This is a genomic window from Synechococcus sp. BS55D (genome assembly GCF_004332415.1).
In the GTDB taxonomy this organism is placed as follows: Bacteria; Cyanobacteriota; Cyanobacteriia; order PCC-6307; family Cyanobiaceae; genus Synechococcus_C.
The window spans coordinates 213,041-269,786 of record NZ_PHQT01000002.1 but is presented as its reverse complement, the minus strand read 5'-3'; the positions used below and the strand labels follow the sequence as shown (position 1 = coordinate 269,786).

Genomic DNA, 56,746 nt, shown 5'->3' with positions numbered 1-56,746 from the left:
AGCAGGGAGGTGTTGATCACAGCGCCCCTGAGATCACTGCCAGAAAGATTGACTCCCTGCAGATCAGCCTTGAGGAATTCCTTCTCCTTGAGATCCAGGCCATGCATGTCAGGCACGATCTCCTGGACGGCCCGCTGACCGCGGAGCTCCGGAGCCGTGATCGCCTGAACAGGACGAACCGGTACGAGCAAGAGCACTCCGAACAGCAAAACAACGAATGACAGCGCAAAGCGCTTCAGGCCCAGGCAACAGGGGCGAGCTGGAGCAGACATCGCAGAGAAGGAATCACCGACGTGGTCGCGAAGGACCTGCCGTAGTTTGAGTGGTCACGTTATGGCAGTCGTCCGCTAAACCACGCGTCATGGCCAAGACATTGCGGGTGGTGGTCCCCCCCCATCCATTGATTGCCCACTGGTTGACGGTGCTCCGTCATGCGGGCACACCGGCGGCCCTTTATGGAACCGGAATGGAGGAGCTGGGGCGATGGCTCACCTATGAAGCGGTCCGCGACTGGCTCCCCCATCGGCGTGAAACCGTGATGACCCCAGTAGCAACAACAGAAGGTCAGGTGATCGAAGCCGCGGTTCCGCTGTTGGCCGTCCCTGTGCTTCCTGGTGGGCTCTCGCTCTGGCAGGGGGCCAGACAGGTGCTGCCTAATGCAGAGCTGTGCCTTTCCGGTGTTCCAGATCAGATCGAAAGCCAGGCTGGTGTGGTGTTGTTCATCGACCAAATCAGCAGTGGAAGGATCCTGCTCGATCTGCTCGAACAGCTGGCCGAACGAGGCGTCACCGATGGACGCAGGCTGCGTGTGGTCACAGCCGTGGCCGCCAGCCCAGGGCTGAAGAGCATCGGTGAGCGCATGCCCGACCTCACCATTCACACCGCCTGCATCGATGAGGGACTGGAGCCGGACGGGCGCGTGAACCCAGGCATTGGAGAACCAGTGCAACGGCTTCAGATCAGAACGACTGGCAGCACCTAGTCTTTGGACACTGAGAAACAGTCATGGCCCATCAGCGGGAGACCGCCAGCGGCAGCCTGGCCACACTGATCAGCGGAGCAGTCCTCGGGGCAGCCGGACTCGCCTGGTGGCTCCTATCGGAAGCGGATCGTCGCCAGCGGCTCCAGCGGCAACGCTCGATGCTCTACGCACCCCGTCTTCAAGACGGAAGTGAAGACAGCGACCAGGACAGCCTGCAGAGCGCCGATCATCAACTCGAAAGGAAGGTGGAACAGCTCAACACCGCGATTGCAGATGTGCGACGCCAGCTTGAAGATCTCGGGGCCAGGGGCTGACCGGGCACTCGGTAGGTTGGCCAAGAACCATCACCGCCCTCCGGCTGCCATCGATGCTCCGCTCCGACGCCATCACGCAGGGGATTCAGCGTTCACCCAATCGGGCCATGCTCAGGGCCGTTGGCTTCGGGGATTCTGATTTCGGCAAACCGATCATTGGGATCGCCAACGGCTACAGCACGATCACCCCATGCAATGTCGGTCTGAATGACCTGGCCCGCAGGGCCGAAGAGGCCGCCCGTCTCGCTGGAGGGATGCCGCAGACCTTCGGCACGATCACGGTGAGTGATGGCATTTCGATGGGCACCGAGGGAATGAAATATTCCCTTGTGAGCCGTGAGGTGATCGCTGATGCGATCGAGACCGCCTGCAATGGCCAGAGCATGGACGGCGTGCTCGCCGTCGGAGGCTGCGACAAGAACATGCCTGGCGCAATGCTGGCCATGGCCCGAATGAACATCCCCTCGATTTTTGTGTATGGGGGAACGATCAAACCCGGCAAGCTGGGGGGCTGCGACCTGACCGTTGTCAGTGCGTTTGAGGCGGTGGGCCAGATCACCAGCGGCAAGATCGACGAAGAACAACTGACCGCGATTGAAAAGAACGCCTGCCCCGGAGCAGGCAGTTGCGGAGGGATGTTCACCGCCAACACCATGAGCGCGGCGATCGAAACCATGGGGTTGAGCCTTCCTTTCAGCTCAACGATGGCGGCTGAAGACGAGGAAAAGGCCGAGAGCGCTGCTCGCTCCGCCGAAGTGCTTGTGGAGGCGATCAAGGCGAACATCCGCCCCCTCGATCTGATGACCCGGGAGGCTTTCGAGAACGCCATCAGCGTGGTCATGGCGGTGGGCGGCTCCACCAACTCGGTTCTCCACCTGCTGGCGATAGCCCGGACCGCCGGGGTGGAACTCAGCATTGATGACTTCGAGCGCATCCGTGAACGCGTTCCAGTGATCTGCGACCTCAAGCCCAGTGGCCGCTTTGTCACCGTGGACCTACACCAGGCCGGCGGCATCCCCCAGGTGATGAAACTGCTGCTCGATGCAGGATTGCTGCACGGCGACTGTCGGACCATCGAGGGAACGACGCTGAAGGAGCTGCTCGCCGGTGTGCCCTCTGTACCTCCAGCAGATCAAGAGGTGATACGCCCGCTCTCCAACCCCCTCTACGCCCAAGGGCATCTGGCAATCCTCAAGGGCAACCTCGCCGAAGAGGGTGCGGTCGCCAAGATCAGCGGCGTGAAGAACCCTGTGATCACCGGACCAGCACGAGTTTTCGAAAGCGAGGAGACCTGCTTAGAAGCAATTCTCGACAAGCGGATTCAAGCCGGGGACGTGGTGGTGGTGCGCAACGAGGGCCCCGTGGGAGGACCTGGCATGCGCGAAATGCTCAGCCCCACCTCGGCAATCGTGGGCCAGGGTCTCCTCGACAAAGTGGCCCTGATCACCGATGGACGCTTTTCGGGTGGGTCCTATGGGCTTGTGATTGGCCATGTGGCCCCGGAAGCCGCTGTGGGCGGCACGATCGGGCTGATCGAAGAAGGAGACAGCATCACGGTGGATGCCACCAAGCTGCTCATCCAACTCAACGTAGACGACACGGAATTGGCACGTCGACGTAACGCCTGGGTGCCACCTGCTCCGAAATATCGGACAGGGATTCTGGGCAAATACGCGCGACTGGTCAGCTCCAGCAGTTTGGGAGCCGTCACTGATCAGCCGCCCTCCTGAGCCAGAGATCCCACCAGCAGAGCACGCAAGCGCCTCGCTAGGGCTTCGATCGGGGCACCGTCGGAGGGAGCAGTACAGCGCTGACCACTGCTCCCGTCCATCCACAGTGGATGCTGTCCCTGCCAGAGCAGCGGTCGATCGGGTTGATCCCACCAACCCAGCATCAGATTGAGATCGGCACCACTGCGATAGATCTCCAGCTCAAGATCGTGGAGCTGCTGACGGGCCCCATCAGGATCCCTCGCTTCGAGGCGAAGCCGCAGGTCATCGAGGTGGATGGTCTGCGGCTCGGCGTCATCAGCAGTCACTGGCACAACACCGTGGCGCAGGGGTTTACGGCAGACATCTGCGGCAGCTGCAATCAAAGCCAGCAAATCCATCAGCGGTAGGCCTCGATCGAGCGAACGAGCAGTTGAATCGAACCAGCCCGGTACCCAGAGTTCTCACTCCCGTCGTCAGCGAACCGCGAGTGGAGAAGCTGAAGACGGGTCAAAGCAGAAGCCTGAAACTGCACAGGCAAGGTCACGGGCTGCGCTCGAACCACCGGCTTGAGGATGCTGAAAGGGATTTCAAGCGTGGTGGTGCCCTCGGCAAGGGTTGGCAACGGAGCCACCCATCGCAAACCTCCGGGAATCAGTTCCGTCAACCCCATCACTCCATCGGCACAGGCAACAGCGAGCTTCAGGGTTCGCCCGCCGCCATCCACACGCAGGCGCAATCCGCGATAGCGACTGAGATCAAGCGGCGGACGGTAGACAGGAGACCGACAACTGACAAAACCTCCGCCTTCACTCACCACCTCTCCTTCGAGAACAAGCCCCTCTGAAGTGAGACGACAGCCGGCACGACTGGAGCCGCCCATGATCGTGTCATTCAAACTGGCCCATTCCGAGAAGCTCGATCCAGCAGCGATGACGCGCACCTCAGCGGCAGGCTCGGGTGGGGTGAGGGTCACAGTGAGGCTGGATGGAATCCTCAATCCTGAATGATTCAGAGCCGGAGCTGCGCAAGGGGATCAGTGATCCCCACAGGCACCCTGATCCGCGACCACGATGATCTCCGAACCAGGTTGCACCAACTTGGCGGGGGTGCGCTCAGCAGATTCACTGGGGTCGAGAAGGCGAGATAGGGCTTGCCGCTTGCCTTCACCACTCACCAGAAACAGCACCTGCCTGGCAGCACTCAGCACCGGTGCCGTGAGGGTGATGCGGTCCAAACCCTTTCCCCGGCCAATCGTGGTCCAGCGATCGCGAACGGAAGGAGCCTCGGTACCGGGAAATAAAGAGGCGGTATGACCGTCATCACCAAGGCCAAGCAACATCAGGTCAAACACGGGCGGCTCACCAGTACAGATGCCTGAAACGAGCTGAGCGAAGGCATCGGCACTGGCCTCCGGAGATGGCAATGCAACCGTGGGTACAGGATGAAAACAGGCGCGCGATCCCGGCTGCCCCTCCTTGAGCAGGGTGCTGCGCAGCATGCGGGCATTGCTTGAGGCATCACCTGCAGCCACCCAGCGCTCGTCACCAAGGAACACATCCACCCGATCCCAAGGGAGATGTTCTCGGCCGAGGAGCTCATAGGCGGCGGCCGGAGTCGACCCCCCGGAGAGGGCAATCTGAGCCCGATCCCGCTGATCAAGGGCCAGATCAATGGCGGTGGCGATGTGCTCAGCCGCGCGACGGGCCAGATCCTGGGGATCCTTGGCCCGTTCGATGCGATAGGCGTTCATGAGCGCACCTCAGCTGAGCCACTCGGTGTGGAAGGTTCCGGGCTTGTCCACACGCTCGTAGGTATGAGAACCAAAGCAGTCGCGCATGGCCTGCACGAGGTTCTGGGGCAGGCGGGAAGTGCGATAGCTGTTGATGTAATCGAGGGTGCTGCTGAGGCATGGCACAGGAATGCCGGCCTCGGCGGCACCTGCCACCACCTGAGCCAGACCGGGCAGGCGACGGTTCACCTGCTCAGCGAACCAGGGGTCGATCAGCAGGTTGGGAAGCTGGGGATCGGCATTGAAGGCATCCTGGATCCGCTTGAGCAATCGGGCGCGAATGATGCACCCACCCTTCCAGATCTGCGCGATCGAAGGCATGTGCAAGTTGTAGTTGTGCTCTGCAGAAGCGATGCGCAACAACTCCATGCCCTGGGCATAACTCGCCATACTCGCCAGCACCATGGCGTCCATCAATGGCGCCATGCCATCAGCCGGAGTCCCCATCGCGAAGGGCTTGATTGCAGGTCCCTTGAGAATTGGCTCCGCCTTGATGCGCTGATCCTTCATCGAGCTCATCACCCGACCGTTCAGTGAGGCATAAATCGTTGGCACCGAAGCGCCCATCTGAAGGGCGCTGACCACGGTCCAGAGACCCGTTCCCTTCTGGCCGGCCTTGTCTTGAATTTTTTCGACCAGGTCACTGCCGTCGTCGGGATCCTTGGTCCGTAGGCACACCTCGGTGATCTCCACGAGATAGGAGGAGAGTTCCTCCGTGCTGTTCCAGTAAGCGAACACATCCGCCATCTGGCTGCCGCTCATGCCGCCGACCCGCTTCATGAGGTCGTACCCCTCAGCCAGGATCTGCTCAATTCCGTACTCAATACCGTTGTGGACGGTCTTGACGAAATGGCCGGAACCACCAGGACCGATATAGGTGACGCAGGGACCGTCCTCCACCTGGGCGGCCATCTTGCACACCAGGCTTTCAATCGCGTCATAGGACGCCTTGGTGCCACCGGGCATCATGCTCGGACCTTCCAGGGCACCCTTCGCTCCACCGGACACGCCCATGCCGATAAAACCAAAGCTTTTGCTCTCCAGCTCAGCCACCCGACGCTCGGTGTCGTGGTACTCAGAATTACCACCGTCAATCAGAAGATCTCCTTCCTCTAGATAGGGGGAGATCTGTTGGATGACGGCATCAACAGGACCACCGGCCTTCACCATCATCAGGATCCGGCGTGGACGCTCCAGCTTGTTCACGAAGTCCTGAAGGTCCGTCGCACCCTGGATGTTCTTCCCGGCACCTCGACCAGCCAGAAATTCCTCAGTCTTGGCGTAGGTACGGTTGTAGACGACGCTGGAAAAGCCGTTGCGCTCGGCATTGAGGACGAGGTTCTCGCCCATCACACCGAGACCGATCAGACCGAAGTGCGCCTTGGACATGGATCCGTGTGGTCATTCAATGGCGTCAGTGTGACCACGGGATGAAGGTTCGGCTGCAACCTGGGCGACGTCTGTTAGGGAGGCGTCACCCAACCAGGGGTTAAATCACCGTCCCATCGGGGATGGAGGCATTTTTGACAACCACAACAATTCCGTTACGGATGTAGAAGCCCAGCTCGGGGCGATCGGCTTCATCCACATGGTCTTTATTGACGATGGTGACATTGCTACCAATCCGAGCATTTTTATCAAGGATGGCGCGCTTCACCGTGGTCCCCTGACCCACACCGAGAGGAATGCCTCCACGCTCCCGCAAGACGGCCCGCTCGGAAGAGGATTCAAAGAAGTCGGATCCCATCAACAGAGAATCCTGGAGCACCACATCATCCTCAACGCGGCTGCGCACGCCTAAAACACAGTGGTGGATGCTGCAGGATTTGAGAATTGTGCCCTCGCCAATGATCGATTCGGTGATCTGGGCGTCAACCAGCTTGCTTGGTGGCAGATAGCGGGGACGGGTGTAAATCGGAAAGTCTTCGTCGTAGAAGCTGAAGGGGGGAGTGGGCTGCTGAGTCAGAGCCAGGTTGGCTTCGTAGAAGGCACCGATGGTTCCAATATCTTCCCAATAGTCATCAAAAACGTAGCTCTTCAGGGTCATGCCACTGGCCAGTGCCTCTGGAATGACTTCCTTACCGAAATCCTTGTGCTCCGGATTATTGTTGAGCAGATCAAACAGGGCCTTTCTGCTGAACACATAGATGCCCATAGAAGCCAGATAGGGCTTCTGCTCTGCCGACTCGGCTGACAGACCGAAGCGGGAGGTATCCACAGCCATCTCTTTCAGTGCATCACCCTTGGGCTTCTCACGGAACTCCTGGATCGTGCCGTGGGCATCGGTGCGCATGAGGCCAAAGGCCTCCGCCTGTTTTGCATCCACCGGAAGCGCTGCAACGGTGAGGTCGGCACCAGATTGACGATGGTGCTCGACGAACTGGCTGTAGTCCATCCGGTAGAGCTGATCACCGGAGAGGATCAGGTATTCATCAACATCCCATTCCTGAAATAGCCACTGATATTTGCGAACGGCATCAGCGGTGCCTTCGAACCAGGAGGGGCTTTCAGGAGTCTGCTGGGCGGCGAGCACTTCAACGAATCCCTGGCCAAACCCCGCGCTGAGGTCGTAGGTCTGAGAGAGGTGCCTGTTCAGTGAGGCGCTGTTGAACTGCGTCAACACGTACATCTTGTTGATGCTGGAGTTGATGCAGTTACTAATTGGAATATCAATCAGGCGGTACTTACCTGCCAGGGGGACAGCCGGCTTGGCCCGCATCTTGGTGAGCGGATAGAGACGGGTTCCAGCTCCCCCGCCCAGAATGATGGCCAGAACGCGCTTCATGCCGCCCCCTCAGATCGGCTTTGCGCGTGCAAACCTACCGGACATTTCGCTTCTAGAACCGCCTCGCGGGCAAGATCCGTCGAGATTGCTGGGATTCAGCCCTGGACTGGCGGCGTGAGGTCGAAAATGCGCTCCACCACCCGGAGGGCCTGCTGTCGTTCCGCCCGCGTCTGAGGGCTACGCAACTCCGTCACCGGCGTGTGCAGGATCTTGTTAATGATGCCCTTGGTGAGGGCTTCCACCACCTTGCGCTCACGCGCTGAAAAATCAGGTCCCATGCGACTGAGGGCTTTCTGCAGCTCTTCAGTGCGGATCTCCTCAAGGGAAGCCCGTAAACGGTTGATGGTGGGAACGGCCTCGAGACTGTCCCACCATTCAAGGAACAGGCGACCCTCCTCATCAAGCAAACCCTGGGCTTCGCGAGCCACCTGTTGACGGGCCTCCTGGTTGCGGGCGACCACCTCTTGGAGATCATCCACATCATGGGCTTCCACTCCGGGAAGACCGGTGACATCGGAGGCGATATTGCGAGGCACGCCAATATCGATCAAACGCAGGGAACTGCGGCGATTAAGGCCCTGAAGACGAGCTGCGTCGATGATCGGTTCATCCGCCGCGGTGCTGGTGAACACCAGTGAACAGGTGCTCAGGCAGTGGTCGAGATCCTCGAGGGAGCGACATTGCACCGGCAGGGACGGAAAGTCGGCCGCCAGGGTGAGGGCTCGTTCCCGGGTGCGGTTCAGCAGCACAACGCCGGAACAGCCCTTGGCCTGCAGATGCTGGAGCAGCAGGCGGCTCATGCGGCCTGCGCCAACCACAGCCACCTGCTCGGACTCAAGGCTGACAAGCTGATCGAGACCGCGGGACTGTCCAAGCTTCAGCTGAGCCAGCTCGACAGCGGCCGAACTGATCGACACCGCACCCGTTCCGAGGTTGGTTTCGCTCCGCACCCGCTTTCCGGTGCTCACGGCCTGAGTCAGCAGTCGATTGAGAATCGGGCCGATCGATTTGTGCTCCTGGCCCAGGCGCATCATCTTCTTCACCTGGGAGAGGATCTGCCCCTCTCCGAGCACAAGACTGTCGAGGCCTGCAGAAACCCTGAGCAGATGGGCGACGGCTTCCTGGTGATGGAAGGTGAAGAGATGAGGGGTGAGGTCATCGGTCGGAAGACCAGAGTGACCACTCAAAAACTCCCTGACCGCTGAAATCCCCTGCTCGGGATGCTGCACCAGTGTGTAGATCTCGAGCCGATTGCAGGTGCTGAGGATGGATGCCTCTAGCACCTGCTCGTGGCCACGAAGGCTCTGGAGCGAGGACTCCATGGTGTGTTCCGGGATGCTGAGCTTCTCCCGGACTTCGACAGGTGCCGTTCGATGACTGAGGCCGACGACGGCAATATGCATGGAGTTAGGTCCTCAAATCCAGACGATGCGACGTTCAGCTCAGAGCGATGCTCTGGGCTCCATCCTTGATGTGCACCGTATTGGTGAAGCGGCAGGTGTTGTCGAGATTGCTGATCACCAGGCTGCTCGTGCGGGTGCAGTCCTTCTCGAACTTAACGCCGTGGAAGAGGAGACCATCGGTGATTCCGCTGCCTGCAAAGACAACGTGCTCGCCGGAAGCCAGCTCCTCGGCCTCGTAGATCTTGTCGGGATCGCTGATGCCCATCTCAGCCAGGCGCGCCAGGTTGCCTTCCTTGGTGAGGTCAGCCCACTCTTTGGTCTGAGCAACCGCGGGGTCATAGACGAGCTGTCCCTGGAAGTGTCCGCCGAGTGCGCGCATGGCTGCCGCAGAGATCACACCCTCGGGAGCCGCACCAATGCCCATCAGGCAGTGGGTGCCGGTGCCAGCGAAACCACAGGCGATCGCAGCCTGCACATCACCATCGGAGATGGGCTGCACACGAGCACCGGTGGCACGGATCTCAGCGATCAGATCCTTGTGACGGGCACGATCCATCACAACGATCGTGAGCTCGTTCACGGCAAGGCCAAGGCACTCGCTGAGGATTTTGATGTTTTCGGTGGCCGACTTACGGATGTCCACCTTGCCCTTGGCAGCCGGGGGAGCAGCCAGCTTCTTCATGTAGAAGTCGGGGGCATTGAAGAGACCGCCGCGGTCGGAAGCAGCGAGGACGGCCATGGAGCCGCGTTGGTTGTTGGCGCAGAGGTTGGTGCCTTCGCAGGGGTCCACGGCGAAGTCAACACCTGGGCCGGTGCCGCTGCCCACTTCCTCACCGATGTAAAGCATGGGGGCTTCGTCCCGCTCACCTTCACCGATCACGATCCGGCCCTGCATCTGGATCTGACCCATGCGCTGGCGCATGGCCTCGACAGCAGCGGCGTCGGCTTCGTCCTTTTGGCCGAGACCAGTGAGGCGTGCAGAGGCGATAGCCGCCTGCTCGACGACCTCGAGAATTTCCTGGATAAGAGTGCGATCCACGGGTGTGCGGCGTTGGGAACGGGTGCAGCGAACGGAGAGCGGAACGGACGATCCGGCATGGGAGCGAACCGACGGAATCGGCTGGCCTGGGCCACGGACCCGATGCCGCAGGGCTTTCCAGCTCTTGAGCGCGGCTCACTGTATCAGCGGCATCCGCGCTTCCTACAATCGCCGCGCATTCCTGCGGACGCCTTCATGAGCACCAAGCCCCTGGTGATCTCCCCATCGATCCTCTCGGCCGATTTCGCTCGCCTCGGGGAGGAGGTGAAAGCAGTCGATCAGGCTGGCGCCGATTGGATTCATGTGGATGTGATGGATGGGCGCTTCGTCCCCAACATCACAATCGGCCCCCTGATCGTTGACGCACTCCGTCCAGTAACAACAAAGCCCCTGGATGTGCACTTGATGATCGTGGAGCCGGAAAAGTACGTTCCCGATTTCGCAAAAGCCGGCGCAGACATCATTTCTGTGCAAGTGGAAGCGTGCCCGCACCTGCATCGCAACCTGGCTCAGATCAAGGATCTCGGCAAGAAAGCCGGTGCAGTGCTGAACCCCAGCACCCCAATCGACACGCTTGAGTATTGCCTTGAGCTCTGCGATCTGGTGTTGATCATGAGTGTGAACCCAGGCTTCGGCGGCCAGAGCTTCATTGAGAGCCAGGTTCAGAAGATCCGTGATCTGCGCCGCATGTGCGATGAGAAGGGTCTTGACCCCTGGATCGAGGTCGACGGAGGCATCAAAGGTGCCAATGCCTGGAAAGTGATTGAGGCGGGAGCCAACGCGATCGTGAGTGGTTCCGGCGTGTTCAACCAGCCTGACTACGCCGCAGCGATTCAGGGCATTCGCGATAGCAAGCGACCCGAAGGCGTTCTCGTCTGAGCACCTTTCACTGGAGAGATCTCACAAAGCCCCGCCTTGGCGGGGCTTTGTTGTAACAAGCAACGCGTCCTGCCTCAGCTGCCGAAGAACCAGCCATAGCTGTGCAGACCGATTCCCAGGAGATTCACGCCGATGTAACAGACCACGATCACAACAAGACCAACCGCTGCCACAAGCGCAGGTCGACGGCCCTGCCAACCGCGACTGAGACGGGTGTGAAGGTAGGCGGCATACACAAGCCAGCAGATCAGAGCCCAGGTCTCCTTCGGGTCCCAGCTCCACCAACTTCCCCAGGCTTCGTTCGCCCACACCGCTCCACTGATGATGCCGACCGTGAGCAACAGGAAGCCGACCGTGATCGTTCGATAACTGAGGCTGTCGAGCTGTTCAATCCGTGAAAAGGCCACCGAGGAGAGTTGAAGATCGCCAACCGCAAGTGCCGCTCCATCGGGTCCCTGCAGGGCTGCCCGGCGAAAACCTCCGCTGCCAATCGAGCTGCTGCGGAGTTCGAGCGCATCGCCGCGATCCACGAACAACACGGCCAGTGACAGCAGCGAGCCGACCAACAGGGCCGCATAGCTGACCATGATCACGCTGACATGCATCACGAGCCAGCTCGAGCGGAGCGCAGGCACCAGAGGGGATGCTTCCTGAAGCCGATCTGGCAGAGCAAAACTGGCAAATGCAACACAGCCGAGCCCCATTGGCGTGGCCGCTGCAGCCACCAGGGGAGAAGCCCAAGCGCGCTCCACGAGCAACTGAGTGAGGGTGCAAGCCCAGGCCAGGAAACAGAGAGATTCGTAGAGGTTGCTGATCGGAAAGTGCCCTGACTGCCACCAACGCAGAACCAGTTGGGCTGTAAAGGCGAGATTGGCAAGAGCCACCAGAGTTCGCACAGCTCCTGAGCTACGCCCGGAAGACAGTGCCCAAAACGCCCAGGGAAGAGCAATGAGCAACAGAGCGAAGGCGATGAGCCCCAGCAGCAACACGGGCTCATGCAAGGCGGCATCCAGGATGGGCATCAGTGGATCAAGAACGCAATGGAACAACCGATCAGACGATTCTGACCGCCGCAATCAACGACTGGCCTGACGCAGCAACACTCCGCCTCCGGCCAGACAAATCAAAACGGGTGACCAGGCGGCGATGAGTGGCGGCAATGTGCCCTTCACACCGAGAGAACTGAAACTGAAACTGAGCACGTAATACACAAGGATGAGCACCACGCTGATGCCAAACCCCTGACTGCGACTGGTGCGGCTGTTCGGCTTGGCTCCGAGGCTGCTGCCAATCAGGCCGAAGACAAGACAGGCCATCGGCAAGGTGAATTTCTCCTGAATTCGCACCCGCAGGCGCCGCGCCTCCTTGCGATCGCCCGCGTCCAGAAGCAAGCGTTCCGCCTCAACGGCCTCGGCGACGGTCATGTTGTTGGCGTCCTTCGGCAACTGGGCGACCCGAATCGGTGCCGCACTGAGTGGATAGAGATACCGATCAAAGTCGGCGGCCGTGGTGCTACCCGATGGGGTGAGGGTCAGGATCTGGCCATCCAGAAATTCCCATTTGCTCTCGCGATCGTTCCAGTTGGCACGTTTGGCCACAAGCATCTGGGTGAAACCAACCCGTGAAAAATCAAGCACCGTGACGTCGCTCATCGTGCCGTCACGGAACTCACGGGCATAGAACAGCTGAGCCAAGCCCTTGTCGGACTGCCCATCGGCACCAGCGAGGCGGCCGAAACGGGAGTACACAATATTGTCTCCCTTTTCCGTAGCGATCGCCTTACCAAGAGCTCGCTGCAGAGTGATTTCTGCCGAGCGGTTGGTCCGAGGAACGATCACATCGTTGAACACGAAGGTGAGTCCGGTCATCAGCAACGCCAGCACCAGCGCAGGCGCGATCATGCGACTGGCACTGACACCAACACTGCGCAGGGCCGTGAGCTCACTATTCGCCGATAGACGGCTATAGGCGAGCAGCGTGGCCATCAAGGTGGCCATCGGAAAGGAGATCACCAGAAAGCTGGGCAACCGCAGCATCAGAACCCGAACGGCGATCAGCACCGGCAAGCCTGATTCGACAATTTTGCGCACCAGCTCGAACATCACCCCTACCGAAAGGGAGACCACCGTGAAGGCAGCGATGGCGAACAAAAGGGGGCCAATCAGCTCCCCCAACAGCCAGCGATCCAGGAGCGGAATGCGGCGGGCCTGACTGGTCACGCGAGAGCGCAGGGACTCGATCACAGCTGAAAGCCCTCCCCGAGGTAATGACGGCGCACGAGGGGATCATGGGCCACGTCCTGGGAGGGACCCGAGGCGAGAATGGAACCGTCCGTAAGGATGTAGGCACGGTCAGTGATCGCAAGGGTTTCGCGGACGTTGTGATCGGTGATCAGGATGCCCATACCCCGATCACGAAGCACCTGGATGAGTTGCTGAAGGTCGGCCACGGCCAAGGGATCGACCCCGGCAAACGGTTCATCCAGCAGGAGATATCGAGGTCCCTCAAGACCGACGGCAAGGGCACGGGCGACTTCACAACGACGGCGTTCCCCACCTGAGAGCTGATAACCACGGCGGTCCAGGAAAGGACCGAGGTGAAAGTCATCAACCAGCTGATGCAAGCGCTCGCGACATTGCGGGCGGGGGAGACAGCTTTGTGCCAGAACCAATTCCAAGTTCTCCCGCACCGTGAGCTGACGGAAAACACTCGGTTCCTGAGGCAAATAACCAATACCGAGTCGCGCCCGCTGAGGCATCGCCAAACCGGCGATCGGGTGACCATCGAGAAGGACCTGACCACGGTCAGGACGCAGGAGTCCAATCACCAGATTGAAGGTGGTGGTCTTGCCAGCTCCATTCGGTCCAAGCAGGCCGATCACCTCACCAGGATCAAGGGAGATGGAGAGGTCACGAACCAACGGCCTGCCACCAAGGGTGAGGGCCACCCGTTCCAGGGAGAGACTCATGGGGTGAATGGGGTTTGAGCAGGGCCTCCCCCGGGGGGTTTCTTGGTTTCAGTAGCGGGTTGACGAATCACCATCTGACTAAAGACCTGCGCACCCTTGGCTGGTTCAGCGACGGCGCGCTCATCATCGAGCAGATAAACCACACGCTCCGCCCTCAAGGTGTTGCCGCCCTCCTGAATCACGTCAACATCACCGCTGAGCACCAGGCGACCCTCTTTGCTGAAGTACTGAGCCTGTCGTGATGTAGCCACCATCTTGCGGGCTGGGTAAACGATCCGCACATTGCCAAGGGCGGTCACCACACCGGTGATGTTGTCCGCGCTCTGGGTGTCCGATTCAATCGTGATCAAACCTTTGGGACCGTCTGAAGCCTGAACAGCTGGGGCAGGGCCGGCCGACGCTTGGGCTGGCTGCGGTTCGGCCTTGACACCGCCAATGAGCAGCATCTGAACCAAAAGTGGTGCCAGTGCTGTCAGCCGGGAGACGAAAGCTGGCAAAGGGGGCCATCAGCGAATCGCCAATGTACCGACAACCCGATCAGCGTGGATGCAGGGTTGGGGCCTCCAGAACATCCGGGTCCTCCCCGTGCTGCAAAGCCTTTAAACGTGCTGTCACCTGGTGCTGCAGCGTCAGAAGGTCGAGACCAAGATCAGGGGCTGAAGGGGAAGCGAACCGACCAAGCCCCTCGCCGAGCAGGATCGTCGCCCCACGCTGATTGCCATTCTGAAGATGCACGTGGGCCACTGCCACCTGAATCAGGCCCTGTAAAACCCGGCGCTCAGGCCCTGATGTCTCGTGCCAGAGCTCTTCAAGAACATCATGGGCTGCGTACCACTCCTTCCTGTTGAAGAGCGCGATGCCCTCGCAGAAACGGGGATCCGACTGAATGATCAGCGAATCCCCTGAACTCTGCTCACGATTGGAGGGCGACGAACTCAACGCTTCGCCATCTTCTTGGCTGGAAGCTTGCGAAGACGAATCGATTCCGGAGTCACCTCCAGCATTTCGTCAGGTCCGATGTATTCAAGGGCCCTTTCCAGGGTCATCTGAATGGGCGCCTGCAGGGTGTCGAGTTCTTCAGCACCGGCCGAGCGCATGTTGGTGAGCTGTTTGGCCTTGCAGATATTGATCTCCAAATCCTGGGGGCGGTTGTTCTCGCCGATGATCATTCCCTTGTAGACCTTCGTGCCAGGTGAGATGAAGAATTGCCCGCGATCTTCAGCATTCTTCAGGGCATAGAAGGTGGCAGTCCCCTCCTCGAAGGCAATCAGGACGCCGTTCCTGCGGGTATCGAAGTCGCCAAGCATCGGCCTGTATTCGAAGAAGGAGTGGCTCATGATCCCTTCACCCCTGGTGGCACGAATGAACTCACCTCGGAATCCGATCAGACCACGGGAGGGAACGATGAACTCCAGCTGGGTGCGTCCGTCCTGTCCTGTCTCCATGTTCTGCATCTCGCCTTTACGGGTTCCGAGCTTCTCGATGCAGGCCCCGACGGATTCCTCGGGGACATCCATCACCAGAGTTTCCACAGGCTCACAGGGAGTGCCATCGATCGTGCGGAAGATCACCTGAGGCTGCGACACCTGGAACTCATACCCCTCGCGACGCATGGTCTCAATGAGGATGCCGAGGTGGAGTTCACCGCGTCCGCTCACAGCAAAGCGGTCGGGGGAGTCAGTGTCTTCCACCCGCAGAGCCACGTTGGTGAGCAACTCCCTCTGCAGACGGTCGCGAACCTGACGGCTGGTGACGAACTTTCCTTCCTTTCCAGCGAAAGGGGAATCGTTGACCACAAAGGTCATCTGCAAGGTGGGTTCGTCCACCTTGATCAGAGGCAGAGCTTTCGGTTCGTCCGGGCAGGCGATGGTCTCGCCGATGTTCACATCGTCGAAACCAGCCACGGCAACAAGGTCTCCAGCGGAAGCCTCCTCAATCTCAACCCGCTGCAAACCTTCGAATCCGAGCAGTTTGCTGATCCGGCCACGCTTGACGCTGCCGTCGTCCTTAATCAGAGAGGCGCTCTGGCCCTGCCTAATCATGCCGTTATGGACGCGTCCGATAATGATGCGACCTAAGAAATCGGAGTAGTCAAGAGTCGTGATCTGAAGCTGAAGGGGCTTCTCAGGATCACCGACCGGCGGCGGAACATGACGCAGGATCGCGTCGAACAGCGGCCGCATGTTGTCGCTTTCGGTCTTCATATCGGGCTTGGCGAAGCCACCAAGACCACTGCCGAACAAATAAGGGAAATCACACTGATCGTCGTCGGCACCAAGCTCAATGAACAGATCGAGCACCTTGTCGACCGCCGTTTCGGGATCAACCCGGGCGCGATCGATTTTGTTCACGAACACGATCGGGCGAAGTCCCTGCTCCAGGGCCTTCTTGAGCACGAAGCGGGTCTGGGGCATGGGCCCCTCGTTGGCATCCACGATCAGCAGGCATCCATCCACCATGCCCAGCACACGCTCCACTTCACCACCGAAATCGGCGTGACCAGGGGTGTCAACGATGTTGATACGCGTGTCGTTGTAGGTGACCGCTGTGTTCTTCGACAGGATCGTGATACCGCGCTCACGCTCCAGATCGTTGGAGTCCATCACGCAGGTCGGCACCGCCTCGTTGTCACGGAAAATGCCGGACTGACTGAGCAGGGCGTCGACCAGGGTCGTCTTGCCGTGGTCAACGTGGGCGATGATCGCGATGTTGCGAATCGCCTTGTTCGGGGCGCTCATTGGGGTCCGTGACGGTCTGAAAAGAAGGCTGGGAGTCGCCCGCAGGCGCAGCCGGCCCAGGCTATCTCAACGTGAGATCGGTCAGGATCCAAGCTGACTGGTGCGCTCCGGCCGCTCCGCCCGCAGACTGCCCCGGGTCACCCCAAGCCGGTGGTCGATGCGCTCACGTCGCCAGACAGCCTGGGAGGGAATCTCACCAGTCAGGGCCTGGGCGTAGAGCCGAACACGACGGAGCGTCGACGGCCCGTCTTCATCCAAAAGCTCCAGGCGAAGGTGACGCACACCCGCGGCGAGCAGATCAGGAAGGGCTTCCACACCACTTTGGGCCCGACCGTTGAACAAGGTGTTGCGGCAGCCGAGATCGGCATGGAGCGGATGCTCAACACCGCTGCGGTCACGCAGATGCACCACGTGGTGTTCGCAAGGCCTTCCGCAATCGGTGTGATCGTGCCCTTCAGAGAGGAAGGCGCAGAAGAGGCAATGCTCCATATGAAACAGCGGCATGTGCTGATGGAGGGTCACCTCAAGCGCGCCTGGGTCCACCCCGGTGATGAGATCCAACAACTGATCAAGATTGAGGTCATAGCTCGCGGTCAGGCGCTGGAGCCCCCACTGATCGCTGTACCAGCGATGGGTGAGGGGATTCGCCGTGTTCAAGGAAAAATCGCCGATACAGGGAGCGAGGGGAGTGAGGGTCTCCAGCTGATCGGCATTGCGCACCAGATAGCCCTCCGGATTGGCACGGATCAGGGGCTCAAGGCTCCAACGTTCGTCCGGTCGAGTGATCCGCGGCCCGGCGAGACGCAAACCATCAGGCCAAAGACCACGACCGATCGAAACCGCCGTTTTCAGATCGGTCGGTGCTTCGAGATCGGCGACCACTCCGGCCAGCGGAAGTCCATCAGATTCAGAAGCGAGCGCGCGCAACTGCTCAAGACTGCGCACCAGCACATGCAAAGACGGGGGCCGACTCCTCGATGCAGTCGAAACAGAATCGGTGGTGCGGCGCGGCAAACAATGCTCCAGCGCCTGGGCGATGACACGCTGATCGGACTCTGGACTCGCTGGCGAAGAGCTTGTGCACGAAGGGGCCTTGCACGAAGCGAGAACCATGTCCAACTGATCCAACAGCTCCCGACGCAAGCGATTGAGCTCTGCGAGGGGGAGAAACAGTGCGTCAGGCAGATCGATCTCCAAGTGATCCAAGCGCCAACCGCTTCCTCCCAACCGGCCGATCTGACGTTCAAGCCTCTGGCGATCCAGGCCCTGATCTCTGGCCGCTTGGAGGGGCATGCTGCTGCGCACGCTGAGGCGAGCCCCAGAGGATGGAACAGGCTCGAGCAACTCCAGGGTCAACGGATGGCCATCCGTTCCAGTGACGCGGAGCCTGAGAGCCCGCTCTTGAATGGGCGTCTCCCGGCCAACCTGCCGCTGCCAGTAGCTCTGCCATTGGGGATCCGCCGTGAGCCAGATCGGCGCACCCGGGAGAAGTCCGCGCAAATCGAGACGCCCCGGACCGAGACGCAACCGCAATAAAGCCGCGCCACAGGGCTCCACGCGCATAATCCGGCCACCCACCTCAAGAGGCGGCCGCAATGCTTCACCAGCCCCAGCTTGCACTTCCATGACCAGCCCCTGACCGCAGGTCAAGGGTTCGTCCGTCCGGACCAGAAGCCAGCCCTGCGCTTCCACGCGCTCGAGCTGACCGACCACGGGGCCACGTTTCTTGCTCCAGCGGCCGTGCACCAAACGACGGTGATTGACCCCCGCCAACCAACCACTGGATAGACCACGAGAGAAGCCGAGCTCAAGCTGGCGCTGAACGGCGATGGGGTCAGGATCCAGACCATCCAGCTGCTGGCGATAGGCCTGGGTCACCGAGGCCACGTAGGTGGGATCTTTTAGGCGGCCTTCAATTTTGAAACTGGCGATCCCCAGATCCACGAGCTCCGGAAGCAGGGTCCAGGCCGATAAATCCTGCGGGGATAGGAGGTAGCGCTGATCCCCGAGGTCACGGGCCTCACCATCGACGATCAGCTCATAAGGAAGACGGCAGGCCTGAGCGCACTCGCCACGATTGGCACTCCGCTGCCCAAGGGATTCACTGGTGAGGCACTGTCCCGAGTAAGCCACACACAGGGCACCGTGGACGAACACCTCCAGGGGCATGGACAGATCGCGATCCAGCAGCTGGTTCTGAAGTCGGCGAAGGTCCTTGAGCGCTAATTCACGGGCCAACACCACCCGTTGGCAACCAGCTGCTGCCGCCTGGGCCACCCCCGCTGCACTGGTGATCGACATCTGAGTCGACGCATGCAGCGCCATGGAAGGCACAAGCTGCTGGGCTAACAAACAAAGCCCCAAGTCCTGAACGATCAAGGCATCGACACCGGCCCTGTGCGCAGCCAACAGAAGGGACGCGGCTGCCTCCAACTCATCGCTGAACACCAGCACGTTGAAGGTGAGGAAGCCCTTGACACCTCTGGCGTGCAACCACTCCATGATCTCTGGCAGGTCCGCGAGTCGGAAGTTCTCAGCACGGAGCCGGGCGTTGAAGGCCTCCACCCCGAAATAGACCGCATCAGCACCCTGGGCCACGGCAGCCTTGAGAGACGACCAGTCACCGGCGGGGGCCAGCAGCTCAGGGAGCAGCGAAGCTCTCAAGATCCCTGCGCGAGACGACGGGCGGGCTCAAACTCGCGGAGCGCCTCCGACGAGCCCTCGAAACGCCAATGCCAGGGTTCATAGCTCACACCCTGCGCATTACCGTCCGGAAAGGAGAGAGTGAAGTGATAACTGGCGGCGTGATCCTGAAGCCAGCGGAAGGCCTTAGTGCTCTCAAAAGACTGGGAGAGATTGGTGCCCGGATCATCACCATCTCCCACATCAACGGCGAAGCCGGTGCTGTGCTCCGAATAACCCGGAGGAGCACTGACCTTGGCGCGCTCGCTTGCGGTCTGATTACGAGCGGATTTCACATCAAAGAAAATCCCCTTCTGAAGCGCATGGGAGCGATAGCCGCTCAGCAAGCGCAAATCCACACCGTCGGCAGCAGCCGCTTGCTGTAGAGCCCGGAAGGCCTCAGCGGCATCTTTATGCAGTTCGATGCCTGCTTCAACACCGACACGATCCACCACAGGCACCTCCGGATAAGGGAAGTGACCGAGAAGGCGTCCATCTCCGGAAGGCTGTTCGACGATGCCTTCGACAACGGAAGACGGTGCAGAAAGACGAGCCAGCAGTGAAGGGCCAAAGAGCACCGCTGCCAAGGCACCACTAAAAACCAATCCACAGGACAGCAGGAGGGCTGCACCTCCACCGCCACCCGCACCGGCTCCGCTGCGGCGACCAGCGCGCGTGCGTCGTGCGACGGGAATGTCGTCCCGGCTGGTGCGACGGGGCGCAACGGCGCGAGCCACAGCTTTGATGCAGTCTTGTGACGATCGTAAGGGGGGGCGCCAGACCCGTTCCACGGCGAAGGTTCCGGCGGTGGTAGCTTCGCCACAACAATCCAGCGGAGTCAGGCTGAGATGCTTCGAGTTGCCGTCGTCGGTGGTGGTCCTTCTGGGTCCTGCGCCGCTGAAGTACTCGCCAAAGCCGGTATTCAGACTTGGCTGTTCGAGCGAAAACTCGACAATGCCAAGCCCTGTGGAGGTGCGATCCCCCTCTGCATGGTGGACGAGTTCGACATCCCAGACGAGATCATCGACCGCAAGGTCCGCAACATGAAGATGATCTCCCCCTCCAACCGTGAGGTGGATATCAAGCTTGATCCTCTTGGCTACGACCGCAACGCCTACATCGGCATGTGTCGCCGCGAGGTGTTTGATGCCTTCCTGCGCAACCGCGCTGCAGATCTCGGCACCACCCTGATCAATGGACTTGTCCAGAAGATCGACACCGGCAACAACCGACAGGGTCCTTACACACTTCATTACGCGGACTACAGCTCGGGCGGTCCCACAGGCGAGCTCAAAACCCTCGAGGTCGACTTGATCATCGGAGCCGACGGAGCGAACTCCCGGGTTGCCAAAGCGATGGATGCCGGCGATTACAACGTCGCCATCGCCTTCCAGGAACGGATCAAGCTTCCTGCAGAGGAGATGGCCTACTACGAAGATCTCGCCGAGATGTATGTGGGTACCGACGTGTCCCCCGACTTCTACGCCTGGGTGTTCCCCAAATTTGACCATGTGGCTGTCGGCACCGGCACCATGCAGCAGAACCAGTCCCTGATCAAGGGTCTTCAGCAGGGCATTCGCGAACGCGCGAGCAAGCGACTGTTCAAAGGTGAAGTGATCAAGGTCGAAGCCCACCCCATCCCTGAACATCCACGGCCCCGTCGGGTGGTGGGGCGCATGGCGCTGGTGGGTGATGCAGCTGGCTACGTGACCAAAAGTTCCGGCGAGGGGATCTACTTCGCCGCCAAGAGCGGTCGCATGTGCGCCGAGGCCATCGTCGAAATCTCCAACAAGGGCTCTCGCATTCCCACAGAAAAGGAGATCAAGTCGACCTATCTGAAGCGCTGGGACCGCAAATACGGTGCCACCTACGCCGTGCTCGACATTCTGCAACGGATCTTTTATCGCAACGACGCGGCACGCGAGGCTTTCGTCGAAATGTGTGATGACCGTGATGTACAGAAGCTGACCTTCGACAGCTATTTGTACAAGCGAGTGGTGCTGATGAATCCATGGCAGCAAATCAAGCTGACGCTGCGCACCCTCGGAAGCCTGATCCGTGGTGAAGCTCTAGCGCCTTCTGATTACGGTCCCGTTCCTTCTGCTGTCGGTCGCTCCGATGGTGACTTCCTTGCAGAAGAAGCTGCGCAAGCGATCAAGGCACAGGCAAAAGAGAAAGAAACCGCGGAAGTCAGCTGAAGCATTGTCGCTTCAGCTATGAACCCCTCATAAAAAATCAAGCTGGAGTCACTTTAATGACTCCAGCTTTTTGTCAGGACTGAATCAGTTCGAAACGGGCCAGTTGCGAGGCCTGGTTACGCAGTACAGCGAGAAGATTGAGGCGGTTATCGCGAAGCTGGGGGTCATCGGCCATCACCATCACGCTCTGATCACCATCAAAGAACGCCTCGAGGGCAGGCGTTGCCTCGTCTAGGGCACTGGCCAGTGCCTGGTAATCCCGCGACAACGCCAGGGGAAGCAAGCGAGTCACGACATCAAACATCGCCTGTTCACTGGGTGACTCGAACCGTGCCGGATCCACCACGCCACTGGCATCAAGCACGGAGCTCGCCAAATCTCCTTTTTCCGCCAGACGAGCGGCACGCTGAACCACAGCCTGCACACCCCCAAGTCGCCCCTGCTGGCGCAGGCTTGCCAGCAAACGAATGCGATCAAGCACATCCATCGGATCCGCCAAGAGACGTCCATCGGTCACGCCTTCGCCGGCCACCGCCTGGACCAGATCGACGCCGTGGCCATCCTCCTCCAATTGCGACTGGATCCGCTGACGCAGAAGCAGCACTAGATCTGCGACCAAACCACTCGTATTCACCTGAAACGCCGGGAACAGTGCGCTCCAGTGATCGGCTGCGGCCTGCAGAAGTTGGAGCAAATCCAGCCGCCAACCCTGATTCCAGAGGATCTGAAGGACACCATTTCCGGCACGACGCAGTGCGTAGGGATCAGACGAGCCACTGGGGCGTTCCCCCTTGGCAAAGATGCTGAGCAACAGCTCCAGCCGTTCGGCCAGGGCCACAACGGCGCCAGCATCACTGCTGGGGAGGTGATCACCAGCCCCTCGCGGCAGGTAATGCTCCACAACCGCCAGGGCCACAGAACGCGGCTCCCCCTCCTCCAGCAGATACTTACCACCCATCAACCCTTGTAATTCAGGGAATTCACCCACCATCTGGCTGACCAGATCGTGCTTGCAGAGGTGCGCGGCACGGATTGCAGCGGATTGCGCCGCGGCATCCAGACTGAGCTGATCCAGCAACTGGGCTGTGAGCCATTCGATCCGATCAACGCGATCACGCAGACTTCCCAGCCCCTCGGCAAACGTGACCCGGTCGAGGGCGTCACGGCGCTCGGCACTGGGCTGACGGCGATCAACGGTGAGGAAAAACTCGGCATCGGCCAGCCGGGCACTGAGAACACGCTCATTACCTCGGCAAATGCGCTCTGCAGCAGCATCCAATCCATTACTGACCAGCAGGAAGTCAGCACAGAGCACCTCTCGGGCTGTGAGCCGCAACGGATCAATGGCCACATCAGGACGTCGAAGAGGGACGTAGCGCTGATGGGACTGCATCACGGTGACGATCACCTCAGGAGGAAGATCGAGGAAGCGATCAGCAATCGCCCCTGCAAGCACCGTCGGTGACTCCACAAGATCGACGAGCTCCTCAAAAAGCGAGTCCGGGCAGTCGGGTTCACCCTGCAAAGTCTGAGCCTTAGCAGCCAAGGCTTCCCGAATCACCTGAGCACGCTGCTCGCGATTCACCAGGACACCCGCTGCAGCCATCGCGGATGCATAGGTCCCGGCGTTGGAGAGCTCTACTACTTCAGAGCCAAGGCGGTGGGGGCGACTGCAACGTCCGCTGTTCACCACTGGATCGCTCCCCTGCAGTGTCACAGGAATGATCTCCTCGCCCTGGAGGGCCACTAACCAACGCACGGGACGACTGAAACGCTGGTCACCTGAGCCCCAACGCATGAAGCGCCTGCCCTGGAGAGCATCGATCCAAATTGGAATGGCGTTCTGGAGCAGCTCACGGGTCGTTTGCCCCTTCACGAGGACGGAAGCGAAGACACAATCACCCTTCGGAGTGGGGCGGACCTCCAGAGCCGAAGGGTCCACACCACAACGACGAGCAAAACCAATGGCTGCCGGTCCCGCCTCGCCGTTCACGAAGGCCTGGGCCACAGGGGGGCCCTTGCGCTCCTCCTGGAGATCATCCTGCCCATCGGCCAAGTTCTCGACCAGCACGGCCAGGCGCCTCGGGGTGCTGGTGACCTGGATGTCACCGTGATCCAGCCTCCACTCCTTCAGATCACGCTGCAGGCGCTCCCGTAGCTGGGGTAAGGCCAGACGCGCAAAATCGGCGGGCAGTTCCTCGGTACCGATCTCGAGCAGAAAGGTTGCAGGCACGCCGTTGAGCTCATCCAGTCGCTGACTGTATTGGAAGCCGTTTCGCTACCTTCAATAGAGATTGATACGAGTGCCAGTGAGCCAGAGCGACGTCGATGCTTCAAAGGGTCTCGAAGACCAGGGCAGCGGCGCGGTCTCCCAGGCTCTGCCGAAGGCCGAACAGCGCAAGCTCGACAGCGATTATCTGCGAGAGCCCCTGCTGACTGAGCTGAAAAACGAGCTGCCGCAGTTCAGTGAAGACGCCCTGCAGATCCTTAAATTCCACGGCAGCTATCAGCAAGATGATCGCGACCGCCGCGAAAAGGGTCGTGACAAGCATTGGCAGATGATGCTGCGGCTGCGCAGCCCAGGTGGCCGCATCCCCGCTGATCTGTTCCTGGCACTGGATGATCTTTCGGATCGCCTCGGTGATGGCAGCCTTCGGGCCACGACGCGCCAGGCATTCCAGATGCATGGGGTGGCCAAATCTGACCTCAAAGAGGTCATCGGAACGATCATCCGTCAAATGGGCTCAACGCTTGCGGCCTGTGGAGACATCAACCGCAACGTGATGGCTCCGGCGGCCCCATTTGAAAAAGATGGCTACCCAGCGGCACGACAACTGGCCGACGAGATTGCTGACCTGCTCAGTCCTGAAGCTGCTGAAGGCTCCTATCTAGACCTTTGGGTGGATGGAGACCTCAGCTATCGCATCAAACCCAGTCGTGGCGTGAAAGCGGCCAGACAAAGGCAAAAGGAAGGTGGTGTGAACTCAGGGAGTGAGCAGGAGCCCCTCTACGGCGACACTTATCTGCCACGCAAATTCAAAGTGGCCGTCACCGTGCCCGGTGACAATTCCGTCGACCTGCTGACCCAGGACATTGGTCTTGTCGCCTTTGCCGATGCCACAGGAGCCCTGAAGGGTTGCAACGTGTACGTGGGCGGAGGCATGGGTCGAACCCATAACAAGGAGGAGACCTTTGCCCGCGTCGCTGACCCCCTTGGTTACGTAGCAGCCGATCAGGTGTTTGACCTGGTTCAGTCGATTCTTGCCCTCCAGAGGGACCACGGAGATCGCCGGCTGCGTCGCCATGCCCGAATGAAGTATCTGCTTCACGACCGGGGGGTGCAGTGGTTCAAGCAAGAGCTCAAGACACGCTATTTCCAAGGAGAGCTCAAGTCACTCCGCAATGAGCCCAAGGCCAAGCTCGTTGATTATCTGGGCTGGCACCGCCATCGTGCCGGGATGTGGTTCGTTGGGATCCCCCTCCTTTGCGGGCGCTTGCAGGGCGAACTCAAAGCCGGCCTGCGTCGGATCGTGGAGACGTATCAGCTCGAGATTCGCCTGACCCCCAATCAAGACCTTCTCCTCTGCAATATCGGCACACCGCAACGGGCCGGAGTGCGTCAGGCCCTTGCCGCCCTTGGCATCGAGACACCTGAATCCCCTCAGGCCCTGGCACGCCACGCCATTGCCTGCCCGGCACTGCCGACCTGCGGCCTGGCGATCACTGAATCAGAGCGAATTCTTCCGGAGGTCCTCAAGCGGCTCAATACCCAACTGGAACGCCTGGCGATCAGTAAACCGATCCTGGTGCGGATGACGGGATGCCCGAACGGTTGTGCACGCCCCTACATGGCGGAACTCGGACTCGTCGGCAGCGGGGTCAATCAGTATCAACTCTGGTTGGGTGGAAGCGCCAATCTGCAGCGCCTGGCTCGTCCCTTCCTGGACAAGATGCCGTTGGAATCGCTGGAAACCACCCTTGAGCCTCTGCTGATCAGTTGGCGCGAAGCCGGAGGTCGGAGCACCCTTGGTGATCACATCAGCAAGCTGGGCGATGCAGCAGTGAGCGAGCTGCTCGCCAGCACCTAATCCGAGCGTCCGTAGACCGCCTCAGCAGCCGCTGTACTCCAAGCCCACAGTTGATCTCCGTAACTGAAGTGCCACCACTCATTCGGGTGACGCACGAATCCCGCCACGCTCAGACATGACGCAAGAAGCTCACGGCGTTCATGCCAGACCGCTTCGGCTGAGTCGGGATTCCGATGCGCGAGCTCCGAGTAGAAGTGCGGCTCTGAGACAGCACCGATCGCATCAATCTCCCCCCCCATATCGAGAGGCATGCCCGCCTCGGAGACGAGCGTGAGATCCACAGCAGCTCCGGTGCTGTGGGGAGGGGGCGTTGTCGGGTCTGAAGAAGGGGGAGCCCAGAAGCGCTCAACAAGCTGTCTCACCTCCTCATGCCTCGAGGCCTGGCTTGGTTGACTGGCATCCAACTGTCGGCGCCTGCATTCCTCTAGGAACGCATGCTCCACCATGAAGGACTGAACAACCACTGGCCTCCAGGCATCGAAAATGCCGAGCCGCAGGGACGGCTGAAGCCGCTGAAGCTCATCCTGGGCCAGGAGCAATCGCTGCCGAACCCCCTGCCGCAACCGGAAGGGATCGGAGCCGGGACCGTAGGGAGCCCCCAGAGACGCATAGGGATGCGGCCGCAAACAAAGGAGAGCGGGCTCCAAGGGCAGCAGAGGCTCACCGCAGTCCCTGATTGGACAATCACGCCAGGGCCTGACCATCAGGACAAGGGTCGTTGCGGCCAGATTGCCAGACCTCAATGCATCGCCCTCATCAAGAATGCAAAAACCGCATCATTTCCACAGAGGGACAGGCATTTTCCCCAGATTGAGTCTCACGCGGCTCAAGCTCAGGCCAGTCGTCAACCAGACAACAGGCGGGGATCTTCCATGAATCTTGACAAATCCGAAGAAATTCTTTCATCTCAAAAACAAAGCGAGGACCGCCCCTGAAAACGAGGGCCAACACTGAAATCCTTTCGTATCAACAAAACCAATGCGCGGAATCGACAATGGGTAAACATCGCTGCAACAAGCCCCAAAACGGTGTTGCAAAACACAGAAATCAGAGGGCAACAGTGGCGCAAGTCTCAGAATGGACTCAAGCCTGTGGAGAACGCTGTCAGCTGAACGGTCTCAGCTGGGCGGTCTCAGTTCAGCTGGCCTGCTGCGGTCAGACGACGTTGCTGTTCCTCAAGCAATTGACGCAGAGTTGGGTACTGCCCCAAACCGGGATCCTGGCTAATGAGGCTTGAAGCCTCCTCCCGCGCTTCCTCGAGCACACTGCCATCATCCGCAAGACTGGCCAGGGCCAGATCAGGCAGGCCCGACTGGCGCGTTCCAAGCACCTGTCCTGGTCCGCGCAAGCGCAGATCCATCTCAGCGATCTCGAAGCCGTCATGGGAGCGCACCAACACCTCAAGTCGCTGACGAGCCAGCAGATTGCGGCTGTCATTCACCAGGAGACAGTGGGACGCTGCAGCACCGCGCCCGACACGTCCGCGCAGTTGATGCAACTGGGCCAGGCCGAAACGATCGGCATGATCAATCATCATCACGCTGGCTTCCGGCACATCAACACCCACCTCCACCACGGTCGTGGACACGAGCACATCACAACGCCCTTCTGCAAACGCTCGGATCACCGACTGCTTGTCAGCACTATTCAATCGGCCATGCAATAGGCCCACGGATCGATCTGGGAAGATCTCCTCACTCAACTGGCGATGCACATCCACCGCTGATCGCAGATCAAGTTTTTCCGATTCCTCCACCAGCGGCAGAACCACGTAGGCCCGTTGTCCCTTGGCGATCTCACTGGCGATGAGGTCATAGGCCTCCTGGCGAGATGTTGACGCCAGGAGCTGCGTCTGGATCGGGGTGCGTCCTGGTGGTAGTTCATCGATCTGACTGACATCGAGATCCCCGTGGAGGGAGAGCGCCAACGTGCGGGGGATCGGAGTCGCCGTCATCGTGAGCAGATGGGGTTGCAACCCTTTGGCAAGCAATCGGTTGCGCTGCTTCACCCCGAACCGATGTTGCTCATCCACCACGACCAGCCCAAGGCGAGAAAAATCCACAGGATCTTCAATCAACGCGTGGGTTCCAACCAGAATCTGCAGAGTTCCGTTCGCCAGATCAGTCAGCATTCGCCGCCGAGCGGGCCTTGGCGTTGAGCCTGTCAACAGTTCCACCGTGACATTGAGTGGGATCAACCAACGACAAAGACCGCGATAGTGCTGCTCTGCAAGGACCTCGGTCGGTGCCATCAGAGCCCCTTGCCAACCTGACTCCACCGCCTTGAGAAGGGCCGCGATGGCCACCACGGTTTTGCCACTGCCCACATCCCCCTGTACCAATCGCGCCATCGGTTCCGCGCGAGCAAGATCCTTCTCAATCTCCGCCAACACACGCTGCTGTGCACCGGTGAATTGAAAGGGCAGCTGCTCGAGAAACCGACCAACCAAGCCATCCCGCTGGCCAGCAATCGACAACACCGGAGCCTGACGCTGGCGCCAACGAGACCGACGCTGCATCAGACCGAGCTGTAGCAACAGGAATTCGTCGAACACAAGACGGCGGCGGGCCTGTTGCAGTTGCTCCCGGTCGCTTGGTTGGTGGATCACACGCAGGGCTTCCGGTCTAGGCATGAGCTGCCGGCGGCGTTGCGTCTCAATTGGCAGCGGGTCCGACCATTGGGATGAAGCCGGCAGGACCGTATCCACGAGACTGCGCATGCGATCAGCAGTCAGTCCCTCTGTGAGTGCATAAACCGGGATTAATCGACCGATCTGGCGGGAACGCAAGGGAGAACTGGCGCTCTCCATGACTTCAATTAGCGGATCCTGAAAACTCACGCCATAGGGGCCAGTTTTCACCAAACCACTGACGGCCACCGTGGCACCCGGAGGATAAAGACGCGCCTGAGCATGAAGGGCAGCAGGTGAACTGAAGCGACGACCGGCTAAGAAGCGTGTGACTTTCAAGCGGCCGGTGGGATCTTGCAGCTGCAGTTCGAGGATCGAAAGGTTGGGATTACGCGGACTCGTGAAGCCATGGCAACGACGCACTGTGGCCACGATCGTCGCCGTCTCGCCTGGCTCAAGGGCTTCGATCCGTCGCAATGCTGAGTAATCGACGTAGTCGCGGGGGAAATAAAGCAAAAGGTCTCGCACCACAAGCAAACCAAGAGCGGCCAGTCGTTCAGCAAGCTTTGGTCCAATCCCGCGAACCTTGGAGAGGGCTGCGTCCAAGGCCAGCGACTCACGGCCGTTCCCTGTTGAAGACGACACTGGGGCCGCCTGAACACGGAGACGCGGCGGCGCCATGGGAGTGGAGGGCTCCAAGCGTTGACGAAGGCCGTGGAGCCACTGACGCGTGGTGGTCACCAATCGCCGTCGAGACGCTTCCTCCAGCTCCGGATAGCGGGCGAACTCCTGGGCCAACGTTGCTAAACGTTGGAGGCTGTCCTGCGGCAGGGGACAGGGGGGAGGAGCAGCGCACTGTCGACTCAGGAACGCATGAAATCGCTCCTGACGCCCTTGCAGATTGGAGAAACCACGATCCGCTTCGAGGCCGAGGGCGGTCTGCAAAGGCTGCAGCCATGCCTTCAGAACATCCATCTCCCGCGCCGAGAGCGCGGGCTTCAGGCTCTCATCTGGGGGTCGCTCGGAGGGCTGGGCCACCACTGCTCTTGCACCTGCCGGATCGTGGAACGCCGCTGCCAGTGGCGTTGCTTTTGCACCATTGTGAGCAGTTCCCGCCGCCGATGACGCAGACACATGCGACAACGACGCAGCTCAGCGTGATCAAATTCCAGCTCTGAGGGACGAAGCAGCAGGCAGCTGAGTTCGACCCACTGATCCACAGAAGCTTCAGGGAGTGGGACACGAAGCCTCAGAAGGTTGGATGCTGCCGGGAGACTCTCGACCTGACCACTCAGCGCTGCATCGAGCAGGCTGATGGGCAACAGACTTGATGCCAATCCTGAGCGCATCAGCTCCACATTCAACGCGTGGGACAAATTGCGCAGACGCCTCAACAAAGCACGATCAAGACCGTCTAACCAACGCACAAGCTCCCTGGGCATGGCTGGCAACAGACCAGACCCCGCCTCAGTTGAGGGGAGGGAACGGGGCCATGAATCCAGCTCTGAACCCCCTGAAGACTCGGCAGCAACCATCGCCTGGCCTGCCATCACAAACAACGAGCGCAACATCGCCAAATCAGATGTGGCTCCCTGCCCAGACCACTCACTCTGCAGCGAGTCGTCGTCCTCAATCTCGGTCTCCTCTGGAACGCTCTGCTCCGTGGGGCTCTCCTCGTGATCTGCCTGCTCGTGATCTGCCTGCTCGTGATCTGCCTTCTCGAGCTCAGCCAGATCAATCTCGCTGTCCTCCTGCCCACCGGTAGGCAGGAGACCCTGAAGCAGCGAGGGCTGATGGATCGGAGGATCGAGGCTCAGTTGGATCGACTGCGTCGCCCTAGGGCCTGAATCAGTCGGTGACCGCTCAGGGTGAACCGCGTCAGTCGGCCGATCCTCCAGCAACGCTTTCTGGGCTTGCTGGACTCTGACCACCTGCTCGCGAGAAATCTGACGGGAGAGATCCATCAGCTGCTCAATGGTGAGAAGAGAACAGCAGCGCTGAACCAGCGCATCAATCCTTGCCTGAATCTCGGCCCGTCGAGCCACGTCGATTGCCGCAAGACGCTGACCGTCATCAGCAGTCAATAGCGTGGCCAGGGACGCACGGACAGCTGGTAGGAGCAGGTCTCGAAGGATCTGCAGATAAAGCGCCTGCTCGCGATAAAGACGTGGGGCCATGGACTGCCCCCACGTCTCAAGACGGGCAAGTTGTTCGCTGGGGTCGTGCAACGGGGAAGAAACGCCGTATCTCGGCTGGCTGATCAGCCAGCCGTCATGGAGGCGACTTCAGTGGCGAAGTCCACCTGCTCAATCTCGATGCCCTCGCCAAGGGTGTAACGAGTGAAGCGACGCACCTTGACGTTTTCACCAATCTTGCCGGCGGCCTGCTTGACCAGCTCAGCAACAGTGATCGAGCTGTCCTTGATGAAGGGCTGCTCCATCAGAGCAAGCTCCTTGAGGCGCTTGCCGATACGGCCCTCAACGATCTTCTCCTTCATCGCTTCAGGCTTGCCATCCAGGTCGTCACGACCCATCTCAATCGCCTTTTCGCGCTCACGAATCTCGTCAGGGATCTCGTCAGTGGTGACGTATTCGACGTTGGGGCAGGCGGCCACCTGCATGGCCACATCGCGAAGCAGCTCCTGGAACATGTCGCCACGTGCCACAAAGTCGGTCTCGCAGTTGACCTCAACCAGAACACCCACGCGGGCGCCGGTGTGGATGTAGCTGCCGATCGAGCCCTCAGCGGCGGTACGGCCGGACTTCTTCTCAGCGCTGGCAATGCCCTTCTGCCGCAACCACTCAATGGCCTTATCGCAATCACCATCGGTCGCTGCAAGAGCTTTCTTGCAATCCATCATTCCCGCGCCGGTCTTATCGCGCAGGTCCTTGACAAGCTTGGCGGAAACGGCAGCCATCGTGAAGAGGTGGTGGTGGGAACTGGAAATGGAGAACCGCCGACCCGCTCAAGCGGAACGGCGGCGTGAACTTAGCGGTTCGAGGACCTCAGCCTTCGGCGTCGTCGGCACCGCGCTGATCATTGGCACCGTGACGGCCCTCATTGATCGCATCGGCAAGGCGGCTGAGCACGAGCTGAACGGAGCGGACAGCGTCGTCATTGCAAGGAATCGGCACCTCGCACAGATCTGGATCGCAATTGGTGTCCAGCATCGACACCAGAGGAATATCAAGCTTGCGTGCCTCGAGCACAGCATTGGTCTCGCGACGCTGATCGACGAGAACCACAACATCCGGGAGGCGGCGCATGTTCTTCAGACCACCCAGATATTTCTGGAGTCGATCGAGCTCACGACGGAGTACAGCGGCCTCTTTCTTGGGGCGCATGGCGATGGCTCCGCTGGATTCCATGCGCTCAAGATCCTTGAGGCGATCAATCCGGGCCTTCATGGTGGTCCAGTTGGTGAGCATGCCGCCCAGCCAGCGCTGGTTCACATAGGACGCTCCGCAACGGGCGGCTTCGAGAGCCACCACTTCGGACGCCTGCTTTTTGGTGCCGACAAACAGAAAGCGCTTGCCACTGCGGGCAGCGGAGCGAACCCACTTGTAGGCATTGTTCATGCAGACAGCGGTCTGCACGAGGTCAATAATGTGCACCCCGTTGCGCGCGCAATAGATGTAGCGCGACATCTTGGGGTTCCAGCGACGGGTCTGGTGCCCAAAGTGGGCGCCAGCTTCCATCATCTCAGCAAGAGTGACAACAGCCATGGGAGGTGAGGTTTCGGGTTCGCCTCCACCTGTCAGGGATGGTCGTGGGACCAGCACCCGAAACAGACAGGTGTGCGGTTTGAAAGGACCAGATGACCCTACCAAAGCAAGGTTCAGGCCATCCCTTGCTGGCGAGCTTCAAGTGCCATAGCCCGCACCCCGATCCGATTGAGGGGAAGCCGGAGCAATTCCATGGCCAGATCGGGCCGCCCGCGGCGAATGAGCCAGGCAAGCAGCGGCCTCAGTGAGCGTTCGTTGAGCAGACCGCCAAGGGTGAGCAGCTCCCAAAGCAAGCGATGCAACCAGGTGAACTGAATGATGAATCGCACCCGGCGGCTGGGGTGCTTGCGATAAAAAACCAGCCCCATTTTGGCTCGCTCACGCTCCACCCTGATCAAATCGGGGATCTGCTCAAGACGGAATGCCGGATGCCAGTGATACCCCACCGCCTGAGGACACTTGACCAGAACAACACCCATCTGGCGGAGTCGCTCACCGAGTTCAAGATCCTCCCAGCCGTAAAGGCGGAAACCGGTGTCGAAGAGTCCGGACCGTTCCAGGACCTCTCGATCGATCGCCACATTGCCAGTGGCGAAATAGGCCCAGGACAAATCGCGGAGTTTGTGTCGTTCAGAGGTGGGGCTCTCAAAATTGGCGGTGTTGATCACAGCGCCATAGGTGAAACAAAGCCGATCACCGCGCTGACTCCAGGACTGTTTCAAGGCCGCCGCATGGGAGGCCAGAAATGTGGGAGTGACCACAAGATCGCTATCGATGAAAACAATCACGTCACCACGGGCGTGATCGACACCCCGGTTCCGCCCCTCCGCGGGCCCGCCATGGGCCTGCTCCACCAGACGCACATGCGGAAAGCGACCAGCGTCCCGACGCAGCCAGTCAGGCGTGCCATCACTGGAGCCGTCATCCACCACCACCACCTCATAGGCCTCGAGGTCGGTAGTCAGGCGCTGATCCTCCAAGGCCAGCAGACACTTCTCCAGGATCGACCGCCGGTTGTAGGTGGGGATGACGACGCTGGCAAACATCCGCACAGGACCGGCAAGGACCCACAGCCTAAAGACATGAAAAAAGGGGGCCAAGGCCCCCCTGAAACGAAAGCAAGAACGGAATTCAGTCGGCTGCGCCACCGTTGTTGGCCGTACCGGTCACACCATTGCCGGCACCTTCTCCACGGCCGTCGTTGCGGAGCTTGCGCTTCTTGAACTTACGGGCGTAAGCGCGGTTGCGCTCTTGCTTTTCCTTCTTGAGATTTCTGCGCTTGGCCATGCGAAAGGGGCTGGACGACGACTGGGACTCCTACCAACTTACTCTTCCGCCTTGAACAGGCGACCGTCCTCCATCCGCATCAACCGATCAGCTAGATCGAGAATGCGAGGGTCATGGGTCACCATCAGCACCGAGCAGGACTGTTCGCGGGCCAAGCGACGCAGCAATTCCACCACCTCGCGGCCCGTGGTGCTGTCCAGCGCGGCTGTCGGTTCATCAGCGAGCAGCAGCTGTGGCCTGGCCGCCAGCGCCCGGGCGATCGCGACGCGTTGCTTCTGCCCACCGGAGAGATCGTGGGGCCGCTTGGCCATGTGGTCATCCAGACCGACCGCCCGAAGCCATTCCCGTGCCTGATCACGACGGGCGCGGTAGGAGAGCCCCTCAAGAAGATCAGAGCCCATCTGCACGTTCTGTTCCGCCGAGAGGCAGCGCAGCAGGTTATGGCCCTGAAAAATCATGCCGATCCGACGGCGCAATCTCTGCCTCTGGCCGCGGCCAGCCCCCCGGAGCTGCTGTCCGAACACCCAAAGATCCCCTTGCTGCACCTGGCGCAGGGCTCCGATCAGGGTGAGCAAGGTGGTCTTCCCGCAGCCCGAAGGTCCCGTCAGGAGGACCACCTCTCCGGGTTCAATCCTCAGATCCACAGCCTGAAGAACCTGCCGGCGAGTGGAGCCGCGGCCATACCAGTGGCTCAGCCCCTGGATCTCAACCGTGAACGACGAGGTTGGCTTGGCAGGCTCGGGCTGCCGAGAACGAATCAGCTGATCGGACGGGCTGGACATGGGTCAGAAGATCTCAGCTGGGTCTGCATCGACCAATCGGCGCATGGCCAGGCAGGCGGACACCATGCACATGACAAGGATCATCGTGAAGACCGTCAGAGCACGGCTGAGGTCCATACCGACAGGTAAACGCGTGGCCTCACGGACAAACCAATACAGACCCTGGCCGGCCAGGTAGGCGGGCACGTAGCCGAACATGGCCAGCAGCAACCCTTCGCGGACGACAACCCCGAGCAACGTGGGGAGGCGGTAGCCCATGGCCATCAAGGTGGCGTATTCCGGCAGGTGGTCGCTCACGTCTGTGTAGAGCACCTGGTACACAATCACGCATCCCACCACGAATCCCATGGCGGCACCGAGCGTGAAGATGAATCCGATGGACGTACTGCTGCGCCAGTAGTTCTGTTCAAAATCAATGAACCCCTGCTTGGTCAGCACACGCACATCCTCAGGCAGCAAAGCCTGGAGCCTCTGACGCACCTGTTCAGGGTCGGCGCCAGGAAGCAGACGAATCAGACCGAGTTCGATGCTGCCCGAGGGGGTGTTGGGCATGAGATCCAAGAAGGTTTCCGAACTGGTCAGCAGATTTCCGTCTGCGCCGAAACTGGTGCCGAGGGCAACCAGACCGGCCACTCTCACTCGATTGCCGCCGATTTCACTCTCAACGGTGCGACCCTCCCGAAACCAAGCAGCAACTGGACCAAATTCCGGACGGGAACGCTCATCGAACAAGACCCGGCCCTTCTGAGACAACAATCTCGCCTTGGCGGGTAAATCTGGATCGGTAAAAAAAGGATCGTCTGGGTCAAATCCGAGCGCCAAGATCGAACGGGTGTGACGGGTCTCAGGATTGCGCCAGAGCATGAGGCTCCAGTGCACCGGAGTGATGCCCTCAACAGCAGGATCGGCCATGGTTTGAATCAAACGCCGCCTGGGAAAGCCAGCCATCCGCACCGAACTGGTGGAGCGGGGGCTGATCAGGACCAGATCCGCATCAAAACGTCGATGCACAGTGACGCTGGCATCGAAGAGGCCATCGCGGAATCCCAGCTGCATGAACATCAGGATCCCAGCGAAACTGATCCCGGCGAGGGCCACGACCAACCTCACCGGCTGGCGGATCAGCATCAGGGAGGCCAGGGGAATTCGCCGCCACCACCAGAAAGGACGCATCACAGCAACCGGCTCAGGGGTTCTGGAAGCGAGCGATGACCTTCATACCGGCCAAACGGGTCACCCGAGCTGCGGATTCAGCGTTCAAGCGAACCCTGACCTCCACGATCCGAGCATCAGCATCACCCGTGGGATCAGTGGAGAGCACCCGCCGCTGTCGCACCTGGGGACTGATCCGCATCACCTCGCCCTCAAGACGTCCGCTAAAGCCGCCGTTCTCACTCACCAGAGTGACCGCCTGACCGAGGAGAATGCGATTGACATCCGATTCGTAAACCTCAATCAGAGCTTCCATCTCCTGGCTAGCCCCAACCTCAAGCACCCCATCGGTACCGGAACGCTCCCCCACCCTGGTGATCACTTTCAGCACCACACCATCAATCGGAGAGCGCAACTCACTGTCCTTGAGATCAGCCTGCAATTTGCGCTCACGGGCCAGGGTTTCCCGACGCTCCCCTTCCAGACGCACCAGTTCATCCTGCTTGTCTTCGAGGAGAACAAGGGCGGCCGCACCTTCACGAGCGGCCGCGGCGTAGCGGGAGACCTCACGCTTCTGCATCCGGATCTCAATGTCCAACGTGCGCAATGTCTCTTGCACACCAGAAAGATCCGCCAGAATTTGGGGGCGGCTGTCGAAGCTGGCAAGCACGTCGCCGCGACGCACTCTGTCCCCCTCCCTCACCAACATTTGGGCTACTCGAGGGGTGCCGCCAAAACCACTGACCGGCGCCGCAAGGCGGCGGACATCACCGGCGGGTTCAAGCTGGCCTAAGGCTGCGACAGCTTCGGGTGGCCGAACAGTCACCGGGTTTGCCGGTGCCGGCTGTGAGGGAACGGATGGCCGCCGTAGCACCGCAAACAGGCCCAGCAACACGAGCAGTCCCAGGCCACCAGCAAGCCAGGGGAGTCGCCCAGACATGGTCAAGGCTCGGGGGGATTGTCGAAGAGAAGCTCCTCGATGTAACGATCCGCCCACTCCGGACTGAAGGCCTTCTCGAGAACCCGCCGGGTCTTGTCGTTGCGCTTCTGTTGCAGGCAATAGGAGAGCTGACCCTGGTGACGTTGAATTGTAGGAAGCGCATCAGCGGCGTCGGGCTCGCCCTGCCTGATCGCTGTGGCCAGGATCTCGAGATAGCGATCCACAAGATCCACAAACCACCCTTCCTCCTCGGCATCGACGGGGCGGATGAAGCGAACGAATGGGGAGAAGATCGACCCCCAGGCCGGCAGCTCGCGCACCTGCTGGAACGGCGGCAACACCAGGTCCTCCAGCGGACTGTGCACCGAGTCCGGCAGATGAGCTGTCACCGGGGAGAGATCGACGATCGCTGCGGAGATCCCCGCGGGACTGGCGACGATATCGGCACCGAAGACGGGCAGGTCGTAGCGAGGATCTGGGAAAAACACGCAGTGCAGGATCTGGAGGCCAAGCCCAAGGCGAGCGGTCTCGAGATGCAACTTGCGCAGCCCTCGGCACTGATGCAGTTCGTTGCGGATGAACAGAGCCTCGCCGTCAAGCGTGGCGGTGATCGCCTCCAAATCGGGGTCGACCGCAAGGGGGGCAAGATCGGGCAGATCCTGACGACAGATCCGGATCCGATCGGCCAGGGCATCCACCAGGGGATGCATGGAGAGATCCGAATCGCTGATGGTCGTCGGCACAGGTGCGATGCAGCACAGAATGGGACTTTGACACGGGATCCTGAGCCACTCCACCCCCGGCCCTGAACTTCTGCATCAGACCCTGGCGAACGGCAGCCGCTGCGTGATCGCCCCCATGCCGGAGAGCACACTCACCTGTTTTGATTTCTGGTGTAAAGCCGGAAGTGCCAGCGAAACAACCGGTGAGGAAGGGATCGCCCATTTCCTGGAACACATGGTGTTCAAGGGCAGCCAACGGCTTGGGCCAGGGCAATTCGATCGACGCATCGAAGCGCTGGGTGGCAGCAGCAATGCCGCCACTGGATTCGACGATGTGCATTTCCATGCTCTCGTGCCTCCAGAAGCCGCTGCGGAGGGGCTCGACCTACTACTCGACTTGGTGCTGGAGCCGGCCCTTGAGGCAGACGCCTATGCCATGGAACGGGACGTGGTGCTGGAGGAGATCGCTCAATACCGGGACCAACCCGATGACCAGGTGATCCAGCAGCTGCTGACACGCTGCTGCCCAGATCAGGCCTACGGACGTCCGATTCTTGGCTGGGAAACCAGCCTGCTAGCCAGCACTCCAGCACTCATGCGCCGCTTCCACGAACGGCGCTACCAAGGCAGCAATTGCTGTCTGGCGGTAGCCGGTGCGCTTCCGGCAGGGCTTGAGAGCCGACTGACGGCTAGTGCCATGGCTGCACTGCCAAAAAAAGATGTCGAGGGCGGAGGAGTCCAAAGGACCACTCCCCTGCGTTTCAAGGCTGGGCACGCTGCCATCCAGGTGCCCAGGCTGGAGGCCGCGAGGGTGCTCATGGCCTGGCCGGCCGCCCCGGCTGAAGACCAGCTGGCCGTGATGGGAATGGACCTAGCCACAACGGTGCTGGCCGAGGGACGGCGCAGCCGCTTCGTGCAGCACCTGCGCGAGGAGCTGCAAATCGTGGAATCCATCGACATGGACCTGACCGTTTTGGAAGAGGGCAGCCTGGTCATGCTCGAGGCCTGCTGCCCGCCCGACTTGGTGGAGCGAGTGGAGCAGGAGGTGCAGATCGTGCTCGCTGCGGTAGCCGCAGAACCAATTCATGCGAACGAGCTGGAACGGGCGAGACAGCTCGTAGGTAACGGTCTGCGCTTCAGCCTGGAGGCACCTGGTGCTGTGGCCGGGATTGCCGGAGCGCAAACGCTTTGGGGACATTCAAAGTCGCTGCTTGAGCCGTTGATCCATCTGAATCACTGGGATCCTGAAACCCTGAGAACTTCGGTGTTCTCCCAGTTACAAACCGAACAGGCCTTCACGCTCGTGGCCCTGCCTGGTGATGAGGACTGATGCCCCTACCTGATCTGATTCTCGACCCCGTCAACACGCCCGGGGTGATGGCCGCCAAACTTTGGATCCGTCGCGGAAGCGGTGCGGATCCCGACGGCCAACGTGGAGCGCATCAACTGCTGGGCTCCAGCCTCACCAGAGGCTGTGGACCGCTTGATCACCTGGCATTGGCGGATCTGGTGGAGGGCTGCGGCGCAGGCCTGCGCTGCGATACCCATGAAGACGGCATGCTCATCAGCCTCAAGTGCCGTGACACCGACGCTGCGGAACTTCTGCCTGTGCTGGGCTGGATGCTCAGCGCCCCCCAACTCCGTCCCAAGCAGGTGAATCTGGAGCGGGAATTAAGCCTTCAAGCCCTACAGCGTCAGCGGGAGGACCCCTTTCACCTCGCCTACGACGGCTGGCGTCAGCTGGCCTATGGCACAGGTCCCTATGGACACGATCCCCTCGGGGTCAGCGACGAGTTGCAAGTCCTCGATGCACAAAGTCTGCGCCCCCTCGCCGAGCAGTTGACTTGCGATGGAAGCGTTCTCGCCCTCTCGGGAACGATTCCGACGGAACTGCTCAGCGGACTGGTGGATACGCCTGCTTTTCAGTCGCTCCAGACAGGCCAGGGGCTGAACCAGGCGGGGCCCGACCTGGACGAGCGGTGTGCGAATGAAACGTCCACACCTCAACCACAAGGAGCGATCAGCCTTCACCCTCTAGCCACCGAACAGGTGGTGATGATGCTGGGGCGGCCCACTCGCCCCCATGGTCATCCCGACGATCTAGCCCTGCGACTACTCCAGGCCCATCTAGGGGTTGGCATGTCAAGCCTGCTGTTCCGGCGCCTGCGGGAGGACCACGGCGTCGCTTACGACGTGGGAGTCCACCACCCCGCCCGTGCAGCCGCCGCCCCGTTCGTCCTGCACGCGTCCAGCAGTGTGGAACGGGCTCGGTTGAGCCTGCGGCTGCTTCATCAAAGCTGGCAGGAACTGGCTGAACGATTACTGAACGAGGAGGATCTCGAGCTAGCCCGCGCGAAATTCCGCGGACAACTCGCCCACGCCACCCAGACCACTGGGCAGAGAGCAGAGCGACGCGCCCAGCTGCGGGCCCTCGGTCTTGACGATGCGCACGATCAGAGAAGCCTGGAGCAACTCAAAGAGCTTGATGCCGAGGTGCTGCGGACAACCGCCGCCCGTTGTCTCCAGACGCCTTTGCTCAGCCTCTGCGGCCCCAAGGAGTCGCTCCAAACCCTCGCGAAGGACTGGCGCAAGCTGATCTGAAACGACGCAGCTCAGTCGGATGTTGCATCAAGCACCCGCAGATACTCGAGCGGGATCAGGAAGGTGCCTCTCCGAAAACGAACGGCAGCCATCTGCATTGGGCGCAGGCCCACGACATCCCCCAATTCCTCCGTTGTGACGAGGTCAGGTGGGCGAAGCATCGGCATGGGATCGGCCGTCTTCAGGTACGGCAGTGGTCGTACCAGCTGAACGCGGTCACCAATCGCGGCGGTCATGATCCCTGGGCAATGCTCCTCTCCTACTGCAGGATGGGTCGAGCTGACTTCTGCCCGTGCGGGCTTTGGCCACCTGGAGCGGCGCAACTGCCGGTCTGATGCTGATTCTCGTCGGCAGTTTAATGCCGGCGGCCGTTGTTCTGCCGCTCGTCCCCCCCCATGTGGTGTCTTTACCCAGCACCTGGCAGGTGCCGGCCCTGTTAGCTGTTGCCCTGATCTGCGGACCCAGGGCTGGAGTCATGGCCGCCGTCGCCTATCTGACCATCGGATTGTTCGACATGCCGGTGTTTCACGACGGTGGCGGGTTGGCCTATCTGCTGAATCCAGGTTTTGGGTATCTGGCTGGCTTCGTTCCCGCTGCCTGGCTCAGTGGTCGACTCGCCCAACAGCGAGGCATGAACAACCTGGGCCGCCTGACCCTTGCAGCGATTACCGGATTGCTCACGATTCAGATCTGCGGACTGCTCAATCTGTTGCTTGGCAGCTTGGTCGGGCGTTGGACTGAGCCGCTTCCCCAGCTCCTGTTCAGCTATTCCCTGGGCCCCCTTGGGGCGCAGATCCTTCTTTGCATCGCTGCGGCCCTGGTCGCGCGACTGATGCGCAAGCTTCTGGTCATCGAATGAATGGAGTTCCGATGATTCACGCGGGTGGCCAGCGACGCTTCAGACGGGTCTATTTGCTCCTGGCATTGCTGGTCGTGCTCGCTGATCAACTCAGCAAAGCCTGGGTGCGCGATCAGCTTTTGCCGGGCGTGGCCACGCCCTTGATCCCAGGGTTGCTGCAACTGCGCTGGGTGCGCAACAGCGGCGCCGCGTTCAGCCTGTTGACCGATGCGACGGTCCTGCTCGGGCTGCTCAGCCTGGTGGTGGCGATCGTCTTGCTCATCTGGATTTGGAAAGCACCTCGACTGGGAGCTTGGCAAGGCATAGCCCTAGCCCTGTTGCTCGGCGGGACCGTGGGCAACGGACTCGATCGCTGGCGGCTTGGTCATGTCACCGACTTCCTGGAACTGGTGCCGATCTCGTTTCCGATCTTCAATGGGGCCGATATCGCCATCAATCTTGCGGTCGCCTGCTTCGCCATCGACGCCCTCAGCCGACGCCATGATTCGGGACGAACCTGAACGCACAAGGTTGGCGATGCTGACCTTGCGACAGCCCAACCAGCCGGATCGCCAGCTGGTGCTCCATGGAGAGGCCTATCGGCTCGGCCGTGATGAGGGACTGGAGATCGCCGTAGAGCACCCGGCAGTCAGTCGTCAGCATGCCCTTCTGCGCCGCCGAGGCCGCCATTGGATGCTGATCGACCTGGAGTCCACCAATGGATTGTGGTGGAGAGGCCGACGGATCCGCGAGCTGGAACTACGGGACGGGGATCGCGTCAGCCTCGCGCCCGCCACGGAAGCCGGTGCCCCCACCCTTCACTTCCACAACCCTGCCGAACGAGGACTTCGGCGCGTCGAACAGTGGATCGCCCGAGGGCTGCTTCTCGCCCTCGGGGGTGGTGGCCTGGTTCTCAGTCTCGCGGCCCTGCAGGTTCCCGTCCGGGGGCGACTCGCGAGCGTGCAGGGACCGATCGCGATTTATGACCGCAACAACAAACCCCTGGATTCGGTTGATTCCAGCCGACACCGTGAGTTGCAGTCGATCGGATCCTTCTCCCCTGATCTGGTTCATGCGCTGCTGAGTAGCGAGGACAACCGCTTCTGGTGGCACCCGGGTGTTGACCCAGTGGGCACGCTCAGAGCCTTCGCCACCAATCTGACGGGGGGGCGCCTCATGGAAGGGGGCAGCAGCCTGACCCAGCAGCTGGCCCGCAGCCTCTACCCCGATCAGGTGGGGCAGGGAGACACCTTGGGGCGCAAATGGAGGGAGCTGTTGGTGGCTCTGCAGCTGGAGAGCCGATTCAGCAAAGGGGATTTGCTGCTCAGTTACCTCAACCGGGTCTACTTGGGGGTGGGCTGGGGCTTCGAGGACGCAGCCAGAACCTATTTCGGGAAGTCCGCCTCGCAACTCAGCCTGGAGGAATCGGCACTGTTGGTGGGGCTGCTTCCTTCACCGAATGGGCATGACCCCTGTCAGTACCCCCAGCGGGCGCTGGAAGCGAGAAACCGCGTGCTCAACAAGATGGCCGACGCTGGACGCTTGTCCCTCGATCAGGCTCGCCAAGCACGCCGGCGGCCGATTCAGCTGTCGAAATCTGCCTGCAGCCAACAATCCACGCGCCGCTCGGCACCCTTCTATACCGATCAGGTGCGTCGAGATCTCAGCGCCCTCGTGGGCCCTGAAGTCGCAGCGGAAGGAAATTTCCTGGTGGAAACACACCTCGACCCGCTGCTACAGGCGGTCTTGGAGCGACAACTGCAACGGCTGCTCAACGAAGCCCAGGGGCTCGGGGTCCGAGAGGGGGCTGCCGTGGTGATCGATCAGCGCAACGGGGGCGTGCTTGCCATCATGGGCGGCAAGGACTACCGCTTCAGTCAGTTCAACAGGGCGACCATGGCCCTGCGTCAGCCGGGGAGCACCTTCAAGCTGATGACCTACCTGGCGGCATTGCAACGGGGAATCAAAGCTGGAGATGCTGTTGACTGTGGCCCTCTGGACTGGGGCGGCCAACGCTTTGAGAGCACCTGTGGTGGTCAGCTCAGCCTCACAAGTGCCTTCGCCTCCAGCAGCAACACAGCCGCCCTGAGGCTGGCTCGGCGCGTGGGACTTGAACAGGTGGTGCGACAGGCCAGAGCCCTCGGAATCAACACCCCACTGGACCCAGTGCCCGGGCTGGCTCTGGGTCAGAGCGAAGTGCGACTGATCGATCTGACAGCCGCCTATGCAGCCGTGGCCAACGATGGGCTCTGGAACCCACCGACAACGATCCGCAGACTGCTGGATGCAGAAAGCTGTGCGGCCGAAAAGATCAAGCGCTGCGGCAGCCTCACCGGCACCGACAACACTCGGATGACCAGCGCCCGGCGCGCCCTGCGCAAGGACGTGGCCAAAAGCATGCAGGCCATGCTGCGGAGCGTTGTCCGGGCGGGAACTGGAACGGCGGCCTCCCTTGGAGGACAGGAAGGGGGCAAGACCGGCACCACGAATGACGGCCGGGACCTGCTGTTCATCGGCTATGAACCCAGCCGCCACTGGGTGCTGGGGATCTGGCTCGGAAACGATGACAACAGCCCCACGGCCAGCTCCAGTGCCCTGGCAGCCTCCCTCTGGGGAGACATCATGCGTGCAGCGGGACGTGGCAGCAAGGAGTCGCCTTGAAGCTTCGACAGTCGTGGATCCTGTGGGCCGTTGGTGGCCTGATCGCGCTCGTGGTGGCGGGGATGGTTTTGCAGGCCATCCGGAGCCTGCTTTGGGATCTCAGCTACCTGCTTCCAGCCTGGCTGATTGGACCCGTGCTGCTCATCGGCACGCTGCTGGTGGTGGCGGTGATCCTGCAGGTGGGATTGCCCTGGTGGCGCGCCTGGCGCCAAAGACAAGCTGGTTCAGGGCAGCATCGTGGACATGCGGGCTCCACCCCAGCACCACCCGACAGTCGCCGGCAAGCAGCTGAACAAAGCCTCGAAAGCATTGATCGACTGCTCGAGAAGCTTGAAGACGCCGTGGCACGGGAGGGACTTCGCCAGGAGCGTGAACGGGTCGAGCAGGAGCTCCAACGCGGCGACCTGACCGTGGTGGTCTTCGGCACAGGATCCAGCGGAAAGACCTCCCTGATCCGAGCGCTGCTGCAAGAGATGGTCGGAGAGGTGGGAGCAGCGATGGGGAGCACGAGCGAAACCCATCGCTACCGACTCCGCCTCAAAGGTTTAAAGCGGGGCCTGCAACTGGTGGACACACCAGGAATCCTCGAGAGTGGGCGCGATGGGCGGGAGCGGGAGATCGAGGCACGCCGTCAGGCCAGTCGTGCCGACCTGATGCTTGTGGTTGTGGATGGGGATCTGAGGGCGGCTGAGCTGGAGGTCACCCGCCATCTGGCAGGGCTAGGGAAGCGCCTCGTGCTGGTGCTCAACAAATGCGATCTTCGTGGCGAGGAGGAGGAGCGACGCCTGCTGATGCTGCTCAGGCAGCGCTGCGGTGATCTACTTGCCGCCGACGACGTTGTGCCTGCGAGCGCTTCACCGCAATCGGTCCCCCGACCGGGACAACAGCCTTGGCAACCTCCGGCGGAGGTGGAGCGTCTGCTGCGACGGTTGGCCAGCGTGCTCCATCAGGACGGTGAAGAACTGCTGGCCGACAACATCCTTCTGCAATGCAGGCATCTGGGGGAATCCGGACGACGCCTTCTCGATCAGCAGCGGATGCAGGAAGCACGACGTTGCGTGGATCGCTACAGCTGGATCAGTGGAGGCGTCGTGGCCGCCACACCTCTTCCAGGCATTGATCTGCTCGGCACGGCGGCGGTGAATGCCCAGATGGTGATGGAAATCGCTGGTGTCTACGGCGTTCAGCTCACTCGCAGCCGCGCCCAGGAACTGGCGGTATCCGTGGGGCGGACCCTCGCCGGCCTCGGGATTGTTAAAGGAGGAATGTCCTTGATTGGCACGGCCCTGAGCCTCAACCTGCCGACCCTGTTACTGGGTCGAGCCATCCAGGGCGTTGCCGCCGCCTGGCTGACGCGCATCGCTGGGGCCAGCTTCATGACCTACTTCCAACAGGATCAGGACTGGGGCGATGGTGGCGTGCAGGACGTGGTCCAACACCATTACGACCTCAACCGCCGGGAGACATCCCTGCAGCATTTTCTGGCCCAAGCGCTCCAGAGGGTGGTGGAGCCGCTGCAGCGTCGGGAGGCGAAGCAACTACCGCCGAGACCAGGGCCTCGGGCGGGGGAGGGCGCATGGGCCCCCGAGAATCGAGAACGGTGATCAACAACAGATAGATCACCCCGATTGCCACAGAGAGCGCACCGGTGACGATGGCGACCCAGCGACCGCGAGCCGGAGCCGGTGTTGACATCAAGGCACCTCCTGCACAGACCCGTTGAGCATGGCGGCCAGCTGCTCGAGGTGGGGGGCCTGGGTATGGGGATTACCCAGCACCGCCTTGAGGTGATGACAGCCCGCATACAGGGGTCTGGAGAGCATGAACTGGTGGTCAAGCAACATGGTCCTGGTGGAGGCCGACCAGGCATCCACCGCGTCATGGTCAGCGTGCATTGGCCGGCAGGCCAACAGATGGAGAGGCCCACTCAGCAGCTGAAGCCGCTCTGCATCGAGGTGATCGAGAAGGAATTGCTTGCGCTGCAGGGCCCCTTCCAACAGCTGCTCAATGCCCTGATCGCCCAGTTGGCGCAGCCCAAGCCAGAGCTTGAGGATTTCCGCTGGGCGCGATCCCTGCAAGCCCTGTTCGCCGCCGTGGGCTTCACCCCAGGGAGATTCCATATAGGGGAGGCCGGTGGCAAAGGTGCGGCTGAGCAACCCTCGATCAGCCACCAACAGCAACGAGGAGGTCTTGGTGATGCCCAGCAGTTTCTGAGGGTTGATCGTGATCGAATCCGCACGCTCCACTCCGCTGAGTAAAGCCGCAGTGGTCGGAGAAAGGCCATAGGCACCACCGATGGCTGCATCGACGTGAAGCCAAAGGTGATGTCGCGCGCAGAGATCCGCGAGGGCTTGCAGGGGATCCACCGCACCGCGCACGGTGGTGCCAGCGGTGGCGACAACCGCGAGGCAGGAACGTCCTTGCTGACGAAGCTTCAACAGCAAAGCCTCAAGGGCCTCCACCTGCAAGGCACCGCTGCCATCAACAGGAACGGTTTGAAGCGCATCGGCTCGGAGACCCATCACCCGCACGGCCTTGGCCAGAGACACGTGGGCATCCGCACTGGCAAGCACGACCGCATCGGCATCGGAGCCAAGACCGGCCTGCTGACGAGCCACCACAAGCGCCATCAGGTTGCTGAGGCTGCCGCCGCTAGCAGGAACGCCACCGGCCGACTCGGGCATGCCGAGACGATGGGCAACCCAGGTACAAAGCTGACGCTCGAGATTGCTGAGGCTGGGGGCCAGCTCTTCGGCCAGGAGATTGTTGTTGAGGCCGGCACAGACAAGATCAGCGGCGATCGAGGCCGTGAGCGGAGGTGGGTCCAGGTGGGCGAGAGCACCGGGATGGGAAGGGCGATAGGCGCCGTCCATCACCAGCTGCAGGTCATCCAGCAATTGCGTGAACGACCGGGGGCCCCCCTCAGGCTCAATGCAAGGGAGAACCGCAAGCGTGGGCAATGGCCCTCGTGCCTGAGCCTCCCCCAGCCAGCGACAGAGCTTGGCGGAGGTCAGATCAAGAAAGTCCTGCAGCTGCGGATCGAGCCCATCCGGTGAGGCGAATGGGGCAAGCGGCAGCGACGAATGAATCGCAGGGTTGCCAACCAAGGGCATCGCCAGATCAGGTGTCATTCTCCCTTGCGGTGGCACATTGAAGGTGGACGTGGCCTTGATGGCGCGTTGGAGAGGCAGCCGTGAGCGCACCACTGACATTGAATGAGCATCAGTGCCGACTGTGGATGGGACGCCTGCTGCGGCGCGCCAACAGGGTCGGCGACAGCGGTGAAGTACCTGTGGCAGCGCTCGTTCTGGATCGCCACGGCCGCTGCATTGGCTATGGCGTCAATCGGCGCGAACGCGATCAGGACCCCTTGGGCCATGCCGAGCTGGTGGCCCTGCAACAGGCCACCAGCATCAGGGGGGACTGGCGTTGCAACAGCTGCACCCTGCTTGTGACACTTGAGCCGTGCCCAATGTGTGCTGGAGCACTGGTTCAGGCCCGCATGGGGCAAGTGATCTTCGCCGCCAGGGATCCGAAGCGGGGGGCCATGGGGGGCACAATCGATCTCAGCAGCCATGAGAGCGCCCACCACCACATGCGAGTGATCGGGGGCGTTCTCGAGCGCGAAGCCAGCCAGATGCTGGAGTGCTGGTTCAGGCAGCGGCGGCGGCGGTCTGTTTGAAACGGGGCAATTCCGTTTCAAACAGATTGAGCAGACGATCGACGTTTTCGGGAGTGGAGTTGTAACCCATCAAGCCAATTCGCCAGATCTTGCCGGCCAACACACCTAATCCGCCACCCACCTCGATGCCGTGGTTGTTCAGGAGGTGCTGACTGAAAGCCTTGCCATCGACACCTTCAGGAATTCGCACGGTGGTGAGGGTGGGCAGGCGCAGCTCCAGGGGTGCATGCATGACCAAGCCGAGACCTTCAAGACCGGACCAGAGGGCCTCGGCATTGCGGCGATGGCGGGCCCAGGCCTGTTCAAGACCCTCTTCGGCAAGAAGCCGAAGTGCCTCGCGCATCCCAAAGTTCATGTTCACGGGCGCCGTGTGGTGATACACCCTGTCGCTTCCCCAGTACTGATTCAGCAGGGACACGTCGAGGTACCAATTGGGCACCGTGGTGGTGCGGGCCGAGAGCTTCTGTTCGGCCCGCGGTCCCATCGTGAAAGGACCAAGTCCGGGCGGACAACTCAGACCTTTCTGACTGCAGCTGTACGCGAGGTCGACTTTCCAGGCATCCAGATGCAGCGGAACTCCACCCAAGGAGGTGACCGTGTCGAGGAGCAGGAGGCAATGGTGCTTGCGGCAGAGATCCCCGACACCTTCCATGGGTTGGCAGATCCCTGTGGACGTTTCTGCATGAACCATCGCCAGAATCGCCGGGCGATGTTCGATCAGAGCGGCTTCGAGCTCATCGAGAGAGAACGCTTCTCCCCAGGGCTTCTCGATCACCCGGACATCGGCCTGGTAGCGGCCGGCCATATCAACAAGACGAAGGCCGAAATAACCCTTGACAGCCACCAGCACCCGATCGCCAGGCTCAACGGTGTTGGCCAGGGTGGCTTCCATGGCGGCACTACCAGTACCGCTCATCGGAAGGGTGAGCCGGTTGTCGGTTTGCCAGGCGTAGCGAAGCAATTCCTGTACTTCACCCATCAGCTCCACATAAAGCGGATCGAGATGACCGATCGGTGTGCGGGACAGGGCCTCCAGCACGGTCGGATGGGCATTGGAAGGGCCAGGACCAAGCAAGAGCCGATCTGGCGTTGCGATCGGAGCCAGATCTCGGCGATGGCTCGAATCAATCTGGAGATGGGAGGGCGCTATCGCCAAGGACTGACGGGAAAATCGTTGGCGAAAAGCCTACGCAGTCATCCCTCCATCAGGGGAGGAGATGAGGGAATGCAACGGCCTAACGCTGGCGAACGTCGGTGGCCGCCAGACCGGAGGCCATGTGCTCGAAGGGCTGACGCACCACTGGGCAGCGATCAAACTCCACCCCCTCAGCCACCAGTCGCTCACAAAGCACATCGCCCAAGAGAACAATGCTGCGAACCGTGGGTCCCGTCGGTACTCCGAGACTCTTGTACGTGTCGTCAAGACCGTTGAGCACCCGCTCATTCAGGATGGTGCTGTCTCCTGCCACCAGGGCGTAGCTGGCGTAGCGCAGGAAGTAATCCATGTCTCGCAGGCATGCTGCGAGACGCCGGGTGGTGTAAGCGTTGCCCCCAGGAAGCAGCAGCTCAGGGTCGTCAAGGAAGAGACGCTGACTGGCCTCTCGGACGATTTCAGCCGCCTCACGGTTGATCAGTTCGACAGCCTTGAGCCTGAGGGCTGATTCGGAGAGATAGCCATCGATGCTGTCCATGGCGGAGCGATCGAGATAACGACCGAGCTGGTCGTATCGACCGATCAACCCGGTGATGGCATCACGCATGGCTCAGGCTTGAACAGTGTCAAACTGGAAAGTAACACCAGCTTTCCCAGCAGAACGCTCTCTGCAGCAGCGTTATGGGCAAGTTGACAGAAACGGTTACTAACGGGGAGGAGTGGAACAGGCTCCACGGCCTTCATCAACGGGTTGATGCCGTGATGCGGTGAGCATTCAGAAAGCGCAGAGGGAGCCAAAAAGGAAGCCGTCCCAATGGATCAAGCCGTCCCAAGACGATCGAGGCGGCATCGGCGCGAAGCTAAAAATGTACCTATTGATACAAAACGAGTCCCAGGGGCTGACTACGGTCCGCCCTGACTATTGGCCCCCTGCCATCTTTTGCACCCATGGGCAAGACCGCACAGGACGTTCTCCGTCAGATCAAGGACGAAGGGATTGAGCTGATCGACCTCAAATTCACTGATCTTCACGGGAAGTGGCAACACCTGACCGTCTGCGCCGACATGGTGGACGAGGCGGCCTTCAGCGAAGGACTGGCGTTTGACGGATCCTCCATTCGCGGCTGGAAGGCGATCAATGCCTCCGATATGGCGATGGTTCCCGATCCCGCCACCGCCTGGATCGATCCCTTTTATCGCCACAAAACCCTGAGCCTGATCTGCTCGATTCAGGATCCGCGCACGGGGCAGGCCTATGACCGCTGCCCGCGCGCACTCGCTCAGAAAGCACTCGCCTATCTGGCTGGCACTGGCCTTGCTGACACGGCTTTCTTCGGACCTGAGCCTGAGTTCTTCCTGTTCGACGACGTTCGCTACAACTCCAGCGAGGGTGGCTGCTTCTACAGCGTCGACACCATCGAGGCCGGTTGGAACACAGGCCGCCTGGAGGAAGGCGGAAACCTGGCTTACAAAATTCAAACCAAAGAGGGCTACTTCCCTGTTGCCCCCAACGACACCGCCCAGGACATTCGTTCCGAGATGCTGCTGATGATGGGGCAGCTGGGTGTTCCGATCGAGAAGCACCACCACGAAGTGGCCGGCGCCGGTCAGCACGAGCTCGGCATGAAATTCGCCGAACTCATCCAGGCAGCCGACAACGTCATGACGTACAAGTACGTCGTGAGAAATGTCGCCAAGAAATACGGCAAGACAGCCACATTCATGCCCAAGCCAGTGTTTAACGACAACGGCAGCGGCATGCACGTCCACCAGAGCCTCTGGAAAGGTGGTCAGCCCCTTTTCTTCGGAGAGGGCACCTACGCCAACCTCTCCCAGACCGCCCGCTGGTACATCGGCGGCATCCTCAAGCACGCCCCCTCCTTCCTGGCCTTCACCAACCCGACCACCAACAGCTACAAGCGCCTGGTTCCCGGATTTGAAGCGCCCGTTAATCTGGTGTATTCGGAGGGCAACCGCTCAGCAGCGGTGCGCATCCCGCTCACCGGCCCAAGCCCCAAGGCCAAGCGCCTGGAATTCCGCTCCGGTGATGCCCTTGCCAATCCCTACCTCGCCTTCAGCGCGATGATGATGGCTGGCATTGACGGCATCAAAAACCAGATCGACCCTGGCGAAGGGGTGGACGTTGACCTGTTCGAACTTCCGGCCGATCAGCTCGCCAATATCGCCACGGTGCCGGCATCCCTCAACGGCGCCCTTGAAGCCCTCAACGCTGATAAGCACTACCTCATGGAAGGAGGTGTCTTCAGCGAAGACTTCATCAACAACTGGATCGATCTCAAATATGAGGAGGTGCAGCAATTGCGCCAGCGCCCTCATCCCCATGAGTTTGTGATGTACTACGACGCCTGATCAAAGGGAGTTGGTCAAAGGCAATAGGACGAACGGGGGGCTTTGCCCCCCGTTTTTTTGGGTTCAGCGATGCCTCAACTGGGCCAAAGCGCTGTCATGGAGATGCCGACAATGATCCTGGCGTCGAGACCATGCCCTCTGCTGCGCGATCGCATTGCGCTGATCAAGGGCATCGGGATGGGTCTCGATCTGGGCGAGCCCTGCCTCACGCCGACGACGTTCATGGGCATGGTGATCTGACCAGGAGACAAATTCGACGGCCGCACGACGGCGACGATCGAGAACGTTGACCGAATGAACATCAGACATTGCAAATCTCCTCTTTCACTGAACTCAGTCTGTAGCAACCGCTACAGAATCTCGCATTACTACACGAATCTTTCCAGCCAATTGATCAGCCAGGCACGAAAGCCACAGAGAGGGCGGTCAGTGAGCTGGAATGGACAACCTTTGGCCCGCAGGCACCCTCGATGGCGACGCCCAGCATCACCGAGATCGCCTACCGCACCCTTCAACAGAGCCGCAGCATCGCCGGCCTGGCTCACAAGGAATTCAGCACCAGGCTGATGGAATGGGTCGCGCCGGACGCCGTACCAAGCACGGAAACCGTGCCAGAGGCAATGTTCATGGAGCTGCGTCGCTCCCTCGCCTCCCTGGAGGACACCGACTGGCAGGAGGCCGAATCCGGGCTCTATCCCAAACGTCAGCTGTTCGACCAGCCCTGGATCGACTGGGCGGCCCGCTACCCCCGTCTCTGGCTGGACCTTCCCTCCACCTGGATGCGTCGCCAAAAGAGAAATGTCCGCGACCTCCCGGATGAGGCAAGCGAAACGCTCTACCCCGACTACTACCTACAGAACTTCCACCATCAAACCGACGGTTACCTGAGTGATCACTCCGCGGAGCTCTATGACCTCCAAGTGGACATCCTGTTCAATGGCGCAGCCGATGCGATGCGCAGGCGTGTCCTGGCACCTCTCCTCCGCGGTCTGCGTCGCTTTGAGGACCGCCCTGCAGCCAGCCTCAGGGTCCTCGATGTGGCCACGGGAACGGGTAGAACCCTGCATCAGATCCGTGCAGCCCTGCCTGAAGCGACTCTGACTGGCATCGACCTCTCGGAGGCGTATCTGAGGCAGGCCAACCGATGGCTCAACCAGGGGCGCCAAGGTCTGGTGCAACTCCTGAAGGGCAATGGCGAACAGCTTCCCTTCGCAGATGGAAGCATGCAGGCCGTCACCTGCGTGTTTCTGCTCCACGAGCTACCAGCCCAAGCCAGACAGGCTGTGTTGGAGGAGTGCTATCGCGTCCTGGAACCCGGTGGTGTTCTGGTGCTGGCCGATTCGATTCAGTTGGCCGACTCACCGCAGTTCAGCGTGGCGATGGAAAACTTCCGCCGCGCTTTCCACGAGCCTTATTACGCCGATTACATCCGTGATGACATCGAAGCGCGTCTCAGCCAAGCCGGCTTCCGTGGCATCACCGGCGAGTCTCACTTCATGGCAAGGGTCTGGTCGGCCAGCAAAGGGGCATAGGCATTCCCTGACATGTGCGCTTGCGCACGGAGTCGCGCCCCATAGGGTGCCCCTAACCCTCGTGGGGTCCATGTCCAATCCTTTCCGTCTGCGCTGGCTTCAGGGCTGGACCTTCCAGCTCGTTCTGATGGAAGGGAAGGTTCAGGTGGAAGCCCATGGCTTTGGCATCTGTCTCAGGACAGCTCTGTTTCCGGGCGAGAGCCCCCAGGCAGCTGCCGACAGGCTCGTGCTTGCCGAGGACAAGCGCAGGCGCGCCCTGCATCAAGCTTGGATCCGCGGTCAGGACCTCACGCGCAGTGCCACGGACGAGGCCCCAGCTCTGGAAGAGGCGCGTCAGGAGGCACCCGGGTCCCTAGTGGTGGTCCACCCCCAACCCCTAGCAGCCTGACAGCCTGGCAGCTTGAGAGGCGCCACTTAAAGGCGAGCCAGTAGCCAACCCAGCAGCAATCCCGGACCACCCCAGCGCATCGCTCTCCAGAACCACCATCCCGACGGTGCTGGCCTGAAGACCTCGTGACTCGGCTGACCCTCAAGAACCTGACGCATCAGGGCAGAGCGCTGACGCCAGCGCAAACGCTGATGACGTCCCAGACGTTGTGAAGGGCGCATCATCAGTTGGCGTTCCAGCGTCAACCAGAAGGCCAGACGCTTCAGGGAGCCGGAGGGCGTCCGGAGACAGTTCCTTCGTGCGTGACGGTTTCGACGGGGGCAGAGGCCTCGGGCGGATGTCATGCCTTCGCGCGCACGCTGCTAGCGCCAGGATAGAAACAGCTTTGCCCACCGCCATGGCCACCCGCAGCCCAGCCCCCTGGCCTGATGAAGCACCGCCTCTCGCCCAGGAACTGCATGGCCAATTGCGACTGGATGATCGCGACTGGCACCGATTGAAAAGCAACGCCGATCGTCGTGCTGCTGAACTGCTCTCAGGAGCACTGGTGCAACTTCTTCAGGGCGGGGAGAGGGCCGATGTGGAGGCTCTGATCAACCAGGGACTGCTCTGGCTCAGGCGGGAACTGAAGGACCCAGGCTGTCCCCAGCACCGCTGACCACGGGAGCAGGCGTTTGATAGCGCCTGCAGGCCAGCTGAAGGCGATTGCCGCGCCGGCTCCAGCGCACGTCATCGAAACACTGATGAATCAGAAACAGGCCTCGCCCCTGATTGGCGTCCAGACGATCGGGAAGGGAAGCGGAACGGGCCTGAGGCGGTAGCCCAATCCCTTCATCCTGGATCTGCCAGATCAACCAGTTGGGCGTGAGGATGCGGCGCACACGCAAACATTTGGATGGATCGCCTGCGTTGCCGTGGCGCACAGCATTAACGAGAGCCTCCTGAAGACCCAGCTGAAGGCGACAGCAGGTGTCAGGACAGGAGACAGGCTCTAACAAGATCTCCAGCAGTGGGCTGAGCTGGAGTGTCGAGGGAAGGATGAAGTCGGCCCAGCGGAACACAGGAGCGGCACCGATGGACTGCAACAACAACTGCAGCGGATCGACGGACCTATGCCCGGATGCCATCGGAAACGCTGCACTCTTTTTCGACCATACCGGGATGCGGGAGGGTTGCCACTACCGGCTTGCAGTGGAGCGACGGGCCTGCAGAGATGGGTGGTCAAGCAGGGCGTCCATCAGACGCACGCCGCGGAGTTGATTAATCAGGGGCATGTGACCTTCTGGAGCATCCATGGCCCACTGAAAAGCGCCCGGATAACGCGTCCAAACTCCCTCATGCTTCCAGCCAATCCGTGGCCAGAGCCGTTCGTAGCGACCATCAAGACCAGCGAGCAGCCTGGCCTGAACACTGAAGCCGAAACGCCCCTGGGAATAGGCCATCCAAAGCCGGTCAAGGGTGGCGAGATCCAGCCCCTCCATCGCCGGGACTTCACTGAAATAAACGTAACCACGCCGTTCAGCCTGGGGGCCGGCAAGGCTGCGAAGCGCCGCACTGGTGAAGCGATCCGCCTCTTCGAACCGTTCAGCGAGCAAATCACGCTGCAGGGGGCCGTAGTCGATGCCCGCTGCTGAAGACGCCTCAAACCAACCATCCCGGCTTCCGATGAGGGCCGGGAGCGCCTGAGGTTGATGACGCTGGAACACCTGCAGTAACCAGCCAGCCTCCCAGGCATCCCCCTTGGGATCGAACGGAGCGAGGGCCGCGGAACCCAGAGCCGCCAACTCAGCAGCCCTCGATTCAATCGTTGGGATCAAAGCGCGCCGCTGACGGGTCGACCCTGTGGAGAAACGCTCCAGCAGTTGGTCTACGGGCAGGCTTGTGGTGGAAGGAGAACCGGAAAGCATGGATCAGGGCCGGCTCTGACAGGCTCGGCGTTGGCCCACTATGTCAGGCATGGGCCTGATCGATGCAGTCGTTGGTGATGGTGGTGGGTGATGGCGTGGCTGGTGAAGGCGTGGACCTGAGGCACTTCCGTGCAGCAGGAGGGCCGATCGTGGACGTGCGCAGCCCCTCGGAATTCGCGCAAGGCCATTGGCCGGGGTCGGTCAACATTCCGCTTTTCAACGACGACCAGCGTGCTGAGGTGGGACTGACCTACAAAGAGGAAGGGCGACTGGCGGCCACCCAGCTCGGGCTGGCCGCGATAGGGCCTCAGTTGGCGGATCTTGCCGATGCCCTGCGCTGCGCCGCAGGAGCCGATGGTCAACTGCGGCTCTACTGCTGGCGGGGGGGACTGCGCTCCAACAGTGTGGCCTGGTTGGCACGACTCGTTGATCTGAATCCCACTCGTCTGGACGGTGGCTACAAAAGCTACCGACGCTGGGTGCTGGCCAGTTTTGAGGAGCCCTGGCCGCTGCGCCTGCTGGGAGGACGCACGGGCACAGGAAAGACTGATTTGCTGCTCGCCCTCGCCCAGCGGGAGGTGGCGGTGGTGGATCTGGAAGGCCTCGCCCATCACCGGGGCAGCAGTTTCGGTGGCCTGGGCCTTCCGGAGCAGCCCAGCACGGAGCATTACGAGAATCGCCTCGCCGAAGCCCTGGATCTTGCGCGCCATCAAGGAGCTGATCAGATCTGGCTCGAGGCCGAAAGTGCGCAAGTGGGCCGTTGCCGCATTCCCAATGCACTGTTTCGCCAGATGCAATCCGCACCGGTCCTGGAGATCCGACGCAATCTTGAAGAGCGTGTCGCGCAGCTGGTCACGGTCTACGGATCCCAGGGACGCGAACCCCTGCTTGCCGCAACGGAACGCATCAGCCGCAGACTCGGGCCACAGCGCACCAGGGAGGCGATCGATGCCATCCAGGAGCAGGACTGGGCGAGGGCCTGCAGGGCCATGCTCGACTACTACGACCGTTGCTATGAGCACGAGTTAGCCCGTTCCCCAGCTCGGCAAAGCGTTGATCTGGACGGCCTGAGTGCTGATCAAGCCGCCGATGCTCTGCTGCATCGACAGCTGATCGAGCCTCGCCAATGCTGAGCACAACCTGGAAGAGCTGGCTCTAAAGTCACCCTTTGGTCAGCTGGGGACAAACGACATGGCAGAGGCGGCAAGCACCGGTGGCCAGGCGACAGCGGCAATTCAATTTTTCCGTGGGGTCGATGAGCCGGTGGTGCCGGATATCCGCCTCACCCGCAGCCGCGATGGACGCACCGGCCAGGCCCTGTTCGTGTTTGAGCAGCCCGATGCCCTGGCCCCCGAGAGCATGGGCGACATCACCGGCATGTTCCTGGTGGATGAAGAAGGCACCCTGGTCACCCGTGAGGTGAAGGCCCGTTTCGTGAATGGCAAGGCCAGTGCCTTGGAGGCCACTTACACCTGGAAGAGTGAGGTGGACTTCGAACGCTTCATGCGCTTTGCCCAGCGCTACGCCGACAGCCACGACCTGGGCTATTCCCAGAATTCCGGCGACAATGCCGAGGACAACGACAGCGACGGGTGAAATTTCCCCAGTGGATTGGGCTCGCCGCCCTTGGCGCTGCAGTGGTCCTGCTCTGGACGCTCAAGGACGTTCTCATCCACCTGTTTGCAGCAGTGGTGCTGGCCATGGCGCTCTGCACGCTGGTGGGAACACTCCGGGCCCGTTGGCCGATTCCCAGACCTGTCGCCCTGCTGATCTGTCTGGTTGGCCTGCTGGTGGTCATCGGCCTCGGAGCAGCCGTCGTCGTCCCCCCATTCACCAGCCAGTTTCATCAGCTGCTGCTTCAACTCCCGGCTGCTGCAGGTGAGCTGAAGACCCTGGCGATCAATGCCATCAACGTCATCTCCGGCTGGGTCTACGGAAGCGGAGCCAGCGGCAGCTGGAGTGATCGACTGTTCGCCAACGGCGTCACATCACTCCCAGACAGCTCCACCTTGGCGAGCGGTCTCGGGGGGGGACTACAGAGCCTGCTCGGTCTCGCCGGAAACCTGGGCAGCGGACTGGTGCAGCTCTTGTTTGTACTCGCCGTCAGCCTGATGGTTGCTGTACAGCCCAATGCCTACCGCAACGTGGCGATTCTTCTGGTGCCGTCGTTTTATCGACGCCGTGCCCAGGGAATCCTTGATCAGTGCGGAAACGCGCTGAGCAGCTGGATGGTGGGGGTGCTGATCAGCTCCCTCTGTGTAGCGTTGCTGGCTGGCATCGGTCTCTCGCTCCTCGGCGTGAAGCTGGTGATGGCCAATGCTCTGCTGGCCGGTCTGCTCAACGTGATTCCCAACGTTGGCCCAACGATGAGCACGATTTTTCCGATGGCAGTCGCTCTGCTGGATTCCCCCTGGAAAGCGCTGGCGGTGCTTGGGCTCTACGTGATCGTGCAGAACCTGGAAAGTTATGTGATCACACCATCGGTGATGCACCACCAGGTCAAACTGCTGCCGGGACTGACCCTGACGGCACAGTTTGTCTTCACGGTGGTGTTCGGTCCGCTTGGGCTGCTGCTGGCCCTTCCACTCGCTGTGGTGCTGCAGGTGCTGATCCGTGAAATCGTGATTCACGACCTGTTCGATCGCTGGAAGTCGGAAGGCCGCCTCCGTCTCTCCAGACAAAGCACACCATGAGTGCCCGGAACCTGCTGGCCGCCCTCACCCTTGTGGTGCTCTGCCTGTTGGTGTGGGAACTGCGCTGGGTGTTGCTGGTGCTGTTCGGCGCCGTGGTGCTGGCCGTG

At 60.9% G+C, this 56,746-nt stretch carries 57 protein-coding genes (2 of these 57 cut by a window edge); 21 read left to right on the top strand and 36 right to left on the bottom strand.

The features are described from left to right. Nucleotides 1–272, bottom strand: partial view of a pentapeptide repeat-containing protein gene (locus CWE16_RS05000; protein ID WP_131593477.1) — the 5' portion only. 259 nt of this gene lie to the left of the window's left edge; the window shows 272 of its 531 coding nt (coding positions 1–272); its start codon is at nucleotides 270–272; its stop codon lies beyond the left edge, outside the window. Between the two features lie 89 nt (nucleotides 273–361). Here CWE16_RS05000 and CWE16_RS04995 point away from each other — a divergent pair, with 89 nt between their 5' ends. Genes CWE16_RS04995 through ilvD form a run of 3 tightly spaced genes read left to right on the top strand, consistent with a single transcriptional unit; the run spans nucleotide 362 to nucleotide 3,026 of the window. Continuing rightward, nucleotides 362–982 (top strand): uracil phosphoribosyltransferase, encoded by a 621-nt coding sequence (locus CWE16_RS04995; protein WP_131593475.1) that lies wholly within the window; start codon nucleotides 362–364, stop codon nucleotides 980–982. A gap of 23 nt (nucleotides 983–1,005) precedes the next feature. Further along, nucleotides 1,006–1,296 (top strand): hypothetical protein, encoded by a 291-nt coding sequence (locus CWE16_RS04990; protein WP_131455387.1) that lies wholly within the window; start codon nucleotides 1,006–1,008, stop codon nucleotides 1,294–1,296. A gap of 53 nt (nucleotides 1,297–1,349) precedes the next feature. Next, entirely contained in the window at nucleotides 1,350–3,026 is a 1,677-nt protein-coding gene (ilvD, locus tag CWE16_RS04985) for a dihydroxy-acid dehydratase (RefSeq protein WP_131593473.1), read from the top strand. Here ilvD and CWE16_RS04980 read toward each other — a convergent pair. The 7 genes from CWE16_RS04980 to glpX form a co-directional block, all read right to left on the bottom strand. Continuing rightward, on the bottom strand, nucleotides 3,011–3,406 hold the full coding sequence (locus tag CWE16_RS04980) for a hypothetical protein (RefSeq protein WP_131593471.1): 396 nt from the start codon (nucleotides 3,404–3,406) through the stop codon (nucleotides 3,011–3,013). The genes ilvD and CWE16_RS04980 overlap by 16 nt on opposite strands. After that, a complete protein-coding gene (locus CWE16_RS04975; RefSeq protein ID WP_131593469.1) occupies nucleotides 3,406–3,981 on the bottom strand; it encodes a CIA30 family protein in 576 nt (191 codons plus the stop codon). Before CWE16_RS04975 ends, CWE16_RS04980 begins: the two co-directional genes overlap by 1 nt. 60 nt (nucleotides 3,982–4,041) lie before the next feature. Continuing rightward, nucleotides 4,042–4,758 (bottom strand): 6-phosphogluconolactonase, encoded by a 717-nt coding sequence (gene pgl / locus CWE16_RS04970; protein ID WP_131593467.1) that lies wholly within the window; start codon nucleotides 4,756–4,758, stop codon nucleotides 4,042–4,044. Nucleotides 4,759–4,767: 9 nt separating this feature from the next. Further along, complete coding sequence (gene gndA, locus CWE16_RS04965) at nucleotides 4,768–6,186, bottom strand: NADP-dependent phosphogluconate dehydrogenase (protein ID WP_131593466.1); 1,419 nt, start codon at nucleotides 6,184–6,186, stop codon at nucleotides 4,768–4,770. 100 nt (nucleotides 6,187–6,286) lie between these two features. After that, nucleotides 6,287–7,582 (bottom strand): glucose-1-phosphate adenylyltransferase, encoded by a 1,296-nt coding sequence (locus CWE16_RS04960; protein WP_131593464.1) that lies wholly within the window; start codon nucleotides 7,580–7,582, stop codon nucleotides 6,287–6,289. Nucleotides 7,583–7,677: 95 nt separating this feature from the next. After that, complete coding sequence (locus CWE16_RS04955; RefSeq protein WP_131593462.1) at nucleotides 7,678–8,985, bottom strand: glutamyl-tRNA reductase; 1,308 nt, start codon at nucleotides 8,983–8,985, stop codon at nucleotides 7,678–7,680. A 34-nt stretch (nucleotides 8,986–9,019) separates the two neighbouring features. Next, entirely contained in the window at nucleotides 9,020–10,024 is a 1,005-nt protein-coding gene (gene glpX, locus CWE16_RS04950; RefSeq protein ID WP_131455394.1) for a class II fructose-bisphosphatase, read from the bottom strand. Between the two features lie 195 nt (nucleotides 10,025–10,219). Between glpX and rpe the strand changes: the two genes are divergently transcribed. Continuing rightward, entirely contained in the window at nucleotides 10,220–10,903 is a 684-nt protein-coding gene (gene rpe, locus CWE16_RS04945) for a ribulose-phosphate 3-epimerase (RefSeq protein WP_131455395.1), read from the top strand. Between the two features lie 74 nt (nucleotides 10,904–10,977). Here the strand turns inward: rpe and ccsB are convergent, their stop codons facing one another. The 8 genes from ccsB to CWE16_RS04905 form a co-directional block, all read right to left on the bottom strand. After that, nucleotides 10,978–11,925 (bottom strand): c-type cytochrome biogenesis protein CcsB, encoded by a 948-nt coding sequence (gene ccsB, locus CWE16_RS04940; RefSeq protein ID WP_131455396.1) that lies wholly within the window; start codon nucleotides 11,923–11,925, stop codon nucleotides 10,978–10,980. Between the two features lie 54 nt (nucleotides 11,926–11,979). Beyond that, a complete protein-coding gene (locus tag CWE16_RS04935) occupies nucleotides 11,980–13,122 on the bottom strand; it encodes an LptF/LptG family permease (RefSeq protein WP_443081606.1) in 1,143 nt (380 codons plus the stop codon). 20 nt (nucleotides 13,123–13,142) lie between these two features. Beyond that, the gene (gene lptB, locus CWE16_RS04930; protein WP_131455398.1) at nucleotides 13,143–13,871 is read right to left on the bottom strand and encodes an LPS export ABC transporter ATP-binding protein; all 729 of its coding nucleotides are present in this window, start codon (nucleotides 13,869–13,871) and stop codon (nucleotides 13,143–13,145) included. Next, nucleotides 13,868–14,317, bottom strand: a complete 450-nt coding sequence (locus tag CWE16_RS04925) for an LptA/OstA family protein (protein ID WP_236629581.1) — start codon at nucleotides 14,315–14,317, stop codon at nucleotides 13,868–13,870. Before CWE16_RS04925 ends, lptB begins: the two co-directional genes overlap by 4 nt. Before the next feature lie 91 nt (nucleotides 14,318–14,408). After that, nucleotides 14,409–14,810: a DUF309 domain-containing protein gene (locus CWE16_RS04920; protein WP_236629580.1), complete on the bottom strand. Its 402-nt coding sequence runs from the start codon at nucleotides 14,808–14,810 to the stop codon at nucleotides 14,409–14,411. Next, complete coding sequence (typA, locus tag CWE16_RS04915; RefSeq protein ID WP_131593460.1) at nucleotides 14,807–16,609, bottom strand: translational GTPase TypA; 1,803 nt, start codon at nucleotides 16,607–16,609, stop codon at nucleotides 14,807–14,809. The genes CWE16_RS04920 and typA overlap by 4 nt, the downstream gene beginning before the upstream one ends. Before the next feature lie 81 nt (nucleotides 16,610–16,690). Beyond that, a complete protein-coding gene (locus CWE16_RS04910) occupies nucleotides 16,691–19,273 on the bottom strand; it encodes a peptidase U32 family protein (protein ID WP_131593458.1) in 2,583 nt (860 codons plus the stop codon). After that, nucleotides 19,270–20,028 carry a M15 family metallopeptidase gene (locus CWE16_RS04905; protein WP_131593456.1) on the bottom strand — a complete coding sequence of 253 codons (759 nt, stop codon included), beginning with the start codon at nucleotides 20,026–20,028 and terminating at the stop codon, nucleotides 19,270–19,272. The genes CWE16_RS04910 and CWE16_RS04905 overlap by 4 nt, the downstream gene beginning before the upstream one ends. Before the next feature lie 111 nt (nucleotides 20,029–20,139). Here CWE16_RS04905 and chlP point away from each other — a divergent pair, with 111 nt between their 5' ends. After that, nucleotides 20,140–21,489, top strand: coding sequence for a geranylgeranyl reductase (chlP, locus tag CWE16_RS04900; protein WP_131593454.1), 1,350 nt, complete (start codon nucleotides 20,140–20,142; stop codon nucleotides 21,487–21,489). A 73-nt stretch (nucleotides 21,490–21,562) separates the two neighbouring features. Here chlP and glyS read toward each other — a convergent pair whose 3' ends face one another. Beyond that, complete coding sequence (gene glyS, locus CWE16_RS04895) at nucleotides 21,563–23,722, bottom strand: glycine--tRNA ligase subunit beta (protein ID WP_131593452.1); 2,160 nt, start codon at nucleotides 23,720–23,722, stop codon at nucleotides 21,563–21,565. 76 nt (nucleotides 23,723–23,798) lie between these two features. Between glyS and CWE16_RS04890 the strand changes: the two genes are divergently transcribed. After that, entirely contained in the window at nucleotides 23,799–25,577 is a 1,779-nt protein-coding gene (locus CWE16_RS04890; RefSeq protein WP_131593450.1) for an NADPH-dependent assimilatory sulfite reductase hemoprotein subunit, read from the top strand. On the opposite strand, the gene CWE16_RS04885 is transcribed toward CWE16_RS04890, so the two are convergent. From CWE16_RS04885 to CWE16_RS04835, 11 genes are all read right to left on the bottom strand, one after another. Next, nucleotides 25,574–26,224, bottom strand: coding sequence for a M15 family metallopeptidase (locus CWE16_RS04885; protein ID WP_330848531.1), 651 nt, complete (start codon nucleotides 26,222–26,224; stop codon nucleotides 25,574–25,576). The two genes, CWE16_RS04890 and CWE16_RS04885, sit on opposite strands and share 4 nt — an antisense overlap. Before the next feature lie 485 nt (nucleotides 26,225–26,709). Next, nucleotides 26,710–29,247, bottom strand: a complete 2,538-nt coding sequence (gene recG / locus CWE16_RS04880; protein ID WP_131593446.1) for an ATP-dependent DNA helicase RecG — start codon at nucleotides 29,245–29,247, stop codon at nucleotides 26,710–26,712. Next, the gene (locus CWE16_RS04875) at nucleotides 29,205–30,383 is read right to left on the bottom strand and encodes a hypothetical protein (protein ID WP_236629578.1); all 1,179 of its coding nucleotides are present in this window, start codon (nucleotides 30,381–30,383) and stop codon (nucleotides 29,205–29,207) included. The genes recG and CWE16_RS04875 overlap by 43 nt, the downstream gene beginning before the upstream one ends. A gap of 83 nt (nucleotides 30,384–30,466) precedes the next feature. After that, nucleotides 30,467–31,123, bottom strand: a complete 657-nt coding sequence (tsf, locus tag CWE16_RS04870; RefSeq protein ID WP_131455408.1) for a translation elongation factor Ts — start codon at nucleotides 31,121–31,123, stop codon at nucleotides 30,467–30,469. An 88-nt stretch (nucleotides 31,124–31,211) separates the two neighbouring features. Further along, nucleotides 31,212–31,931: a 30S ribosomal protein S2 gene (gene rpsB / locus CWE16_RS04865; RefSeq protein ID WP_131455409.1), complete on the bottom strand. Its 720-nt coding sequence runs from the start codon at nucleotides 31,929–31,931 to the stop codon at nucleotides 31,212–31,214. Between the two features lie 113 nt (nucleotides 31,932–32,044). Further along, on the bottom strand, nucleotides 32,045–32,977 hold the full coding sequence (locus tag CWE16_RS04860) for a glycosyltransferase family 2 protein (protein ID WP_131593442.1): 933 nt from the start codon (nucleotides 32,975–32,977) through the stop codon (nucleotides 32,045–32,047). Between the two features lie 85 nt (nucleotides 32,978–33,062). Continuing rightward, on the bottom strand, nucleotides 33,063–33,218 hold the full coding sequence (locus CWE16_RS04855) for a hypothetical protein (RefSeq protein ID WP_006171625.1): 156 nt from the start codon (nucleotides 33,216–33,218) through the stop codon (nucleotides 33,063–33,065). 38 nt (nucleotides 33,219–33,256) lie between these two features. Further along, nucleotides 33,257–34,000: a DevA family ABC transporter ATP-binding protein gene (locus tag CWE16_RS04850; RefSeq protein ID WP_131593440.1), complete on the bottom strand. Its 744-nt coding sequence runs from the start codon at nucleotides 33,998–34,000 to the stop codon at nucleotides 33,257–33,259. A gap of 3 nt (nucleotides 34,001–34,003) precedes the next feature. Then, nucleotides 34,004–35,173, bottom strand: a complete 1,170-nt coding sequence (gene devC, locus CWE16_RS04845; RefSeq protein WP_131593438.1) for an ABC transporter permease DevC — start codon at nucleotides 35,171–35,173, stop codon at nucleotides 34,004–34,006. A gap of 13 nt (nucleotides 35,174–35,186) precedes the next feature. After that, a complete protein-coding gene (locus tag CWE16_RS04840; RefSeq protein WP_131593436.1) occupies nucleotides 35,187–36,092 on the bottom strand; it encodes an HlyD family efflux transporter periplasmic adaptor subunit in 906 nt (301 codons plus the stop codon). 2 nt (nucleotides 36,093–36,094) lie between these two features. Then, nucleotides 36,095–36,889: a phycocyanobilin:ferredoxin oxidoreductase gene (locus tag CWE16_RS04835; protein ID WP_131593433.1), complete on the bottom strand. Its 795-nt coding sequence runs from the start codon at nucleotides 36,887–36,889 to the stop codon at nucleotides 36,095–36,097. Between the two features lie 61 nt (nucleotides 36,890–36,950). On the opposite strand from CWE16_RS04835, the gene CWE16_RS04830 reads away from it, so the two are divergent. Further along, complete coding sequence (locus tag CWE16_RS04830) at nucleotides 36,951–38,144, top strand: M16 family metallopeptidase (protein WP_131593431.1); 1,194 nt, start codon at nucleotides 36,951–36,953, stop codon at nucleotides 38,142–38,144. After that, nucleotides 38,144–39,415, top strand: coding sequence for a M16 family metallopeptidase (locus CWE16_RS04825; RefSeq protein ID WP_131593429.1), 1,272 nt, complete (start codon nucleotides 38,144–38,146; stop codon nucleotides 39,413–39,415). Before CWE16_RS04830 ends, CWE16_RS04825 begins: the two co-directional genes overlap by 1 nt. An 11-nt stretch (nucleotides 39,416–39,426) precedes the next feature. On the opposite strand, the gene CWE16_RS04820 is transcribed toward CWE16_RS04825, so the two are convergent. Then, nucleotides 39,427–39,651 (bottom strand): NAD(P)H dehydrogenase assembly family protein, encoded by a 225-nt coding sequence (locus CWE16_RS04820; RefSeq protein ID WP_131455417.1) that lies wholly within the window; start codon nucleotides 39,649–39,651, stop codon nucleotides 39,427–39,429. 56 nt (nucleotides 39,652–39,707) lie between these two features. Between CWE16_RS04820 and CWE16_RS04815 the strand changes: the two genes are divergently transcribed. Genes CWE16_RS04815 through CWE16_RS04800 form a run of 4 tightly spaced genes read left to right on the top strand, consistent with a single transcriptional unit; the run spans nucleotide 39,708 to nucleotide 44,518 of the window. Beyond that, nucleotides 39,708–40,274 (top strand): biotin transporter BioY, encoded by a 567-nt coding sequence (locus CWE16_RS04815; protein ID WP_131593427.1) that lies wholly within the window; start codon nucleotides 39,708–39,710, stop codon nucleotides 40,272–40,274. Nucleotides 40,275–40,285: 11 nt separating this feature from the next. Continuing rightward, a complete protein-coding gene (gene lspA, locus CWE16_RS04810; RefSeq protein ID WP_131594063.1) occupies nucleotides 40,286–40,774 on the top strand; it encodes a signal peptidase II in 489 nt (162 codons plus the stop codon). Nucleotides 40,775–40,790: 16 nt separating this feature from the next. Beyond that, the gene (locus tag CWE16_RS04805) at nucleotides 40,791–42,914 is read left to right on the top strand and encodes a transglycosylase domain-containing protein (RefSeq protein WP_236629577.1); all 2,124 of its coding nucleotides are present in this window, start codon (nucleotides 40,791–40,793) and stop codon (nucleotides 42,912–42,914) included. After that, nucleotides 42,911–44,518, top strand: coding sequence for a DUF697 domain-containing protein (locus tag CWE16_RS04800; RefSeq protein ID WP_236629576.1), 1,608 nt, complete (start codon nucleotides 42,911–42,913; stop codon nucleotides 44,516–44,518). The genes CWE16_RS04805 and CWE16_RS04800 overlap by 4 nt, the downstream gene beginning before the upstream one ends. A 90-nt stretch (nucleotides 44,519–44,608) precedes the next feature. Here the strand turns inward: CWE16_RS04800 and CWE16_RS04795 are convergent, their stop codons facing one another. Beyond that, a complete protein-coding gene (locus tag CWE16_RS04795; protein ID WP_131593423.1) occupies nucleotides 44,609–46,045 on the bottom strand; it encodes a pyridoxal phosphate-dependent decarboxylase family protein in 1,437 nt (478 codons plus the stop codon). A 107-nt stretch (nucleotides 46,046–46,152) separates the two neighbouring features. Between CWE16_RS04795 and CWE16_RS04790 the strand changes: the two genes are divergently transcribed. Further along, nucleotides 46,153–46,596 (top strand): nucleoside deaminase, encoded by a 444-nt coding sequence (locus CWE16_RS04790; protein WP_131593421.1) that lies wholly within the window; start codon nucleotides 46,153–46,155, stop codon nucleotides 46,594–46,596. Here CWE16_RS04790 and CWE16_RS04785 read toward each other — a convergent pair. Together CWE16_RS04785 and CWE16_RS04780 are read right to left on the bottom strand one after the other, a co-directional pair. Next, on the bottom strand, nucleotides 46,568–47,752 hold the full coding sequence (locus CWE16_RS04785; protein WP_131593419.1) for a pyridoxal-phosphate-dependent aminotransferase family protein: 1,185 nt from the start codon (nucleotides 47,750–47,752) through the stop codon (nucleotides 46,568–46,570). The two genes, CWE16_RS04790 and CWE16_RS04785, sit on opposite strands and share 29 nt — an antisense overlap. 79 nt (nucleotides 47,753–47,831) lie before the next feature. Next, nucleotides 47,832–48,356, bottom strand: a complete 525-nt coding sequence (locus CWE16_RS04780) for an allophycocyanin subunit beta (protein WP_131593417.1) — start codon at nucleotides 48,354–48,356, stop codon at nucleotides 47,832–47,834. 341 nt (nucleotides 48,357–48,697) lie between these two features. On the opposite strand from CWE16_RS04780, the gene glnA reads away from it, so the two are divergent. Beyond that, nucleotides 48,698–50,119, top strand: coding sequence for a type I glutamate--ammonia ligase (gene glnA, locus CWE16_RS04775; RefSeq protein WP_131593415.1), 1,422 nt, complete (start codon nucleotides 48,698–48,700; stop codon nucleotides 50,117–50,119). Nucleotides 50,120–50,182: 63 nt separating this feature from the next. On the opposite strand, the gene CWE16_RS04770 is transcribed toward glnA, so the two are convergent. Next, nucleotides 50,183–50,428 carry a hypothetical protein gene (locus CWE16_RS04770; RefSeq protein WP_131593413.1) on the bottom strand — a complete coding sequence of 82 codons (246 nt, stop codon included), beginning with the start codon at nucleotides 50,426–50,428 and terminating at the stop codon, nucleotides 50,183–50,185. A 161-nt stretch (nucleotides 50,429–50,589) separates the two neighbouring features. Here CWE16_RS04770 and CWE16_RS04765 point away from each other — a divergent pair, with 161 nt between their 5' ends. Both CWE16_RS04765 and CWE16_RS04760 read left to right on the top strand, forming a co-directional pair. After that, nucleotides 50,590–51,651, top strand: coding sequence for a class I SAM-dependent methyltransferase (locus CWE16_RS04765; RefSeq protein ID WP_131593411.1), 1,062 nt, complete (start codon nucleotides 50,590–50,592; stop codon nucleotides 51,649–51,651). Nucleotides 51,652–51,721: 70 nt separating this feature from the next. Further along, nucleotides 51,722–52,039, top strand: coding sequence for a copper-binding protein (locus tag CWE16_RS04760; protein WP_131593409.1), 318 nt, complete (start codon nucleotides 51,722–51,724; stop codon nucleotides 52,037–52,039). A 26-nt stretch (nucleotides 52,040–52,065) separates the two neighbouring features. Here the strand turns inward: CWE16_RS04760 and CWE16_RS12000 are convergent, their stop codons facing one another. Then, complete coding sequence (locus CWE16_RS12000; protein ID WP_161567570.1) at nucleotides 52,066–52,383, bottom strand: hypothetical protein; 318 nt, start codon at nucleotides 52,381–52,383, stop codon at nucleotides 52,066–52,068. 53 nt (nucleotides 52,384–52,436) lie between these two features. On the opposite strand from CWE16_RS12000, the gene CWE16_RS04750 reads away from it, so the two are divergent. Beyond that, nucleotides 52,437–52,697, top strand: coding sequence for a DUF6439 family protein (locus tag CWE16_RS04750; protein WP_131455428.1), 261 nt, complete (start codon nucleotides 52,437–52,439; stop codon nucleotides 52,695–52,697). Here CWE16_RS04750 and CWE16_RS04745 read toward each other — a convergent pair. Further along, nucleotides 52,654–53,166 (bottom strand): ATP-binding protein, encoded by a 513-nt coding sequence (locus CWE16_RS04745; RefSeq protein ID WP_131455429.1) that lies wholly within the window; start codon nucleotides 53,164–53,166, stop codon nucleotides 52,654–52,656. The genes CWE16_RS04750 and CWE16_RS04745 overlap by 44 nt on opposite strands. A gap of 51 nt (nucleotides 53,167–53,217) precedes the next feature. Further along, nucleotides 53,218–53,946: a GUN4 domain-containing protein gene (locus CWE16_RS04740; protein ID WP_131455430.1), complete on the bottom strand. Its 729-nt coding sequence runs from the start codon at nucleotides 53,944–53,946 to the stop codon at nucleotides 53,218–53,220. A 62-nt stretch (nucleotides 53,947–54,008) separates the two neighbouring features. Between CWE16_RS04740 and mnmH the strand changes: the two genes are divergently transcribed. The 4 genes in view from mnmH to CWE16_RS04720 are tightly spaced (at most 58 nt apart) and all read left to right on the top strand, a layout consistent with a single transcriptional unit that may run on beyond the window. After that, nucleotides 54,009–55,079, top strand: a complete 1,071-nt coding sequence (gene mnmH, locus CWE16_RS04735) for a tRNA 2-selenouridine(34) synthase MnmH (protein ID WP_443081605.1) — start codon at nucleotides 54,009–54,011, stop codon at nucleotides 55,077–55,079. A gap of 58 nt (nucleotides 55,080–55,137) precedes the next feature. Beyond that, nucleotides 55,138–55,542, top strand: a complete 405-nt coding sequence (gene psb28, locus CWE16_RS04730) for a photosystem II reaction center protein Psb28 (protein WP_131455431.1) — start codon at nucleotides 55,138–55,140, stop codon at nucleotides 55,540–55,542. Further along, nucleotides 55,539–56,639 (top strand): AI-2E family transporter, encoded by a 1,101-nt coding sequence (locus CWE16_RS04725; protein WP_131593405.1) that lies wholly within the window; start codon nucleotides 55,539–55,541, stop codon nucleotides 56,637–56,639. The genes psb28 and CWE16_RS04725 overlap by 4 nt, the downstream gene beginning before the upstream one ends. Next, nucleotides 56,636–56,746, top strand: the beginning of a protein-coding gene (locus CWE16_RS04720; protein ID WP_131455433.1) for an AI-2E family transporter. The gene runs 888 nt beyond the window's last position; the window shows 111 of its 999 coding nt (coding positions 1–111); it begins with the start codon at nucleotides 56,636–56,638; the stop codon falls past the right edge of the window. Before CWE16_RS04725 ends, CWE16_RS04720 begins: the two co-directional genes overlap by 4 nt.

Coding starts and splice junctions, on each gene's coding strand:
- CWE16_RS04995 (WP_131593475.1), top strand. CDS start 362: ATGGCCAAGACATTGCGGGTGGTGGTCCCCCCCCATCCATTGATTGCC.
- CWE16_RS04990 (WP_131455387.1), top strand. CDS start 1,006: ATGGCCCATCAGCGGGAGACCGCCAGCGGCAGCCTGGCCACACTGATC.
- ilvD (WP_131593473.1), top strand. CDS start 1,350: ATGCTCCGCTCCGACGCCATCACGCAGGGGATTCAGCGTTCACCCAAT.
- CWE16_RS04980 (WP_131593471.1), bottom strand. CDS start 3,406: ATGGATTTGCTGGCTTTGATTGCAGCTGCCGCAGATGTCTGCCGTAAA.
- pgl (WP_131593467.1), bottom strand. CDS start 4,758: ATGAACGCCTATCGCATCGAACGGGCCAAGGATCCCCAGGATCTGGCC.
- gndA (WP_131593466.1), bottom strand. CDS start 6,186: ATGTCCAAGGCGCACTTCGGTCTGATCGGTCTCGGTGTGATGGGCGAG.
- CWE16_RS04960 (WP_131593464.1), bottom strand. CDS start 7,582: ATGAAGCGCGTTCTGGCCATCATTCTGGGCGGGGGAGCTGGAACCCGT.
- CWE16_RS04955 (WP_131593462.1), bottom strand. CDS start 8,985: ATGCATATTGCCGTCGTCGGCCTCAGTCATCGAACGGCACCTGTCGAA.
- rpe (WP_131455395.1), top strand. CDS start 10,220: ATGAGCACCAAGCCCCTGGTGATCTCCCCATCGATCCTCTCGGCCGAT.
- ccsB (WP_131455396.1), bottom strand. CDS start 11,925: ATGCCCATCCTGGATGCCGCCTTGCATGAGCCCGTGTTGCTGCTGGGG.
- lptB (WP_131455398.1), bottom strand. CDS start 13,871: ATGAGTCTCTCCCTGGAACGGGTGGCCCTCACCCTTGGTGGCAGGCCG.
- CWE16_RS04925 (WP_236629581.1), bottom strand. CDS start 14,317: ATGCTGCTCATTGGCGGTGTCAAGGCCGAACCGCAGCCAGCCCAAGCG.
- typA (WP_131593460.1), bottom strand. CDS start 16,609: ATGAGCGCCCCGAACAAGGCGATTCGCAACATCGCGATCATCGCCCAC.
- chlP (WP_131593454.1), top strand. CDS start 20,140: ATGCTTCGAGTTGCCGTCGTCGGTGGTGGTCCTTCTGGGTCCTGCGCC.
- CWE16_RS04875 (WP_236629578.1), bottom strand. CDS start 30,383: ATGGCCCCACGTCTTTATCGCGAGCAGGCGCTTTATCTGCAGATCCTT.
- tsf (WP_131455408.1), bottom strand. CDS start 31,123: ATGGCTGCCGTTTCCGCCAAGCTTGTCAAGGACCTGCGCGATAAGACC.
- rpsB (WP_131455409.1), bottom strand. CDS start 31,931: ATGGCTGTTGTCACTCTTGCTGAGATGATGGAAGCTGGCGCCCACTTT.
- CWE16_RS04860 (WP_131593442.1), bottom strand. CDS start 32,977: ATGTTTGCCAGCGTCGTCATCCCCACCTACAACCGGCGGTCGATCCTG.
- CWE16_RS04855 (WP_006171625.1), bottom strand. CDS start 33,218: ATGGCCAAGCGCAGAAATCTCAAGAAGGAAAAGCAAGAGCGCAACCGC.
- CWE16_RS04850 (WP_131593440.1), bottom strand. CDS start 34,000: ATGTCCAGCCCGTCCGATCAGCTGATTCGTTCTCGGCAGCCCGAGCCT.
- devC (WP_131593438.1), bottom strand. CDS start 35,173: ATGCGTCCTTTCTGGTGGTGGCGGCGAATTCCCCTGGCCTCCCTGATG.
- CWE16_RS04840 (WP_131593436.1), bottom strand. CDS start 36,092: ATGTCTGGGCGACTCCCCTGGCTTGCTGGTGGCCTGGGACTGCTCGTG.
- CWE16_RS04830 (WP_131593431.1), top strand. CDS start 36,951: ATGCCGGAGAGCACACTCACCTGTTTTGATTTCTGGTGTAAAGCCGGA.
- CWE16_RS04825 (WP_131593429.1), top strand. CDS start 38,144: ATGCCCCTACCTGATCTGATTCTCGACCCCGTCAACACGCCCGGGGTG.
- CWE16_RS04820 (WP_131455417.1), bottom strand. CDS start 39,651: ATGACCGCCGCGATTGGTGACCGCGTTCAGCTGGTACGACCACTGCCG.
- lspA (WP_131594063.1), top strand. CDS start 40,286: ATGATTCACGCGGGTGGCCAGCGACGCTTCAGACGGGTCTATTTGCTC.
- CWE16_RS04805 (WP_236629577.1), top strand. CDS start 40,791: ATGCTGACCTTGCGACAGCCCAACCAGCCGGATCGCCAGCTGGTGCTC.
- CWE16_RS04795 (WP_131593423.1), bottom strand. CDS start 46,045: ATGACACCTGATCTGGCGATGCCCTTGGTTGGCAACCCTGCGATTCAT.
- CWE16_RS04790 (WP_131593421.1), top strand. CDS start 46,153: ATGGGACGCCTGCTGCGGCGCGCCAACAGGGTCGGCGACAGCGGTGAA.
- CWE16_RS04780 (WP_131593417.1), bottom strand. CDS start 48,356: ATGCGTGATGCCATCACCGGGTTGATCGGTCGATACGACCAGCTCGGT.
- glnA (WP_131593415.1), top strand. CDS start 48,698: ATGGGCAAGACCGCACAGGACGTTCTCCGTCAGATCAAGGACGAAGGG.
- CWE16_RS04770 (WP_131593413.1), bottom strand. CDS start 50,428: ATGTCTGATGTTCATTCGGTCAACGTTCTCGATCGTCGCCGTCGTGCG.
- CWE16_RS04765 (WP_131593411.1), top strand. CDS start 50,590: ATGGCGACGCCCAGCATCACCGAGATCGCCTACCGCACCCTTCAACAG.
- CWE16_RS04760 (WP_131593409.1), top strand. CDS start 51,722: ATGTCCAATCCTTTCCGTCTGCGCTGGCTTCAGGGCTGGACCTTCCAG.
- CWE16_RS12000 (WP_161567570.1), bottom strand. CDS start 52,383: ATGACATCCGCCCGAGGCCTCTGCCCCCGTCGAAACCGTCACGCACGA.
- CWE16_RS04750 (WP_131455428.1), top strand. CDS start 52,437: ATGGCCACCCGCAGCCCAGCCCCCTGGCCTGATGAAGCACCGCCTCTC.
- CWE16_RS04745 (WP_131455429.1), bottom strand. CDS start 53,166: ATGGCATCCGGGCATAGGTCCGTCGATCCGCTGCAGTTGTTGTTGCAG.
- CWE16_RS04740 (WP_131455430.1), bottom strand. CDS start 53,946: ATGCTTTCCGGTTCTCCTTCCACCACAAGCCTGCCCGTAGACCAACTG.
- mnmH (WP_443081605.1), top strand. CDS start 54,009: ATGCAGTCGTTGGTGATGGTGGTGGGTGATGGCGTGGCTGGTGAAGGC.
- psb28 (WP_131455431.1), top strand. CDS start 55,138: ATGGCAGAGGCGGCAAGCACCGGTGGCCAGGCGACAGCGGCAATTCAA.